Here is a 57671-nt window from a genome sequence, read left to right as displayed (position 1 = left end):
ATTCTATTATACAAACCCACCCCTTTCAATCACTCTTCATGTTTTACTTTCTGCCACCCCTCCAAGGAGGGGATGAACACTCTTGCTCACTCATCATTCATCTCTCTAAATCTTTCTTCCGTCATTTCAAATTTGATCTCTCCTTTTCCATGCAAACCCGTTTCAATCCATCCCTGCTTGCGATAAAATGTTTCTGCTCTTGTTCCCGGACTTGTACTCAACCAAACCGCTTCATTTGTCTGTTCAAAGTACCAGTTCATCATCAGGTCGTGTAATTGTTTACCGATGCCTCTTGCCTCCACATCAGGATTCACAAACAAAGCCCAGATATTGTGATCCACTAAATCAGCAATCGCAAATCCAACAACTGCATCACCGATGGTGCACACCCATCCTTTTCCACGTTTCGTAATATATGCTTCCACATCAGAATCGCTTACCAATGCAGGATCACTCAATGTGTTTTCCTTTACAGCATTGCGTACAATCTGCATTTGATGAATATCCTGTATGGTCGCTTCACGAAAGATCATTTAATAATGCGTTTGATATTGTTTGCATGTTCAATCAACCCTCTCAACTCCTGTTCGTTACTCTCTTCAATTTTATCTCTGAATTTTTTCAGCTGTTCAATGTGCTCGTTCAATACATCCAGCACATTTTCTTTGTTCTGGATAAAGATGGGCACCCACATAGCAGGATTACTCTTTGCCAAACGCACCGTGCTTTCAAAACCTGCACTCGCCATTTCAAAAATGGCATTGTCTTCTTTCTCTTTTTGCAATACCGTATTTGCTAATGCAAAGGAAGTGATGTGTGAAATATGACTCACATACGCCGCATGCAGATCATGTGCTTTCGCTTCCATGTTCAACAGGTGCATGCCAATTTTCTTATACATCGCTTTGGTCCATTCCAACGCATCCAGGTCGCTGTCACCTTCATCACAAATGATTACTGCTTTATTTTCATAAGCGTTCCGTACTGCTGCAGCCGGACCGCTATATTCCGTACCCCACATCGGGTGCGTTGCAACATATCGTCCACGTTTTGGATGATTGCCAACTGCTTCTGTCAATTGCGATTTGGTTGAACCAAGATCAATTACAATTTGATTTTCAATTTTATCAAGGATCGATGGCAACAGGCTCACCATTTTATCAACCGGGAAAGCCAACACAATTACATCGCTTTGTGCAATCGCTTCATCCAATGGCAAAATTTCATCTACCAGTTCCAGCTCCAGTGCCTTTGCTTCGTTTTCTTTGCTGGCATCCACACCAATCAATCGTGATGAGATTTTTTTCTCATGCAGACGAATGGCGAGTGAACCACCAATTAAACCCACTCCAATGATTGCAATACGTTTACGTTCCATGATCAATTATTCAATTATCATTTTTTAATTCTGCTGATTGCTTCTTCAAACCGTTCAACCGGTGCACACAAGCTGATGCGGATATATCCATCACCCGCATTACCAAAAATACCGCCCGGTGTAATAAATACATTACTACCGTACAACACTTCATCACTCACTTCGTAACCTGTTTTATAGTTCGCAGGAATCTTTGCCCACACAAACATGCCCACTTGTTCCTTTGAATAGTTACAGTTCAACAGATCGAGTAATTCAAATACTTTCTCTCTGCGTTCACGGTAAATTGCATTGACGCTATCGTACCAATCTTTACCCAAATTCAATGCTTTTGCTGCAGCTAATTGTAAAGGCAAAAACATACCACTGTCCATATTGCTTTTAAAACGCAGCACTTCATCAATACGTTCTTTTGCACCGCTTAACATGCCCACTCTCCAGCCGGCCATATTGCTCGATTTGCTCAGTGAGTTTAATTCCAGTACACAATCTTTGGCACCATCAACGCTCAACAAACTCATCGGATTGTCATTCAAAATAAAACTATACGGATTATCATGAATGATGAGGATACCTGTTTTCTTTCCAAATGCAACGAGTTGTTCAAACAGTTTTTTATCAGCTGCCTGTCCTGTTGGCATTTGCGGATAGTTCACAAATAGCAACTTCACTTTTGAAAGATCGCTTGCTTCCAATGCTGCAAAATCAGGAGCGTAATTATTTGCCTCGGTTAGATCATAATCCACGCAAATGCCACCTGCCAATTTCACAGCGCTTCTGTATGTTGGGTAACCGGGGTTGGGCACCAGTACTTCATCGCCTTCGTTCAAATACGTCATACAGATATGCATGATACCTTCCTTACTTCCAATCAACGGAAGAATTTCGGTATCGGCATTCAGCTCCACGTTGTACCAGCGTTTGTACCAATCACTCATGGCCTTGCGCAACACAATCGATCCTTTGTACGATTGGTAACCATGTACATTTGGCTTTACACTTTCTTCCTGCAATACTTTAATTACATCAGGATGCGGGGGTAAATCAGGACTTCCAATACCAAGATTAATGATCTGCTTGCCTTGCTTATTCAACTCCTCTATCTCTCTCAGCTTTTGAGAGAAATAATATTCACCAATGCTCTCCAATCGTTTTGCTGTCTGTATCATATTAAACTGTCTTTCCGTTTTTGTAAACACCATAGATCTTCAACTCAACAGTTGAAGGTTTAATTGCTTCGATCACTTTATGAAACTGCTCAATGGTTTCAAATTCCATATCGGCATGGAAGCTGTATTTAAAATCGCTACCGGGAATAGGAAAGCTTTGCAGCTTACTTAAATTAATGCCACCATCAGCAATTTGTCCAAGCACTCTTGCCAGGCTTCCTTTCGAATGATCGGTTACAAAATTCACCGATGCTTTATTGGCTTGTTCAATCGAACCGTTTTGCTCACGTTGTAAAATCAAGAAACGTGTGTAATTGTTTTTCATGGTTTGAATACCGGGGGCAATCACGTTCAGTCCATATAATTCGGCAGCAAGTTTGCTGGCAATGGCAGCAACATGCTTGCTCTTATGCTGGTAAATATGTTTTGCGCTCAACGCCGTATCTTCTGTTTCAACCAACTTCCATTTGTATTTATCTAAATAGTCGTAGCACTGCTGCAGAGCCATTGTGTGGGAGTGCACTTCTTTAATGTCTTCGAGTTTCACCCCCTGGTTGACGATGAGGTTTTGTTTGATGTGCAGGTACACTTCACCAACAATGGTGAGGTTACTTTTTTGCAATAAATTATAATTGGGCAAAATGCTGCCGGCAATGGAATTCTCAATGGCCATTACGGCTCCATCGCTTTCTTTTTTGTTGGCACCGATCTTCACCACTTCCCTGAATGTGGCACAGGGAATCACTTCCACATCCTTTCCAAAGAATTGTCTTGCCGCTTCCTGGTGAAAACTGCCTTCGTAACCTTGAATTGTAACTTTTGGCCCCCTCCGCCCCCTCAAGGGGGAACTTGCATCCGCACTTACCTCGCTTGTTACACTCTCTGTTTTTTTGCTTGTCATCTCTAAACTCATTTTAGTTTTTTGTTTTACTCCCCTTCAGGGGATGGGGGTAAAATGAAGAATCCCGACCTTTTGGCCGGGATTCTTTATGTTGATTTCGTTTGTTCGTTTAGTTCGCTTTCAACAAAAGGAGTCCCGGCCTCGTTCTAAAGTAGAAGAAGCTAAAATAAAAGAAACGGTATCCTTTGTTTGTTGTCATCGAGTTCAAATGTAGACAGGCTTTTCAATAAAACAAGCGTTAGCCGAAGAAAAAATCTGTGCAAACGTTATTCATTGTATAGCTAACAAACGCTGTTTCAGGGGAAATCATTCCCTGAAACGAAAAAAGCCATTCCAGGAATGGAACGGCCGTTAACGATTGCTTGCCATATGAAAATTTTTATTTCGGTCTCATCACTCCCCGGCAAGCTGGGACTGTTCACTCTTCACGGTGAGCCGAACGCTGAAATTACTTCTTAGTTGTGTCAGCTTTAGTTGTATCTGCAGCAGGAGCAGCTGTAGTATCAGCAGCAGGAGCAGCAGTAGTGTCAGCAGCAGGAGCTACAGCAGTAGTGTCTGTAGTAGCAGCTTTTTCACCTTCATTGTTACAAGCTACAAAACCGAGGATAGCGAACGCTAATAAAACCTTTTTCATTCTTTTTGATTTTTTAAAAGTTTAAGATAATTATCGAGGATTAATACCGGCACCGAAAAAAGGTAACCCGACTTTTTTAAATTTTTTTTTTAGCCGTTCTTTGGGTTACAATTTGCCCTTTTGGGTATTAAAACTGAGATATAGTGAAACCTGACATCAACGAATCGGAATTACTGGAAGGCTTAGCCCGTAACGACAGGAAGGCGGTGGAAACCCTTTACAAGCTGAATTACAGCATGGTACAGGCGTTTATAGTGAACAATAATGGCTCTACCGACGATGCAAGAGATGTTTTTCAGGAAGCGATGATTGTTCTTTACGAGAAGGCAAGAGATGGATCACTTGAGCTGAACTGTCAGATTAAAACCTATGTTTATTCGGTTTGCCGGCGACTTTGGCTGAAGCGGTTGCAACAGCTCCAACGATTTGGAACCCCAGTAGAAAGCATGGAAGAGGTGGTACCGGTGGAAGAGGAACTGGAAGAGCATGAACGCAAGAATGAGGCTTTCGGGGTAATGGAAAAGGCACTCTCCCATTTGGGCGAGCCCTGCAAAAGCCTGCTGGAATCTTACTATATCCAGAAAAAGCAAATGCTGGATATTGCTGCCGAGTTTGGTTATACCAATGCCGACAATGCAAAGAACCAGAAGTATAAATGCCTGATGCGGTTAAAGAAATTATTCTTTGCACAATACAAAAAAGTGGATTGAGATGGATGAGATTTTACTCTTAGATGCAACAGAACGTTACCTCAACGGCGAAATTAACGCCGAAGAGAAAGCGATGTTCGAGCAACTCCGCCAGACCAACCAGGAGGTTGATCAACTGGTGGTGGAGCATACGTTCTTTTTGCAGCAGTTTGAGCGCTATGGTGGGTTACGTGAAATGAAGCATACGCTGCACGATGTACACAACCAGCTGATGCAGGATGGTGAAATAAAAGAAGAAGTATTATCTGGCAGTGCCAAAGTGGTCAACTTATGGAAGCGTTACAAACGCACCATTACCATTGCAGCGTCTATTGCCGGTGTTACAGCTCTTTCTATCAGCAGCATGACACTCTTAGTTGCCCCCAAAGGCAACGATAAAGCGCTTACCGAGCTGGGTAAAAAAGTAAACCAGTTTGAAAGCCGCCTGAAAGCAACCGATAGTAAACTGAATACGGTTATCAGCAAAATAAATCCCGACATTGTTATTACCGGTATTGGTTCTGCCTTTTTGGTTGATGGCAAAGGTTACCTGGTAACCAATGCACATGTGGTTAAAAATGCCAAAGGAGCTTTTGTATCGAACAACAAAGGAGCAGAATTTAAAGCGCAGATTGTAAAGGTTGATGAAGAACGGGATATTGCAATTTTAAAAATAGAAGACAAAGATTATAAAGCAACAGCAACATTGCCGTACAGCATCCGCAAATCTTCTACAGCAATAGCAGAACCTATTTTTACGCTGGGTTACCCACGTAACGAAATTGTTTATGGCGAAGGTTATCTCAGTGCAAAAACCGGTTTCAACGGCGATACGCTCAGCTGCCAGATTGCAGTTGCAGCAAACCCCGGAAACAGCGGTGGTCCTGTATTTAACCGCTTTGGCGAAGTGATCGGTATCCTCAGCACCAAAGAAACAAAAGCTGATGGTGTTGTTTTTGCCATCCAGTCGAAATACATCATTGATGCAGTGAACGAATTGAAGAAATCTGATTCGTCTGTTGATTTGAAGCTTACTTCTAAGTCATCTTTAAAAGGAATGGATCGTACACAGCAAGCGAATAAAGTGCTGGAGTATGTGTACATGGTAAAAGTGTACTAATCGTTTTTCCCTTTGATGCTAAAAAATAAAGAAGCCCCGCAAATGCGGGGCTTACTTTTTATCAGTTGGTTTTGATTTGGCTTACCATTTATCAACTTCTTCGTTGGCAAGGTTGTCGCCGCTTGCCGCAGGTACTTCTTCTTCTACTGCTGCAGAAGGAGCTGGAGCCGGAGCTGCTGCAACCACAGGTGCTGCTACTACCACCGTTTCCTGTACATCGTTATAATCACCATCACCACTTGACGGGGCATCTTCGTGGTTGAATGCGTCGAAATCGAAATCAGGCATTAACTCAGTTTTTACATAATCAACCGCCTCATTCAATCCTTTAATAAACTTGTTGAAATCTTCTTTGTACAGAAAAATTTTGTGACGGTCGTAACCTTCACCGGTAAAGCGCTTACGGCTCTCCGTAATTGTGAGGTAATAATCATTGCCACGTGTTGATCTTACGTCAAAGAAATACGTTCTTCTCTTTCCGGCACGGATACGTTTGCTGTAAATACTCTCCATGCGTTTGTCATTGTTTTCGTACGCCACAGTTTTTAGGTTTTAGTTGTCAATGCTTATTTTCAAACAGCGACAAAGATATATTTCTTTTCGATTTGGCAAAATTTTCCAAAAAGCCCTGAAACTGTTGATTTTCACTGCTAAGAAACGGTTTCTTCGAGTTGCTGGCGGCTGTATAAATCGGCATACAAGCCCTGTTTTTGCAACAGTTCTTCGTGGGTTCCCTGCTCGGCAATGACACCATCGTCCATCACCAATATTCTGTCGAATTGCAGGAGTGAGAAAATGCGGTGTGTAATTACAATGGCCGTTTTATCTTCCAGGTATGTAGACAAGTGTGTGAGAATTTCTTTTTCGGTGCGGGCATCAACCGCATTCAAACAATCATCGAGAATAATTAAACCGGGATTTTTAATTAACGCACGGGCAATGGAGATGCGTTGCTTTTGTCCGCCGCTTAATGTTACTCCACGTTCGCCAACTATTGTTTGGTATTGCTCGGGAAAAGTTTGAATATCCCGATGTACCGATGCAGATGTTGCTGCAGTTTTTATTGCCTCTTCGTTTTCATTGCCACCACCAAAAGCAATATTGTTAGCAATAGAATCGCTAAACAGAAATACTTCCTGGGGCACATAACTCACCTGCCGGCGATACGCTTGTAAAGCTAGGTCTTTGATGTCTGTACCATCAATGCGAACAACGCCGGTCGATGGGTCATAAAAGCGCAACAGTAATTGTGCAATGGTAGATTTACCTGAACCGGTACGGCCAATCAAAGCAATTTTCTCTCCTTTCTTAATCGTTAAGTTGAAGTTATTTAAAGCCCTGATACCGGTGTGCGGATAGGTAAAGCTTACATTTTCAAATTCAATATTTCCCTGCAACTTTATTTCCACGCCTGCTTCGGTAACAGGTATGGTAGAGGTGGTTAATAAAAATTCGTTTAACCGGCGCTGTGAGGCTGCTGCACGCTGGATGGTGCTTGCTACCCAACCAATGGCGCTTACCGGAAACGCCAGCATGGTAAGGTACATGATGAAGGCCGCCATATCGCCAAAGTTGATCTGGCCATTCATATATTTTAAGCCACCAATCAATACCACCAGGATCGTACTGATGCTGATGATTAAACCCATGATGGGGAAATAGATTGCTTCCACCTTGTACAAAGCGGTGGCACTCGTACGGTAATCTTCGCTGTTTTTTTCGAAGAAGCGAAGCATGGCTTTTTCCTGCACAAACGATTTAATTACACGTATGCCGGAATACGATTGCTGGGCATTGGTAGTAAGGTCGGAAAGTTTGGCCTGTACCTCTTCGCTTTTTTTGTTGATGATGTTGTTTACATAATAAATAGCAATAGCAAGTATGGGCAGTGGTGCCAATACATACAACGAGAGCTCAGGATTCTTCTTTACCATGTAGTACACACTCAGCCAAATCAATGCGATGAGGTTGATGAGATACATGATCGCCGGACCGGTATACATCCGCACACGGCTTACATCTTCGGCCATCCGGCTCATCAGATCGCCGGTTTCGTGTGTTTTGTAAAAATTGGTATCGAGCTGCAGGTAATGTTGAAATACTTCACTCTTCTGATCGTACTCAATATGGCGGCTCATTACAATAATCGTCTGCCGCATCAAAAACATAAAGAAGCCACGGAGAATGGCAAACAGCAACAATACCAAACCAAATAAGGCTACAATACCGGTAAACGAAAATTTTAACTGCTCAATCCAGCCAATGGTAATTGTAACAAGCCAGTCGTTTTGTTGTACAATTTTTTCTTTTGCAGCGCCTGTTAAATAGGCCTGTACCTTATCAATGATATAGCCGGTAACCTGCGGTGCAAGCACAGCAAAGTAGTTGGATATGAAAATGAAAACTATGCCCAGTATTAACCGCCACCTGTATTTCCAGAAGTATTTGTTGAGATGCGAGAGTTGCTTCATGCGTTTGCAAAGGTACAAAGGGAACAGGTACTGCATAGCCGTTCATCAAATGAAAGACGAGATTAACAACCTGCAACCTAAGTAGTAGTTTGCCCCCTAAAAGTTACTAAAGTTACGACTGGATATAATTCTGCAACTGCTCAATCGTTTCCTTTTGCGACAGAATCGTTTCTGTTACCACATCGGTAATAGAAATAATGCCGCAAACATGATCGTTATCGAACACAGGCAAATAACGGATATTGCTTTCGCTCATAATGTGCATGCAGGTTTCAATGGAGTTATCGGGAGTAATGCGTGGCAATCCTGTACTCATAATATCCTTCACCAGTGTTTCTGCCGAAGCTTTTCCTTTAAGAATTACTTTGCGGGCATAATCACGTTCCGTCATTACACCTAAGTATTCGCCGTTTTCCATTACCATTACCGAACCAATATTTTTATCGGCCATTAATTGCAATGCCTGTAATACCGGTAAGCCGGGTTCAACAGAAATAATGTTTGCGCCTTTGCGTTGAAGTAAGTGTGCTACTTTTCTCATAGTCCCGGTTTTTTTGTTGCCTTAAGTTAATGAAATAAAAAAGATGTGCGTTATTGTCGCACATCTTTTTTATGATAAGAGCTGAAAAAATAATTAACGGCCGAAATCATCCTGCAGACGAACAATATCCTCTTCGTCTGATGGGTTGGATGGATCGGTATGTTGCCATATTTCGGCAATAATGCCCCAGCCATTCAAACCAACCAAACGATGACGTTGGCCTTTGCTTAAAACAATAATATCGCCCGGTTCAAAATGACTTACTTCTGTTTGCTCATCGGTATCGCTCATCACCACGCCTACTTCGCCTTCTACCACTCGCCAGATTTCTGCACGACGGTGATGATATTGCCACGAAAGACGTTGCCCCGGTGCAACACATAAAATTTTCGGACTTAATTTATTTCCCAACATCAACTCTTCTTTCTTGTATGTAGGAAAATATTCTTCAATGAATTTATCGGCCTGGCTTTCGTCCAGTACAAAAAAACCACCCCAGGGTCGTGTAAAGTCGAATGTATTAATACGAAAACCGTTGGCTTCGATCAATTGTTTCTGTTGTTCTAAAATCGATAGTTTGTCGCTCATTGTTTTAAAATTGATGATAAAAGTATAACAGGACACGCTGCTAACAAAAAAAGGCTCTCAAATTGAGAGCCTTTTTTTGTTCAGATTATTCTTTTATTAATAATAATTCTTCATTACTACCAATGCATGAATAAAACCAGGTAACCAGAAGAGGAAAGTAAGAACCAGGTTAATGATCCATGTACTGCCGCTCCAGTTATCCATAACGCCCATTGCGATCCATGCTAAACCGAAAATAGCCAAAACAATGTACAAGCCTTTTGGAATTTCTCCGCCGGCACGCTTTGCTTTCTTTTGTGCCATTTTCAGGGCCATTTTTTGTGCAAAGTTCATCTTCTTACCTGTCATTGCTTTTACTTTTTCAGGAGTAAGCGACAGGAATGCTTCCATATTAGAAGCTTTTACGTTTGCAATTGTTGCTTCAACACCTGCTTTCGCATTGTCGGTGGCATCAACAGGTACAGTAATAATTCCTGCTGCATTAGAAGAGATGCTGTACACAACAGCCAAGAGAACGATGATTAACTTTCTCATAGTGAGCTTAATTTTTGGTTAATAGATGTTATAAAAATAGGTAATTAGTCGGTATAAGAACCATCTACCGGTTGATAACTTCCTGTAAGGATGCGGATGAAATCAACAAACGCCCAGATGCTTACACCTAAAATAATGATGTAGCCAATGATAGCCAGTACAGGCAATGCGGCCAAACCTGTAGCTGTAGTAGTAGTTGCCGCAGCTGCAATACCTGCAACCATTAAAACAATACCCAGTATTGTTCCTAACAATTTAATAATACCATTGCGTTTGTTGCCAAGATAAAAATCGTGTACACCAAAACCTCCAAGGAAGAAGGCGAGCAATGCGGCTACGATTTTGCTTTTATCGCCGGCACGTTTTGCTTTTTGAGCAACTTTTTCAAATTTGTTCTTCAGAATTTTCATGAAGAGCTTGCCTTTTGAAGCTTTCTTGGTTACAACAACATTTGTTGCTGCAGCAGCTTCGGGGGCAGTGAGTGTTTCCGGAACAGAAACAAATGCAGAATTGGTAATGAGGGTAACAAACATTACCAGGAAGAGAAGGGTAAATTTGCGCATAGAAAAGGTTTAATGTTACTAATGGGCGGCAAAATAGGGAAAAGATTGAAATAAAAACAACCACATAAATATGTTGTGTAAAAAGATGGATCAACCGCTGATTTTACTGTATACATTTGGCTCAAGCTTGTACTTTTCTATTTAGCTTGCTTCCCTTATCTTCGCAAAAATTTCAACGAAATGGAAAAGAAATCATCTGCATTAAACTGGATCCTGTTTTTTGTTTCTGTAGTTGTATGTGTGGCTATGTACCTGTCGCCCATGTTTGCCAACTATATTACCGCTACTTTTCCGTTTATCTGTTACTACTTTGTAAAGGCGCTGGATTTAATTTAAGCTGAAGCTTACATTTTATATAGATAGCCCGTTGCGGAACTGCGACGGGCTTTTTTGTATACCTATCTTACTATGTACTATAAAAAAGCCCCAACTTTTGCTGGGGCTTTAAAATTATAATTCACTATTCACAACACACCTGTCACTACTTCACTTCTTCAAACTGTGCATCTTCCACATTATCACCTGCTGCACCGGCACTTGCTCCAGCGCCCGCATCAGCTCCTGGTTGTGCAGCTTGTGCATCCTGCGTTGCTTTGTACATTTCTTCGCTGGCTGCTGTCCATGCTGTGTTCATTTCAGTCATAGCTGCATCAATAGCTGCGAGGTCCTGTGCTTTGTGTGCATCCTTCAGTTTGGTAAGAGCAGCTTCAATCGGCGCTTTTTTGTCGGCACCAATTTTATCACCATATTCTTTCAGTTGCTTTTCTGTTTGGAAAATCAAGCTGTCGGCCTGATTAATTTTCTCCACCTTTTCTTTTTCTGCTTTATCGGCTGCTTCGTTGGCTTTCGCTTCGTTCTTCATCTTTTCAATTTCTTCCTTGCTTAAACCACTACCTGCTTCAATGCGGATCTTTTGTTCCTTACCGGTGCCTTTGTCTTTTGCACTAACATGCAACAAACCGTTGGCATCAATATCGAAGGTTACTTCAATTTGCGGAACACCACGTGGAGCCGGCGGAATACCATCGAGGTTAAACATACCCAGGCTCTTATTGTCCTTTGCCATTGGGCGCTCACCTTGCAGTACATGAATCTGTACACCCGGCTGATTGTCGGATGCTGTAGAGAACACTTCACTCTTCTTAGAAGGAATGGTTGTGTTGCTGGCAATGAGCGTTGTCATTACACCACCCATTGTTTCAATACCGAGGCTCAAAGGTGTAACGTCGAGCAACAGTACATCTTTCACTTCACCTGTTAATACCGCACCCTGGATGGCTGCACCTACTGCAACTACCTCATCGGGGTTTACACCACGGTTGGGCTTTTTACCAAAGAACTTCTCTACAATTTCCTGCACTTTAGGGATACGTGTACTACCACCCACCAGAATCACTTCATCAATATCGCCGATACCTAAGCCTGCATCTTTCAAAGCAGCTTCGCAAGGCACTAAGCAACGGGTAAATAAATTATCGGCCAGTTGCTCAAATTTGGCACGGCTCAATTTCAGTACAAGGTGTTTAGGTACACCATCCACTGCTGTAATGTATGGGAGATTGATCTCTGTTTCGCTGGAAGAAGAAAGCTCCACTTTTGCTTTTTCAGCTGCTTCTTTCAAACGTTGTAAAGCCATCGGGTCTTTACGGAGATCGATATTTTCCTGTGATTTGAACTCATCGGCTAACCAGTCGATGATTACTTTATCAAAGTCATCACCACCAAGGTGTGTATCACCGTTCGTAGATTTTACTTCAAATACACCATCGCCCAATTCGAGGATTGAAATATCGAATGTACCACCACCAAGGTCGAACACAGCGATCTTCTGATCTTTATGTTTTTTATCCAAACCATAAGCTAACGCAGCAGCCGTTGGTTCGTTTACAATACGGCGAACATTTAAACCGGCAATTTCTCCGGCCTCTTTTGTAGCCTGACGCTGTGCATCGTTAAAGTAAGCAGGTACGGTAATCACCGCTTCTGTTACTTCCTGGCCCAGGTAATCTTCAGCAGTTTTCTTCATTTTCTGAAGCACCATTGCCGAAATTTCCTGTGGTGTATAAAGTCTGCCATCTATGTCAATACGAACGGTATTATTGTCACCTTGTGATACTTTGTAGCTCCAGTGTTTAATTTCTTCGCCCACTTCGTCGAACCGACGACCCATGAAACGCTTCACAGAGTTGATGGTATTGATAGGGTTAGTGATCGCCTGACGTTTTGCAGGATCGCCCACTTTACGCTCGCCGTTTTTCAAAAAAGCCACTACCGACGGGGTTGTACGGCGTCCCTCGTCGTTTGCAATTACAACAGGCTCGTTTCCTTCCATTACCGAAACGCAGCTGTTTGTAGTTCCTAAGTCGATTCCTATAATCTTGCCCATGATATGGATTGTTTTTAAGTTCAATTACAGTACTCAATGATGATGCCATGCGGTAGAAAAGTGAAAAAATGGCAGAAGGACAGAAAGCAGCTTGCAATTCTTGTCTTTTTCACCCTGTGCCGGCTTTTTTTAAAAAAAGAACTCGGTTTTTTTATGGGTCTAAAGCTTACTTGTTTACCCCTAATGCCGCCACATTTTACTTATCGCATGGTTTAATTATTTTATCTTGCAAGCACTGCATAACAGTAGCCAAAACCGACTAAACAACATTGTACCGCTTTTTTCTCTCATTATTAATTGCCCTTTGCCCTTTTTGTAAAGGAAAAAGTCAACAGATCGATTCGTTATTGCAGCTGCTCAATAATCCGGATCTGCCCGATACTGTTCGCATCAATACGAACAACTCCATTAGCCGGCAACTCTCATTTATAAAGCCAATTGAAGCGCTCAATTATACACAGAAGGCCATGGAGCTTTCGCAAAAAATCAATTACAAAAGAGGCACTGCCGAATCGTACCGGAACCTCGGCAGCATTTATGCCTATTATGGCAGTTATTACTTAACGGTATTTAACCTGCAAAAAGCCATCGATGGCTACAAGGAACTGAACGACTCGATTGGACTGGCAAACTGTTATATTTCCATGGGGCATATGTACCGTTACCTGCATAATATTCCGCAGGAAATAACCTATCATAAACTTTCGTACGATATGCATTCCCGGCTGGGCAATGCAGAGCGCATCGGGGTTACTTCGCATAACTTAGGCGAAAGTTATTATAACAATAAAGAACTGGATAAAGCTAAGGAGCTTACGGTAAAGGCAATTGGCATTAACAGCTCTATCGGCAATGTACAAGTGCTGTCGTCCTGCTATAAAGTAATGGGTAAAATACTGATGGCAGAAAAGAATGATACAGAAGCCGAAGTTTACTTTAAGAAAATCCTGCATATCCACGACTCGCTGAAAGACAATTCGCAAAAAATTGCAACGATCGAAGCGTACATTCAACTTGCGAATATTTATAAGCAACGTAACAATATAGCTGAAGAAGAACGGTATTTACACGACGCAGCAGAATTTGTGGCTAAATACAAGCTTACCAATTATACCCGGCAGATTTATCTGGACCTTATTGAATTGTATACACAAACCAACAGGAAAAATAAAGCGCTTGCGTATACCACTAAATACCGACAGGTTTCGGATAGCCTTGCTAAAATTGAATCGCAGGATAAAAACCAGCTGGTGGCGTCTTTTACAAAACTCTACCAGGTTGAAAAAGAAAACAGCATACTCGAAATAGAAAACAAACTCAAAGACGAACGTGCAAAACGTAAAAATGTAATCATCTATTTTATCGGAAGCTTTTCAATCGTCACCATTATCCTGTTGGTGTTGCTTGTGCGGAACATCAACAAAATTCGCAGCACCAACGAACAGCTGGAGCAAAAGAACATGATTATTGAAAGCCAGAATGAAAAACTGGAAGAGTTAAACGAAACAAAAGATAAGTTCTTTGGCATTGTATCGCATGATCTGCGGGCACCATTGAGTGCAGTTTCGTCGTTTACAGATTTGTTACTTGGCGGGCAATTGAAAAATTTACCCGAAGACCAAATGAATGAACTGGTAACCGAATCGAAAAGCCTTATTGACAACGCACGCAAATTAACCGACGACCTGATAACATGGGCTCAGCTGCAGATGAAGAAAGAAGAGGCACACCCTTCGTTATTTACCGCAGCAGAAGTGGTAAATGATGTAATTGCTTTATTTAAAGAACCTGCTGCGCAAAAGCAAATAACCATCGGCCATACAATTGATCACAAACTGCAATTGTATGCCGATAAAAATCAATACACATTCATTATCCGCAACCTCATCAACAACGCTATAAAATTTACGCCGGCAGGTGGCTCGGTAACTATTTCAGGCACATCGAACAACAACAGCACAACCGTATTGGTTACCGATACAGGTATTGGCATGAGTAAAGATGTAAGCGATTCTATTTTCCGTGTTGGAAAACTGAAAAGTAAAAACGGCACTGCAGGCGAAAAAGGTACCGGCCTCGGTTTAATACTTATGCAGGAGTTTGTACAACTTAATAAAGGCAAAATCAATATTAACAGCGAACAGGGCAAGGGCAGTACAATTGCAGTTACAGTTCCTGCAACAGCAGAATAAATAGCTGCTTATCTTTAAGAAATTTGTTTTGTATGCCCTCTACACTCGCTCAAAAACTACGCATCAAAGAAGGTTCTGTTTTGCTTACATTGAATGCGCCCAAAAACTTCGAAAAGAGTTTAGGTAACCTTCCTGCCGATGTGGAGATAACCACTACAGGCAAGCAATTTAACCAGGTACATTGGTTTGTATTGAACCGGGCACAAATGGAAAAACAAATCAATAAGGTGCTGAAGCTGTTGAAACCGGAAGTGACGGTGTGGATGTATTATCCTAAAGGCACATCGGGTATACAAACCGATCTTACACGTGATAAGGGTTGGGATTGTTTATTGGCTGAAGGTGACAAGCTCACGTGGATCAGTTTGATCTCATTTGATGCTATGTGGAGTGTATTTGGTTTCCGGCCAAAAACAGCAGCCGATAAAAAGAAAGAAGCTACGCCCAAAGTAAGAGAGATTTTTAACTGGGTAAACCCAACTACCAAAGAAGTAAAACTGCCCGATGATCTTGCAGGGGCTTTGAAGAAAAATAAAAAGGCCAACGAATTCTTTCAAGCACTTTCATTTACCAACAAGAAAGAATACATTGAATGGATTGTTACAGCCAAACAGGAAAAAACAAGAACCGAACGTGTAGAAGGTACCATTGAACGTTTGGGCAAGCAGTGGAAAAATCCGAGAAATCTTTGATGATGACTAACCCAACGGGTGACTGTTTTTCTTACACGATCATCTTTTTTTCTCTGTGGTGAAAAAGCAACGTCCTTTTTAGATCAGTTTTTTGATGAACCGCCGTCAGGATAACAACTGCTGATGGGGTTGAGCTACACCTTATCTTTGCAACACTTTAGTAACGGGTTTAACAAATCCGAAATCAGACATCTTAAATCATACATCTTCCATGCGTGTTTTCAAATTCGGCGGAGCAAGCGTAAGCAACTATGAAAAAGTGCAGAACCTCGGTAACATCGTCAAACAGTTTCCCGATGAACAATTGATGATCGTTATTTCGGCTATGGGTAAAACCACCAACGCATTGGAAAAAGTAGCTGAAGCATTCTTTGCCGGAAAAAAAGACGAAGCATTGCACTTGTTCCGTGCGGTAAAACTGCAGCACCTCGATGAAGCAAAGTATTTGCTGGTAACACATTTCAATCCGTTGATGGAACAACTGAACGATTTCTTTACCGAAGTGGAGTGGTTGCTGCACGACAAACCTGTACGTGAATACGATTACTATTACGATCAGATCGTTTGCGTGGGAGAGCTGTTGAGCACAGCCATTGTAAGTGCATACCTGAACGAAATCGGCATCAGCAACCAATGGATCGATGTGCGGGATATTTTCCGCACCGATGATAACTTCCGTGATGCAGCCATTGATTTTGCATTTACGCAACAACAAGTGGATTCGCAGATCAAACCTTTATTCAATAAAAACCGCATCGTTATAACACAAGGCTTTATTGGTTGTACTGATGAAAACGAAAGCACCACGCTTGGCCGTGAAGGCAGTGATTATACAGCGGCTGTATTTGCTTACATGCTTGATGCAGAAAATGTAGCCATCTGGAAAGATGTAAAAGGTGTAATGAATGCCGACCCGAAATTATTTGCTGACGCACAATACATCAGCGAACTGAATTACGATGAAGTGATTGAAATGGCGTTTTATGGCGCACAGGTCATTCATCCAAAAACCATCAAGCCACTGCAGAATAAAAACATACCGCTGCATGTAAAATGCTTTGCCGATGCAAGTTTACCAGGCACGGTTATTCATAACAATCCGGTAAAGAATCTGCCGCCGATTATTGTTATAAAACATAACCAGGTGCTACTGGAACTGCACACAAGAGATTTTTCGTTTGTGGGCGAACAACCGATGAGTGATTTATATGAGATGATGGCGAAGCTGCACATTAAGCCCAACCTTATTCAAACACATGCAGTAAACCTTCAGTTGTGTATCGATGATCGTCCGGACAAAGTGGAGAAGCTTGCGCTGGCTGCATCTGCTGAGTTTGATGTACAGGTGGAGAAAGGTTTAACGCTGCTAAGCATACGCCACTATAATACAGAGATCGTTGAAAAATTAACTGCAGGAAAATCGATTGAATTAAAGCAGCAAAGCTTAGATACAATACAGATGCTGTTAGAGTAAAATTATTGTTTTAATAGTTTGGTCGTAAACTGCACTGCATTGTTTACCAAACGCACCTGATAAATGCCAATTGGCAAATGTTTCACCGAAAGTTCAAAAGTTGTTTGTGCAGGTTGAATTAGTAATTCTTTTTGCAGTAATAGCTTTCCGTTTACATCTGTAATTGCAACAAATGTTTTCCCTTTCGTATTTACCGGTAACTGAACTGTTACTTTATCTTGAGCAGGATTTGGATAAAGATTGAAAGATGTTTGCTTATCCGCATTAAAAAATAAATGTTTAGAATGCTGAACAGTACCATCCAATGCAAAAAGTAATAATCGGTACGTAACCGGCGTCGTATTTCTTTCATCATCATAAAAACCATTTAATGCCGGTTGAAGCTTTTCTGTAACTGGAACAAATGCCGTACTTCCGGTTTTCTTTTCCAGCACAACTTTTTTTACCTGATCGGCATTTATTAACGACCAGTTCAATTGAATATGTTGACTGTTTCTTTTGCCAGTAAATTGTTTCAACAAATCAAGCGGAAGAATGGCACAGCTGATTGTGTTTGTTCCTTGCGGTGCAACAAAGCCTGTTTGAACAACACCATTAGCACCAGCTGTAGCTCCATTTGACGAACCCTCGCAAGGCGGGTCGTATGATGTTGATTTAATAATTCCGGCGGCACCTCCAGCTACTGAAGTTGTAACGTTTGCAGGCAGAGTTGAAGTCGTCCAAATAACTCCGCCACCTCCTCCGCCACCAGGTCCCGGACATTGTGTTTGAAATCCTGCATTGGAGCCATTTGCTCCTCTGGCTTCTAAGATCAAATTACCGGTATAAGTAGTAATTTCAAGCATCACTGCCCCAGCGCCACCGCCACCGCCGCCACCGTCGCCTGCTGCTTCGGTAGCAACAGGCAGTCCGGGGTTTACTCCCTGCATTCCATTTGCTGAAACAGTAAATCCATTACCAATTATTTCATTTGCTTTAATAAAAATCAACCCGCCGCCATCGCCACCAGGTGTACCTTCAGAAACAGAAGCACCACCGTAATCGTTATTGCTTTCTCCGTTACCGCCAGCCCCACCTAAAAAAACACGATTGTTTAAATTTGAATACCCATAACCGTTTAATGCCAGTCCAGCTTCGCCATGAACTGTAGCACTACAAGTGCCTATTTTATTTCCCCCATTACCACCTGTTGCATAATTTGCGCCACCGCCACCACCCGTATTATCTTCATTACCGCCGCCTCCGCCATTTGACTGTCTCCCCCTCCCGTATTCCTTATTCGCAATAAATGTTGCTATGCCCTCGCCTTTCGGAGCCCCCTGGTTTCCTGATAATCCATAATACCAGGAAGATTGAGGACCGCAATGAAATGACGTATTTCGAAACAATGGTCCTCCTTTAAAACCGGCACTATCGGCCCTGATATTAGCATTCATGGTAACCGTTCCCGACGCTTCGAAGGCAATAACCCCTCCGGTTTCAGTTACCGGATCCCATTCTTGTGCCAATAACGTTCCAGATATTGTAACGTCCGTATACACTGGAACCCGAATCACCTGCACATTCGCTACGTCATAAGTATTTAACAGATGATTGCTCAATACAATCGTATTGTTTAAAAATCCACAGATGGATGAAAATTCATAATTACCTGCATTTCCAATAGCGGAAATATTTCCAAAAGAAGAGTTGTCTGTTGATGAAATAGTTGCCCCTTTCATTTGAATAATGAGCACCCTGTCGCCGGTAGATAGTCCGGCAATACTTTGCAAAGTAATACCGTCGTAGCTGGCACTGTTAAAGGTTCCATTATCAATAATAGCAGTTGCTTTGTAATAGCTGTTGATTATTCCGGATATAGTTTGCCCCCTGCTTTTAAATGGATGAAAAAAAGCAGTTAGAGATAAGCAAAATGATATAAGCCAAAATGGTTTCAAGTGGTTTCTGTTATCCACAGGGTACCGAGGCTTTACAATAATTGGAGGTAATGGATACGTAAGATATTATAAATCTTCCGGAGCTACAATATTCAGGTTCTGAATTAGTTTGGTATTAACCGGTTGATCGCCTTTTAACGCCGGTTGCCATTTGAGTTCCTTTTCAAACTTTTGTTTGATCACCTTGTTCAATTCGGCATAGCCACCACGAACAACTGTTGCCAGTGCAGTGTTACCGTTTTTGTCAACAATAAATTCTACCTGCAGCGACATGGATGCATTACCATTCAGCATAGGTACAAGCGATTGACTGAGATTAAACAACCAGCGTTGCAGAGCAGCATTGCCCTCTTTATAAAACGGAACACGGTCTACTTTTTCTTCCAATGCCCACGCAGCATAAGGATCAACAGGATTATTGGTCTCAATTACTTTTATCCGTTTTACTTTCGGTGTTTCGGGATTCGTAGCTACCACATAGCTGCCATTTTTTGCAATCATTACTGCAGGCAACTGATGTGTATCTTCAAAATACTCGTATGCATCCTGTATTTGTGTGGCGAATTTTTGCACTTCGGGTTTGTTCTTTGCTTTCAACATTACCTGCTCCATCGACTTTTTGCTGTCGTAACGTGCAGGATAAATATGCACAGGAATAAAATCCTGGCCCTGGTCTTTTACCACCGATGCCATGTAATACACCTGCTCAATCAACGAATCTGTCAATGGTAAACAGCCAATGGTTACACAGTTGCCGTGAATATAAATATCGCCACCGGGTTTATTCTGATCGCTGAGGATTGCATCGGATGCATTGGGATAATTTAAACCCAAAGCGAGGTGATAATTACTGTTCGGCTTAAACTCATTGATGTAATAAAAACCTTCGGGTATTTGTTTATCGCCTTCTTTCCGCTTTGGACCGTAGGTGCCGGAAGTTGCGCAAACCTTGTACACTTTAAACAGCTCAAAGGTTTCACTCCAGTCATTCTTCAGCCAAACCTCCAGTTGCTTTTCGTGCTTAAATGTGCGGATGTACATGTACTTGGCAGGCCATTGAAACCCTTTTTCTCTCAACTCTTTGCGTAAAGAATCTTCCACACGGGAGAAGACACCGGCTTCCTTAAAGTTGCGGGCTGCTGAAAAAGTAGCGTTGCTACCCTCGTACGGAGACTGAGCAAAAGTGGTTGCTATTACCGCCGATAAACTTACAATTAAAAAAAGGCCTTTGTTGAGCATACTGGATTTTTATTGAACGTCCGTAGCACAAAAATATTTGAAAATGTGCATAAATTGAAACGAAATCACTTGTTAAAAACTGTGCGTAGAAAACAAATAGCTGTTCGTGAAATCAACGAGCAGGCAACGGTATTTCAGCGCATCAGCAAAAAAGAAAGGAGCAGTAGAACTGCTCCTTTCTTTTTTAGAGGTTTCCTCTTGCTTCCTGTTCCCGCTCAATTGCTTCGAACAGCGCTTTAAAGTTACCCTTACCAAAGCTTTGCGCTCCTTTTCGCTGAATGATTTCGAAGAACAAGGTTGGACGGTCTTCTACCGGCTTGGTAAATATCTGCAGTAAGTATCCTTCATCGTCCCTGTCTACCAATATGCCCAGTTCTTTCAATGGCTCCAGGTCTTCATCAATATGCCCAACACGATCGAGCAAATCGTCGTAATACGTTGTTGGCACTTTTAAAAACTCCACACCTCTGCTGCGTAAAGCTGTAACGGTTTCAACAATGTTATTGGTTGCGAGTGCCACATGCTGCACACCTTCGCCTGCATAATAATCGAGGTATTCTTCTACCTGCGATTTTTTCTTTCCTTCGGCAGGTTCATTGATGGGGAACTTAACATACCCGTTGCCATTACTCATTACCTTACTCATGAGGGCTGAGTATTCGGTAGAAATATCATTGTCATCGAAGCTAAGGATATTGCGGAAGCCCATTACATTTTCGTAAAAGCCCACCCAAGGATTCATCTGGTTCCAGCCAACATTTCCCACACAATGGTCCACATACTGCAACCCGGTTTGTTCTGTTTTGAAATAAGGATTGCTCCATGCACGATAGCCCGGCATAAACACACCATTGTAGTTATTACGTTCGATAAATAAATGTACAGTATCGCCGTAGGTATGGATACCGCTGACAACTACTTCGCCTTCTGCATCGGTCAATTTCGTTACAGCTTTGTACTGTCTGGCACCACGTACAGTTGTTTCATGCAGAGTAGAGGTTGCATCATCTACCTTCAGCGCCAATACTTTTACACCATCGCCGTGTTTGTAAATATGATCGGCTATTTCGTTACCCGAACGAAGCGGTGTGGTTAATACAAAAGTGAGTTTGTTCTGACGCACAACATAACTCGCAATATCTTTCATACCGGTTTCAGGACCAGCATAAGCCAGCGGTTGAAAACCAAATGCGGTGATATAAAAATGAGCTGCCTGCTTGGCATTGCCCACATAAAATTCTACGTAATCGGTACCATGCAGCGGAAGAAAATCCTGTTGCACAGCTTGTTTTTTGTTAACAGCAATAGTTGACATGATTGTTGATTTTTTCTGTGAAGAAGTACGATAAACCATCGGTTCAGGAGAAGAACCTTACTCAAACAATCAGTTAGAATCAGTCGCCAATACTTCCATCAGCAAACAATAGTTGCTGCGTTTATCGTGGAAGCGTTTATTGGCATAATCGGGGTGCATGGGGCAAAAGTAAAAAAAACTTTCGGAAAGGAGTCCTGAGCGTAGTCGAAGGACGGTGGAGGGAATCGAGCGCAGTCGAGATTACCGGTAAATTTTATTATTTTACTTATATGATCTACAAAGACACCTCCCAAGAACTTTACTATGTGTACATCATTGAGTGCAACGACGGCTCTTTTTACACCGGCTTAACCTATGATTTATTGAAACGATTTTCAGAACACTGTGAAGGAGTTTATCCTGCTTGTTACACTTTTAAGCGAAGACCGTTGATTTTACGTTATTATGAAACAATCCCTTTTTCACTTGAAGCTGCACAAAGAGAAAAACAATTAAAAGGCTGGTCAAGAAGTAAAAAACTAGCATTGATGAATGGCAATCTGCACAAGCTTTCATTGCTTTCTGAGTGTCAGAATCTTTCGCATTCGAAGTTCAGAAGCCATCACTAAAGTTCTCGACTACGCTCGAACTTTTACACCGCCCTTCGACTACGCTCAGGGCATCCTCCCTCTCCGCATCAACTCCCTCCCTTATCTTTGCCGCCATGAACTCTTCGACTACGCTCAGAATTGGTATCCTTGGTGGCGGCCAGCTTGGCCGTATGTTATTACAGGCAGCAGCAAACTATCCTGTTGAAACATATATTCTCGAAAACGATGAGCATTGCCCTTCGGCTCATCTCTGTCATCATTTTACCAAAGGCGATATCAAAGATTTTGAAACTGTTTACAATTTCGGCAAAGGCCTCGATGCCATAACAATAGAAATTGAAGCGGTGAACGTGGAAGCGTTGGAAAAACTAGAAGCAGAAGGTGTAAAGGTTTTTCCCAAACCGGCAGCCCTGCGCATCATTAAAAACAAAATCGATCAAAAGAAATTCTATCAGCAACACCAGATACCTACATCCGAATTTGTAATTACCGAAAACAAAGAAGAGCTGAAAGCACAGGCTTCGTTTCTTCCTGCGGCACATAAAATAGGCATGGGTGGTTACGATGGTAAGGGTGTTGAACTGTTGAAAACCGAAGCCGATCTTGAACGTGGTTTCGATGCACCATCGGTACTGGAAAAACTGGTACAGGTAGATAAAGAAATTGCCATGATTGTAGCTGTTGGACAAGATGGTGATACCACCATGTACCCGCCTGCAGAAATGGTGTTTGATCCGCTGCTCAACCTGCTCGACTACCAGATATCGCCATCAGAACTTCCCGAAAAAATATTGTGGAAAGTAGAAGCTATTGCTATGGCCGTAGTCCGTAACCTCCAATCGCCGGGTTTGTTTGCAGTAGAATTATTTGTAGATAAAAACGGTGAAGTGCTGGTAAACGAAACTGCACCCCGTGTGCACAACAGTGGACATCACAGTATCGAAGGAAATTTCTCTTCGCAGTTCGATATGCTGTGGCGTATTATGTTGGGTTACCCCTTAGGTTGCACCGACCCGATTATGCCGTCGGTTATTTTAAATGTTTTGGGCGAAGATGGTTTTAGTGGCCCCGTACACTACGAAGGTCTTGAAGATGTACTGAAAATGGAGAATGCGTTTGTGCACCTGTACGGTAAAGCACAAACAAAACCTGGCCGAAAAATGGGACACGTAACCGTTATCGGTAAAGACCGGACCGAACTTACGTACAAGGCCAACCGCATTAAACATCTACTCAAGGTAAAATCGAAGTAAGCAGTTTACCGCCCCCGCAAACATCCACCTATTGTAACAGTTATAGAATTACGTTTACCACTCATCCAATGAGGGGGTGGAAACGAGGTTCTCTGCTTACCTTTAGCCAATTGATATTCACATGAGAAGAACAATTATTATGGCAACTGCAGCCGCACTTTTGGCTGTTAGTTGCAAAGACGAAAAGAAACAGGCAGCACCACCGGCCGGCCGGCAGCAAGGCCCCATGACAGTGGTTGGTTATATTGTAAAAACCGGTGCTGTAAGCGAGCCCTTACAATTGCCGGGTACTTTATTACCTATGGAAGAAACAGAAATACATACCGAAGTAAACGGTCGTGTAGTTTCACATGCCATCAACGAAGGAGCCTATGTAACACAAGGTGCCTTACTGGTAAAATTATTTGACGGCGATTTACAGGCGCAACTGAAAAAGTTACAGGTGCAATTACAGATTGCCGAAAAAACAGAAGAGCGTAACAAAGAGTTACTCAAGATCAGCGGTATCAGTCAGCAGGATTACGACCTCAGCTTTTTGCAGGTGAGTAATATTAAAGCCGATATTGATTTGCTGAAAACAAACATCGCAAAAACAGAAATCCGTGCACCGTTCAGCGGACGTATTGGTTTCCGCAATATTTCAACAGGCGCATACGTAACACCGGCCACTGTCATCACCAACATCCGCCAGCTGAACCAAATGAAGTTGCAGTTCAGTGTGCCTGAAAAGTACACTTCAAAAATCAGCAACGGACAAACCATCAGCTTTTCAGTTGAAGGCAACAGTAAAAAATATCTTGCTAAAGTATATGCTAATGAAGCAACTGTAAGTGCAACATCACGTGGTATGAATGTTCGTTGCATTGTACAACAAAGTGATGCATCACTGGTATCGGGTGCTTTTGCTAAAGTAGATATGGACTTTGCTAAAAACAGTAATGCCATCCTTGTTCCTTCGCAGGCTATTCTGCCACAGGCAAGAGGTAAAAAATTAATTCTGTACAGAGATGGTATTGCAAAGTTTGTAGATGTACAAACCGGTATCCGTGATTCTGCCAACATTGAAATTACAAGCGGCGTTGTACCCGGCGATACCATTATTACAACCGGCTTACTCGGCTTAAAACCCGATGCAAAAGTTAAACTCTCTAAAGTTCAATAAACATGACGATTTCAGAACTGAGTTTGAAACGACCCGTGCTGGCCATCGTGATGAACATCATGATTGTGTTGTTTGGTGTAATCGGGTTTCGTTTCTTAGGTATCCGGGATTATCCGGCTATCGATCCTCCCAATATCAGCGTACGTACTTCATACCCCGGTGCCAATGCCGATGTAATTGAATCGCAGATTACCGAGCCACTGGAAAAATCAATCAACGGTATTGCAGGTGTAAAAAATATTACCAGCAGCAGCAGCCAGGGTAACAGCAACATCAATGTAGAATTTGAGCTGGGCTTTAACCTGGAAGAAGCAGCAAATGATGTACGTGATAAAGTATCGCAAACGGTTCGTTCGCTTCCCTCCGATTTAGATGCACCACCTGTTGTTACAAAAGCCGACGCCAGCAGCGATCCGATTCTTTCCATGACGATCCAGAGCGAAAGCAGAAATCCGTTACAGGTTACCGAATATGCCACCAACAATTTGCTGGAGCGTATACAAACCATTCCCGGTGTTAGTACTGTTAATATCTGGGGAGAGAAACGTTATGCCATGCGTGTGTGGTTTGAACCGGAAAAATTATTGGCCTATAATTTAACGGCTAAAGATGTGCAGGCAGCATTGCAACGTGAAAACCTCGAGTTGCCCTCCGGTAAAATTTCAGGCAATACCATGGAGTTAACGGTGCGTACATTCGGCCGTTTAAATACAGAAGAAGATTTTAATAACCTCATTATAAAAAACGTTGATGGCCGTGATATTAAATTAAAAGATGTTGGGCAAGCTATCCTTGGACCGGAGAACGAAGAAAGTGTATTGAAGGAAAGTGGTATACCCATGATTGCGCTGGCTATTGTACCGCAACCGGGAAGTAACTATGTAGCCATTGCCGACGAATTTTACAAGCGTTACGAACAGATTAAAAAAGAAGTTCCATCCGACATCAAACTGGATGTTGGTTTGGACCAGACAAAATTTGTTCGTAAGTCCATTGCCGAAGTAGAAGAAACGTTGGTGCTTTCGTTTGCATTGGTGGTACTCATCATCTTCCTCTTCTTCCGTGATTGGATTGTAGCTATCCGTCCGTTGATTGATATTCCCGTTTCATTGATTGGTGCATTCTTCATCATGTACCTCAGTGGTTTTACCATTAACGTATTAACGCTGTTGGCTATCGTACTGGCAACAGGGCTTGTGGTGGATGATGGTATTGTGGTAACAGAAAACATCTTTAAAAAGATGGAACAGGGCATGGATAAATACCGTGCTGCACGTGAAGGTTCGAATGAGATTTATTTCGCTGTTATTGCTACGTCTATTACACTGGCCGTAGTATTTCTTCCCATCATCTTCTTACAGGGTTTCGTTGGTCGTTTGTTCCGTGAATTTGGTATTGTGGTAGCCGGTGCGGTATTGATCTCCGCTTTCGTATCACTTACACTTACACCTGTACTCAACGTATACCTAACACGAAAGGGCGGCTTAAAACATGGCTGGTTCTACCGTGTAACCGAACCATTTTTTCGTTCAATGGAAAATGGCTACCACAAAGCGCTGGTTGCGTTTATGCGTGTACGTTGGATTGCATGGGTATTGATTGTAGCATGCGGTGTAATGATTTATTTTATTGGCGGTAAGTTGCAAAGCGAACTGGCTCCGTTGGAAGACCGCAGTCAATTCCGTTTACAGGTAACTGCGCCGGAAGGTACCAGCTTCGATGCAATGGATGCCTACATCGATAAACTGAACCAGTTGATCATGGATAGTGTACCTGAAAACAAAGTACTCATTTCCGTTACTGCACCGGGGTTTACAGGAGCAGGTTCTGTTAACAGTGGTTTTGTGCGTTCGCTCTTGGTTGATCCCGATCAGCGTCAACGTTCGCAACAACAGATTGTGGATGTGATTAACCGTAATCTTCCAAAATATAACGAAGGCCGTGCCTTTGCCATCCAGGAACAAACCATATCGGTCAACCGTCGTGGTGGTTTGCCGGTTGCCTTTGTTATTCAGAATAACAACTTCGATAAACTGAAAGCTATACTGCCGAAGTTTCTGGAAGAAGCACAAAAAAATCCAACCTTCAACAGTGTGGATGTTGATCTGAAATTCAATAAGCCGGAATTACGTTTAAATATCGATCGTTTGCGAGCAAGTGAACTGGGAGTAAGCGTTACAGACATATCTGAGTTAATGCAGTTATCGCTCAGTAACCGTCGTCTCGGCTATTTTATTAAAGAAGGTAAACAATACCAGGTAATCGGCCAGGTTTTGCGTGATGATCGTGACGACCCAACAGATCTGAAGAATTTGTTTGTGCGTAACGCTGCAGGACAAATGATTTCGGTTGATCAGTTCGTTTCTTTTGAAGAAGAAACAACGCCACCAACACTGTATCACTTCAACCGTTACAAATCGGCAACCATCAGTGCGGGTCTTGCTCCCGGAAAAACAATTGGCGATGGCATTAAAGAAATGCAGGCCATTGCAGATAAGTTGTTAGACGAATCGTTTAACACGGCCCTCTCCGGCAACTCACGTGACTTTGCAGAAAGTAGTGGCAATACCTTCTTCGCATTTGGATTGGCACTAATTCTCATCTTCCTTGTATTGGCTGCACAGTTCGAAAGTTTTATCGATCCCATCGTTATCATGGTAACCGTACCATTAGCGATAGCAGGTGCCTTGTTCTCCTTGTGGCTATTCGATCAAACCATTAATATCTTTTCGCAGATTGGTATGATTATGCTGATTGGTCTTGTAACTAAGAACGGTATCCTTATTGTGGAATTTGCCAACCAAAAGAAACATGCAGGTATGTTGAAGAAGCCTGCAGTAATTGAAGCAGCTACCATGCGTTTGCGACCCATCTTAATGACGAGTCTGGCCATGGCATTGGGCGCATTACCGCTGGCCTTATCATTGGGTGCAGCTTCCACCAGCCGTATTCCCTTAGGTATTGTAATTGTGGGAGGTATCATGTTCTCGTTGATCCTTACATTGTTTGTGATCCCGGCCATGTATTCGTACCTCTCATCCAAAAAAATTAAAGTGCATGAAGAAGAAACTGAAACTGTTATTAGCAAGCTGGCTGATTAGCAGCATTGCGCTGGCACAGGACGCATCGAAACTTACTATAGATGAAGCCATCCGCATTGCTGTTGAAAAAAACTTTGATGTGGAAATCGAACGTAATGCACAACAGATCGGCGCTATCAATAACAACTGGGGCACTGCAGGTTTATTGCCAACCATCAGTGCAACATCAACGGTTGGTATTGCATCGAATAATCTTGAGCAACGTTTAACCAATGGGACTACCATTAAACGGAACGGTGCTATTTTGCGCAATCAAAATGCAGGTTTAGCCGTTAGCTGGCGTGTTTTTGATGGTATGCGGATGTTTGCCACCAAACGTCGTTTGGAAGAACTGGAGAAAATTGGAGAACTCAGTTTCCGCAGTCAGGTAAATACAACGGTGTTTAATGTAATTGCTGCTTATTATCAGATTGTACAACTCAATCAACAAAAGAAAGCATTACAGGCAACCATTAAGTTTTTTGAAGAACGGAAACAAATTGCTGAAAGTCGTTTTACAATCGGTACTGCACCGAAAACCGATTTTCTGCAAGCTGAAGTAGATCTGAATCAACAAAAAGGAAATCTGTTAACAGTTGAAAACAGCATCCGCATTGCCAAAGCCGATTTTAATAATCTGCTTGCACGCAAACCCGAAACTGTTTTCGAAGTGCTGGATGTAATTGAACCGGATGCTGCATTAACCTTTGCTGCATTGGTTACCAAATCGCAAAGCGACAACTATGATCTGTTGCTTGCACAAAGCAATCTTTCGGTGCTTGTTCAGCAAAAGCGGGAGATCATATCACAACGTCTGCCATCTGTTACATTAAACGGCAACTTCAATTTAGCACAAAGCCGCAACGATGCAGGTTTTACGTTGTTTAACCGTAACCTTGGTCCCAGCGGTAATATTGGCATTGCTATTCCCATTTTTCAGGGCGGTAATATCAAACGTCAGGAACAGGTAGCAGATATCAATATCAAAAATCAACAAGTGATTATTGACCGTTTGAAAAATCAGGTATACACCAATCTGCTGAATGCGTATTCTAATTTTCAGAATGCACTCAACTTAGTGAAACTGGAGAAAAATACATTGGCATTGATTGAAGAAAACAATCTGATCTCCACTGAACGTTTCCGCAAACTGGCAATCACTTCCCTGGAATTACGACAGGTACAAATTGATTACATCAACGGACAAACCCGTTACATCAATTCGCTCTACATGGCGAAGCTTGCCGAAGCGGAGATGAAGTTACTGGCCGGTGATTTGAGTAAGTTGTAACCCATCTTCGTCAGACGCCCTCGTCGGACGAGTTAAAAAAATTTATTGTCCGACGAGGACGTCTGACAATAAGCCGCTGATGATAACATCAGCAGCTTTCTTTTTTTACTGCCCGTTGTTTTGTTTCTTTGCAGCAAATCTTTTTATGGCTACTCCAATCATTGGTATTATCATGGGCAGCGACAGCGACTTACCAGTTATGCAACCCGCTGCAGATATCCTCAAAGAATTTGGTATCGATTACGAGTTAACGGTTGTATCTGCACACCGCACACCCTTACGTATGGTGGAGTATGCACAAAAAGCAAAAGAGAGAGGATTGAAAGTGATTATTGCCGGTGCAGGTGGCGCTGCTCATTTGCCGGGCATGGTAGCCAGTGTTACAACATTACCTGTTATTGGCGTACCTGTTAAATCGTCTAACTCTATTGATGGCTGGGATTCTGTTTTATCGATTCTGCAAATGCCCAACGGCGTACCTGTGGCAACAGTGGCATTGAATGCAGCAAAAAACGCAGGTATTCTGGCCGCACAGATCATTGGTACTGCCGATGAAGCAGTAGCTGCAAAAATTGCTGCTTACAAAACCAACCTCAACGATGAAGTATTGACCAAAGTTGACAAACTGAAACAACAGGGTTGGGATAATAAATTTGATTAACCTGTAACTGCTAAAACCAAACTTATGAGCACATACCTGAAACTAACAGCAACCGTATTTCTAGTGAGCTGCCTGCTAAGCTCCTGTACACTACTGCGTTTTGCCTATGCACCTTCGATACAACAAGTACCTGCATTCAAAGAAAAAAATGAATCGAGAGTTACTGCTGTGGCAGCCAGTACATTGGTTGGTACAGAAAACAGTTACAGTTTGCAGGGGGCGTATGCAATAACCAATCACTTTGCAGTAACTGCAGCATGGTATGGTTCTTTACGCAGCCAGGATGAACTCACCTACTCCGATGGCAGTGGCAATACCGGAACAGACATTGTAAAATACAAACGCAGCGCAGCCGAATTTGGCGCAGGCGTTTTTTATCCCATATCAAGAGATAAGAAAGTGTTTTTTGAACTGTATGGTGGCTACGGTTTCGGTAAAAACAATATCTCCGATAACAGCACAACCAATAGTGGAGCATTGGGTTTTCACAACAGCAAAACCAACCGTTATTATATTCAACCATCCTTCAGTTTTCATACCGGTGAAAATTTTACATTGAGCACTGTGCTGCGGTTTACATCAATCGGCTATAGCAACATCAGCACAAGCTATGATAATAATGAACTGGAATCGTACCAACTGCTGCAGCTAACACGCAACAGGTTGTTGTTTGTTGAGCCTGCCTTGGTCACCAGTTTTGGATTTGCTAGTGCACCCTGGTTTCGTGTCCAGGCACAAATGAATGCGTCTTTACTTACAGGAAACAGCAATACCAATTACCGCAGTAATTATTTCAGCCTCGGCTTTCAGTTCGATCCGGTAAAAGCATTGAAGACGAAATAGTTTAGAAAGATAAAACTACAAACTCCTGTTCGAGAGAAAGAGAATGTTGATACAATGCATCAATGAGATTGTTTCCTTTTTTTGCATAAAAGCTCAAGAAACTTTCTTTACGTTCCTGCAAGCCGTTGCCGGGAAATAGTTGTGCTTTGATGGTTTGAATCTGCCGTTGCTCATCGGCATACTTTCTTTTTTCTGCACGGATGATTTTTTTCTCCAGCTCCTGTAAACGATGAATGGCTTTTGCTTTCAACGAATCTACATGTTGCTGTAAAGTGGGGTCAACCGTTGCCGCCTGTTGTTTCAATGCAGCATAAAATGCTTCTGCCTGTTCTAAACTTCCGTTGAGTTGAATTTTATTAACAGTGGTGCGGTGTACATATTCGTTCAGCAATGTTTCACTGCTTTGGAAGAATGCTTCAAGTGTAAAATCAAGCTTTGTGATGCGCTCTATCCATTGCTTTTCGGTTATAAGAAATGAATTCCGCAATACCAATACCGGATAAGGTACGTGGTGATGTGCAAACACATTTTTCAGCTCCAGCCAATACGCCAGTTCTCCGCCGCCGCCAATAAAAGCAATGTTGGGCAAAATCGTATCCTGGTATAAACCACGCAGAATTACATTCGGACTGAAACGTTCCGGATGCTCTTTGAGTTCTTTCAGCATCTCCTCTTTTGTAAACTTAATCGTTGTGTTTGCAACAGTAAAACCATCGCCATCTGCTTCGATACGCTCACGCAGGTCTTCATCAAAATAAAACAGATTGATCTCTCTGCCACCTGCCTGTACTTTGTAGTGTTGCTGATCGAGTGCTGCAATGGTTTGTGTTACCAGTTTGGCCGATGAACGGTTGAGCAATTCATCTTCAAACACCGGAATCATCTGTTGCTTCAGTGCCTTCGCATCAGCATTGATCACAATCAAACCAAAACGTTCGAACAGGAAATGCACAAAGGCAAATGTTGCATCCTGTATAGTTGTTTTCTCTTTGTATGAAGCAAGTAATGCATCCACTATTTCTTTACCATGCGGCTCCACCAGTAACTGTCCACTGATGGCATGAATCAATTGTGTGATGTTTTTATCAATGACCATTCTGCCAAACGCACCGTTCTGCTGTGTGGCCCATTGGTATTTTACGCCGTTTACTATTGCATAACTCAACTCTTCAAAATCGGCATCCTCGCTACCCATGTAATAAACAGGCACAAAATTGTATTGTGTTAATTCCTGCTTTAAGGTATCGGCCAGTTTAATGGCATGCAGAATTTTGTAAATGAAGTATAACGGGCCTGTAAATAAGTTGGGCTGATGTGCTGTGGTAATGGTGAATGTATTTTCCTGCAGCAGCAGATCGATATTACGGTTAACTGCAGCCGATTCGCTTACTGCACTGTATTGTTGTTTGAGATGATTAACCAAGACTGTACGGTTGGTTGCAAATGCAGAACGCTCTGCAATTGCATGCTTAATACCCTCCAGGTTTGGACGATGTTTATAAAACGGTCTTAATGCCGCAGCATCATCCAGGTAATCCAAAACAATACTTGAAAAAGCAGCCGTGTTACGGTAAGTGATCCGTTGCGATGTACAGTCCATACGTTTTGTAAAATTAGGAACATCCCGACGGTTACAATCAACCGTCCGACAAGTTTTCACATTCCTTTATTGAAGCTCGTAGGCTGCCACCGTATTTCGCCAGAAAGTAGGAATGTATACGATGCGTTTCACAGCATCAAAGCCAATGTCGGCCGAGTTAATTTTTTGCTCCCTGCCATCGAGTAACACCTGCTTGCTGCCATCAGCATTTACATAATAAACCACACCAATCCAGGTTGAAACAATATAATCGCCACCGCTGATATTTTCAATACCATCTGTACTGGCTTCCATGCCTTCGGCCAACTTGGTTAGAGATCCGTTTTTTTCCATGCGGTACATACTGCCTGCATCCAGCACGTACAAACTTCCTTTATGCTTTAGTACCCCATTCGGTCCTTTCAGTTGCATTGTATCGAGCAGTACGGTTGCTTTTTTATTTTCGATGCTGTACACTTTTCTTCCCCGTGAATCGGACACATACACTGTTCCGTTTTTTTCTACGCTGATATCGTTTAACGTAATAGCTCCATCAACAACAATGCGATCAACAATGGCTCCTTTTGTAATGTCGATCACGACTACTTCATTCAGATCGGCTACGTACAAATTATTTTTGTGCAGACCCATGCCTTTGGGTGCCTGCAAACCGGTTACCCATTCAGCCGCAATAACTTTTCCGTCCATACCCACTTTACCAATTGAACCTTTGCCATCTTTTGCCCAAGGCTGCCCATCGATATTGGAAACATACAGCACATTGTTTTTATGATCGATAAAAACCGATTCAGGAACTTTTAACGTGGTATCTGTTTCCCACAACTTCACGAGTTTATGTTGTGCAGTTGCAGTAAAAAGAATGGAAGTGAACAGAAGAATGAATGCAAGCTGTTTCATATTGCGTTGTGCAGATTGTTGTGCAAAATGCACAGCAAATTAGGAAAACCTTTTTGGATTATAAGGATTGATATCCACGCTGGGTGTTTCGCCATTCGCAATCTCCGCAACAAGTTTGCCTGTGCCTGCGCCAACGCTTAACCCGATCATGGCATGACCGGTAGCAATAATGGCATTCGATTTTATTTTACCGATGTAAGGCAAGCCATCAGCCGAACAGGGCCGATAACCATACCAGATGTTTTCAGGTGATGGCATGCGAATTTTAAACTGGGGCACAAAACGCTCAACAGCATTCAATATACCTTCTACTCGTTTGTAGCGTGGTGCTGTTTTCGTTGATGTGATTTCCATGGTACCGCCAAAACGAATCTTGTTTCCATCCATGGGTGTGATGGCTACACGACCTTCCTGCAACACAGCCGGATGATTGAATGTAAACGGCGAATCTTCCAATGTAACAGAATAGCCTCTGCCGGGCATGAGTGGCAAATTAAGTTCGAGCTTCTGTGCCATTTCTCTCGACCAGGAACCTGTTGCAATCACTACCACATCTGCATCGTATCGTTGATTGTTGCAAATAACTGATTTGATCTGGTCGTTCTTCATTTCAAAACCGGTTACTTCCTGTTTTGAAATTAACTGCACGCCTTTTTGCTTGAGTATATTAATCAAGCCTTTCATTAATTTTTGCGGATACAAATGTGCGTCGCATTTAAAATACAAAGCACCACGTATGTTCAGTTCTGTCTGTGGCTCCATGGCCTGTACTTCGTCTTTTGATAGCATCACTGCTTCTAAACCCAACTTTGCTGCTTCATGCGCTGTGTGATGTGCATGTTCTTCGTTTGCTTCTGTTTGAAACATTTCCAGTAAGCCTTTCTTTTCATACGCAAAATCAAAGTCAGGAAGCTTTGCCCACTCTTCGTACAACTGCTGACTGAACAAGGCAATATCACGGAGAGGAATAGCCGATTCTGCCACATGTTTGGCTGTGGCACTTTTCATAAACTTCAATCCCCATGAAATCAACGCAGCATTTAAACGAGGCTCCACGTAAAACGGACTTCTTGAATTCCACATCCATTTCAAACCCTGCGTTACAATACCGGGTGTTGCCAATGGCACAAAATGGCTCGGACAAACATAACCGGCGTTGCCATACGAACAGTTACTGGAGAAATCATCTTTATCCAACACTGTTACATCCCATCCGCTTTGCTGCAGATAGTAAGCCGAACTTAAACCGATAATGCCGCCACCAATTACAATTGCTTTGCCCATTGCTGTTATTGCTCTTTTATTGTTCGTACACCAAATACACGTCCTGCTGTTTTGCCATGATTGGCATCGATCTTTACAGTGATCTTTGTTTTACCGCTGAGCATACTTACAGGCAGTTTGTATTCCACATCATAAAACTTACCCGTCTTACCACCTTTCCATTCAACCGTCACAAGCTTTACGCCATCCACTAAAATATCAAATACTCTGTCTTTATCATCACCAATGTAAGTAAACAACAAGGCGTTGTTCACTGCAGGATCAACTTTCATTTCAAACTCAAAGTTATGATTGCTTCTTGCTTCACGTCCCATTCTGTCCATTGCATCGCTTACGTAAGAACGTTCTGTTGCCTTGAGGTTATGATCACGTTCGGGTTGCATTTCACCCACACGAAAGAGATCAATGGTTCTGTTTTCAATTTCCTGCACACGTTTTTTCTCTGCTTCATAATCGGCCTGCAGTCTGGCAAATTCATCCGGTGTAAAATAATCCCAGTACACACTGTAATACTGATCGTAGGTTTGATAGAAAGGAATCAATTGCACATCAAACGGCATACCCACTCCTTTCATTTCAAACTGCAACGAAGAAGTTGATTGCATCCAATCGTTGACATTACGATTTGATGTTAACAACACCGGCACTCCAATAACCGGATCGGGTTTTTCTTTACCCAGCAATCCGGCCAATACTAACGGACCGTATTTGAATGCAATTCGATTGGGATTATCGGGCATTGCTTCGGTATAAAGATTCATATCGAGATCAACAGTAATCACATCACCGTTTTTCCAGACACGAGTAGTAGTTAAATAACCGGCCGCATCAGTTTCCGCTTTTACCACAACATTATTAACCCTTATTACCGGAGCTGAGTTACTCCACGATGGCTTACGGATCTTAACTGTGAATGCAGTTGGTTTTGCAGCAGCAACAATCAACTTCACCTGTTTGCTTGCAGGAATATAATTGGTCTGTGTAATGCGGATGTTTTTTTCCTTCCAGTTCAATACAGAAGGAATGAACAGATTAACAAACAAATTATTCTTCCCATCGTAACTATAGATCTGCTCTGCGTACTTCGCATGATTCTCGATACCGCTGCCCACACAACAGGTGAACGTATTGAATTGATCGCTGAACTGTTTCTTTGTTCCCATCCGCAACGGAACAAAATAAGTCATCATGCCGTTCTCCGGATTCTGCGAAGCAAGAATATGATTGTACAAAGCACGTTCATAATAATCCATCAGCTGTGCAGAAGGTTGCCAGGCAAATAAATGCCTTGTCAGCTTCAGCATATTGTAGGTGTTACATGTTTCGCATGTGTTATCACTCAAACGGTCGTTGAGTTTACCTGCTTCACCGCAATACTCGTAGTTGCTGTTACCGCCAATCACATAGCTGTGATTGTGCACCATGGTTTCCCAAAAAAAAGAAGCTATGGTTTGATCATTTTTATTGCCTGTCAATTCATATTGCCGTGCACTGCCAATTGCTTTCGGCACGTTGGTGTTACTATGTTTGCCGGGCAAAGGATCGATACGTTGCGCCAGTTTACCCATGACAAACTCATCGTAAAATCTATACGAGAGATCAAGATATTTTCTGTTGCCGGTGAAAGAATAAATATTCGCAAGCACATCATTCATGCCGCCGTATTCACAGTTCAACATTTTTAAACGTGTTGAATCGGGCAAATGATTCACGGTGTTGTACGTCCAGTCGGCCATACCTGTCACCATCTTCAATGCTTTGTTGCTGTTGCAATACAAATACGCATCGCACAAACCGGCCATTACTTTGTGCACGGTGTACCAGGGACTCCATCCACCATTCAAATCAAAACCGGATGATTTGATTTCTCCCTTTGCTACTTTACCAAAAATGGAATCTTCTTTTGGAATGGCGCCGATATAGCCGGTCTTGCGTGCAAGCTGACAACGCTCCAGTTCAGCAACGATGTAATCAATACGTTTCTTAAACTCCACATTTCCTGTTGACACATACATCATTGATGCAGCCGACAAATAATGGCCCAATGTATGTCCCGATAAGCCATCGCTCTCCCATCCGCCATAGATCGAATCCTTCACCGGTAGTCCTGCATTTTTATAAAAACGATACAGCAACCGATCGGCACTTAACGATAACAGGTAAGCGCTATCCAACTGCATGGCTTTTGTAAACGGACTTGCCAAAAGCTTTACATCACTCAATGGAAATGCAAATGCATTTACTTGTACAACGGGCTGCACTTTTACTTTTGTATTCTTTTTCTCAGGAACATACGATTGTGCAACACTCACCAGGAATGAAGACAAAACTAAAAGCGTGCAAAGGATTCTTTTCATTTGTTGCGTGTGATCAGTAATTAATTTTCACATCCTTAATTGTTGTAGGCAACCACACCTGCATTTCATTTTTACCACGGTTGGCCCATGTGTAGTACGGGATGGCAATAATCTTTCGTTTTTCAGTACGGATTGACAGACCATCTTCTGCAACAATCACAACCGGCACTTCTGCTGTTAATGCCTTCACCTGCTCATCCATTATTTTGTAATCAATCGTTTCAAACTTTGTATCGGCAGGCAGTACAATATTCCATGCTTTGTTATTGTTATCCGTACCTTCTACACAATAAACAACCGGTCCTCGCTGAATGGCGATGCGGTTGTTGTTTTGCTTCAACTCTGCTTTTGCTTCAATTAACTTTACATCCATTGGCAATTCCAGTTCAACAACATCACCTTTCTTCCATTCCTGGTTAATAACAAGGTATCCGTTTTCATAAGTGCCGCTCAATAATTTTCCGTTGATTTTATAACTGATCTGAAGAGGTTTACTACCTGTGTTTGTAATACGATACAGTCCATCGGTGTTCAGCTGGTTATACATCCAGTCAGGAATACGTACATACAATTTAAACTTCTGCTTTTTTATTTGCGGATCAACTGCAATCTTCACCTGCCCGTCCCACGGATAATTCGTTTCCATCTTTACATCCACTTTTGTTTTCGGCAACTGGATACTTGTATTACTGCCAACAAACAGATTCACATAAATTCCTTCATCACTTTTTGCATAAATATAATCGCCGAGCGATGCAACCATACGAGCAATATTTGCCGGGCAACATGCAGTACCAAACCATTCCCTGCGTTGATGCTGTCCACGTGATGCCAGCGGATTACCATAAAAGAAACGATCACCTGTTAAACTCAAACCATCCAATGCACCATTGTACAAACTGCGTTCCAGCACATCCATATACATGGCATCACCTGTTAATGCATTCATCCGTTGGTTCCAGAACACCATGCCCACACTTGCACAGGTTTCGCAATACGCCTGTTCATTCGGCAAATCATAATCCTGGCTGAAACCTTCGTTGCTTCCTGCAGAACCAATACCACCGGTGATGTACATGTTACGAAACACCACATCCTGCCAAACTGTTTTCATTGCACGGATATAATCTACATCGCCTGTTTGTGCAGCCACATCAGCTGCACCCGTGTACATGTACATGGCACGCACTGCATGACCGGTAATTTGCGTTTGTTCTTTCACTGGCAACACATCCTGCGCATAAGCCGTGTCTTTCCAATCGGTCCAGGTATAACCTTTTGCCAAACGTTTACCACGTTCGCTCAATAACCAATCGGCCAGCTTTAAATATCTTTCGTTCTTGGTTGTCTTGTACAATTTCACCAACGCTAACTCTAATTCCTGGTGACCGGTTACCCAATGACGTTTACCGGGGCCAAACAATGCATCAAAATGATCGGCCCACTTAATGCACACATCTAAAAATTTACGCTTGCCGGTGGCGTTGTAATATGCAACCGCCGCTTCGATCATATGACCTGCATTGTAATCTTCATGCATGCTCATATCGGTATAGCGATCCTGTAAACCTTTTAATGTATACCAGGTGTTGAGATAACCATCGGGTTGCTGAGCAGCAGCAATCTTATCAATCCATTCATCGCATTTCTTTTCCATCTCTGCATTCGGATGCGTCTTTAACGAATACGCCATCGCTTCCAATGCTTTGAACACATCACTGTCATCATAAAAAATACCCTCATGCTGTTCGCCCTTGTTTCTTGCAACACGTTCAAAATTGCGGATGCGTGGCGTAGCTACTTCTGTTTGATAGATACAGGCAGCCAATGTTTTGGTAGCAACCTTATCAATCTTCGGTTTCCAGAATGCATCCGTCACATTCACCTGTGAAAAATTGATGAACTCAATTTTCTGCAACTTGGTTTGTGCAAACAGGTTTAATTGAAAGATGTAGACAAGCAAAAAGAGAAATACTTTTTTCATGTAACCAGCTATTGAAAACTTGTAAATAAATTATTGTTAAACGAAAACGCTGTCTTCTTGATTCTATCAAACTCATCCCACTAATCCTATAAATCATGGTTCAGATAACCTGGAACCCATACGCATACGGGTCATCTTCCTTATCAATGCTGATAGTGTTATATCCATAGATCTTTGCCCAACCTTCAATACCCGGACGAATTGCTTTGACACCATTCACTTCCAACTCTTCTTCAATGGTGCCAACGAACTTACTGCCGATAATGCTTTCATGAATAAACTGATCGCCTTTCTGCAGCATACCTTTTGCATACCATTGCGCCATGCGTGCAGAAGTGCCGGTACCACAAGGACTGCGGTCAATTGCTTTGTCGCCATAGAACACCGCATTGCGTGCAGTGGATGTTGGATCGATCACTGCACCTGTCCATAAAATATGACTGCAGCCATTGATCGTTGCATCCTGCGGATGAACGAACTCATACTTTGCATTGATATTCTTCCGCAACGCTCTTGCCCATGCAATGAGTTTATCAGCTGCATAATGTTCCAGCCCTTTAAAATTTTTCTGCACATCAACAATTGCATAAAAATTTCCACCATACGAAACATCTACCACCAATTCACCCAACTCCGGACAATCAACGGTTAATTCTGTTGAGTGCAAGTATGCAGGAACATTCGTCAACTTCACACTTTCAACCTTGGCCTGAAGGCCAAGGCCAGTCATGTTGTACTCGATCATTACTAAACCCGCCGGCGCTTCCATCCGAATAATGCCTGGTGTTTTCGGAGTAATCAATCCTTCTTCTACAGCAATGGTAATTGTACCAATCGTACCATGACCGCACATGGGCAAGCAGCCACTCGTTTCAATAAACAACACCGCTACATCGTTCTGCGGATCATGCGGCGGATACAAAATACTTCCGCTCATCATGTCATGTCCTCTTGGCTCAAACATTAATCCTTTGCGTATCCAGTCATACTCTTTTAAAAAGTGTTGGCGTTTTTCGCTCATGTTGTTGCCTTCCAATGCAGGACCACCTTCTGCAACCAAACGAACAGGGTTGCCACAAGTATGTGCATCCACACAATGAAACACCCACCCACCAAAACGATTGAGCGAACTGTTGGGATATTTTTTTACGATCGGGCTTGTTGCCATTATTGTAAACTGTTTAAATCGTCGAGCACATACACGCCTCGGCCGTATGTACCGATCACTAATTTTTTATCTCTCGGATGAATGAATAAATCATTCACAGAAACAGATGCAGGAATAGTTCCGTTGATCACTATCCACTTCTTGCCTCCATCTTTACTCATGTATACACCAAAGTCTGTTCCGCAGAACAAAGTGTTTGCATTGTCGGGATGTTCTGCAATCACATTCACTGGTGATGCAGGTAAGTTTGAAGCAATCGGCTTCCAGCTTGTACCATAATCATCACTTACATATAAATAAGGCGTGTTATTATCTGCACGACGATCATTCAACACAAGATATACCCGTGATGATTTGAATTTCGACGCAGCAATTTTTGCAACGTGCTTATTGTATGGAAGTCCTTTGGTAATTTCTTTCCAGTTGCCGCCGTCGTTTGCTGTAAACCAAACACGACCATCATCAGTTCCTGCATACAGCACCCCAGCTTTATCAGCTTCTGCAACAGCGGTGATGGCCTGGTGATAAATTAAGTAAGGATAATTTCCGTTGCGTTCTTTCGTGTTATACGAAAGATCACCGCTGATCATCTTCCATGTTTCGCCGCCATCTTCAGTTTTATACAAATGCTGCAAACCATGATACAACACTTTGTTGTTAAACTTGCTCATGATGGTTGCAGCCAGCCATTCGCCACGCAACGAATCGATACGGCCTACATCAAATTGTTTGAACTGTTTTGTGCCTTCTCTTCTTCCTTTGCTCATATCGGTGCGCATCAAACGTCCGTAGTAGGATGAAGCATAAACAATGTTTGCGTTCTCCGGATCAACAGCAATCTGTGTTCCTTCACCTCCCGGCGCCATACGCCACGGACGAAGTGTTGTATCAGCAGCTTTTCCAAATGTATTGCTCACATTACCACTCATGGTGCCTTCATCCTGCACTGCACCAAAAATGTTGAAGGGTGTTTGCATATCGTATGCAACCGTATAAAATTGTGTTGTAGGAATTTCATCGAAGAAGTTTTTCCATTTTGCTCCACCATTATACGTAATGGAAACACCACCATCATCACCCATGATCATACGATCCGGATTTTCTTCATCGATCCACAATGCATGATGATCGCCATGCGTCCATTCGCTTTCTTTATCTGTTGCCTCCCAAACCTTCCATGTTTTACCACCGTCTTCACTGATGGCTTTCTCCACCCCAAAAGCATAAACTCTGTTTTCATTTTTCGGATGTACTCTTATCTGGCTAAACACCCAGCCATAAGTACCGGAGAATGGTTTTAGGAAATCATGCACTTCACCCATCTTCTCCCAGCTCTCACCTTTGTTAGTGCTGCGGTAGATCGCTGCACCAATTACCACCTTCTGTACTTTCCGTTCATAACTATCTGTTTCGCCAGGATTGGGATCACGCTTTTTGTTATGATCATCCACAAATGCATACAATACATTCGGGTTATAATGACTAACGGCAAGGCCTATCCTGCCGGTGAGTTTTGTATCGGGTAACCCTTTCGTAATCTTTTTCCATGTTTTGCCGCCATCGGTTGTTTTATACAAATGATCACCATCTTCCGGTACAGGATCGCTCCAGCGTTTGCGGATACGATTCCACATACTTGCATACAAAGTATTCGGATCAGATGGATCCATCACCAAATCAATACAACCGCTTTGCTCACTCTCGAACAACACGTTCTTCCATGTTTTGCCGCCATCTGTGCTGAGATAAACGCCACGGTCTTTGTTATACGTCCATTCGTTACCACTTGCAGCTACATAAACAATGTTTGCATTTTTTGGATGAACGATGACACGGGCAATCGTTCCTGTATTTTCCAAACCAATATGCTGAAATGTTTTACCTGCATCGGTTGATTTATACATGCCTATGCCCGGCAGTGATGCACGGAAAATATTTGCTTCGCCTGTGCCAACGTATAAAATATTCGGATCCGATGGAGCCAATGCAATATCGCCGATCGATTGCGTTGCTTCTTGATCAAAGATGGGTTTCCAGGTTGCGCCTGCATCTTCTGTTTTCCATAAACCTCCTGTTGCGAAAGCTGCATAAAACACATTCGGGTTTCCGGTAATACCCACCACGTCGGTACTGCGACCGCTTCGGTTATCGGGGCCCGTTAAGCGCCATTGCAGATTTTTATACGGCGATTGTTGCAACAACATTTGCTGCTGTTGAAAAGCCGCCATCTTTTGTGCACCGGTTGTGCTTTTGTTTTGCTGAGCTGCCACAGCAAATGGCAGCATCAGCAATAAACAGATTTTTCGCATGTTGGTTTTGCTTTTTACGATTGCTTTATAGTACAGAAGCAGTTGGGATATTATTCACTGCACGAATAATTCCCAACGGGTTTTCATTCTTTAATTCATCAGGTAACAAGCTGTTGCTCCAGTTTTGAAAAGCGATGGGCCTTGCAAAACGTTTAATGCCATCGGCACCAACACTTGTAAAACGACTGTCGGTTGTTGCAGGAAAAGGTCCACCGTGCTGCATACTCAAACAAACTTCCACACCGGTTGGTACACTGTTGAGAATAAAACGACCGCAGATATTTTTTACTGCTTCTACCAGTTCATCGTTTTGCAACATGTCATTTTCTGTTGCCATGAGTGTTGCTGTAAGCTGTCCTTCGAGATGTTGTGCCACTGCCAGCATTTCTTCTTTGCTGGCGCAACGGATAATAAGTGAATACGGACCAAACACTTCCTGGTGCAACACGGGATTGTTTAAAAACGCCTGTGCACTTGCAGTAGCCACAGTAGGTAATGCTTCGTTTTCTTTTACAGCAGTTTCACTTTCTGCAACCAAATGCACATCGTCCTGCAGCAACGCATTTCCTTTTTTCTCTTTGTACGCACTCACAATACCTGCATGCAACATAGGTGCAGGTTGTATTTTTTGTATCGCCTTACCCAGATCATGCGTGAAAGTTGTCAAGGCCTCACTTTCAATACCAATGATGAGACCGGGATTGGTGCAGAACTGTCCCACACCTAATGTAATAGAGCCTGCATACATATTTGCAATGTCTGTTGCAGAGGCAGCTAATTTTTCCGGCAACAGAAACACCGGATTCACACTGCCCATTTCTGCAAACACAGGAATCGGTTCTTTACGTTCATTGGCCCACTTGAACAATTGCATACCTGCTCCGTACGAACCGGTAAAACCAACTGCTTTTGTATGGGGATGCTGGATCAACGTTTTTCCAACCTCAATACTTTTTCCATACACATGTTGAAACACACCCTTCGGTAAATTGAGATAAGCCACTGCTTTGTGAATAGCATCTGCAACAATCTCCGATGTATGTTCATGCGCAGGATGTGCTTTAACAATTACCGGGCAACCTGCTGCTAATGCACAAGCCGTATCGCCACCGGCCGTTGAATAAGCAAAGGGAAAATTACTTGCACCATACACCACCACCGGACCAAGAGGTACGAGCATTTTTCGAATGTCTGGTTTCGGTGGAACTTTATCAGGCACCGCTGTATCAATTCTTGCTTCCAACCAATCACCCCGTTCGCATGCATCAGCATAACTGTTCAATTGAAAAATCGTACGGCCACGTTCGCCACGCAATCTTGCTTCGGGTAAATTGGTTTCACGCATGGCGACTGCAATTAAATGATCGCCGCAACTTTCCAATTCCTTTGCAATAGCACGCATCAATGCGGCTCTTTCCTTTAAACTTTTTTTGCGGTACACATGAAACGCATTCCATGCTTCCTGCATACATGCATTAATTTCCTGTACTGAAGTATCAGAATAACTCATTGTTCGTTTTTAGTTGTTTACAAAACAGGTCGTGCAGCGATACCGTCATTAATGATCTTCAAAATACGATCCCGCTCACTGCCCTGTAAAGTTAAACGAGGTCCACGAACATATTCACTTCCGATGCCTGTTTGTGTAGCCACCAGTTTAATATACTGCACCAGCTTCGGATGAATATCGAGTTCGAGCAAAGGCATGAACCAGCGATAGATTTTTGCAGCTTCTGCAATTTTGCCTTCTTTCACCAGGTTGTAAATCGTTACTGTTTCTTTCGGGAACGCACAAACCAATCCTGCTACCCAACCATCGGCACCTAAACACAATTCCTCCATTGCCAGCGTATCTACACCGCAAAGAATTTTTAAACGTCCGCCAAAACGATTGATCAATCGTGTTACATTCGTTACATCCCTGGTACTTTCTTTTACAGCAGTGATATTGCTGCACTCGATCAGCTCTTCAAACATATCGAGCGTAACATCAATTTTATAATCAACCGGGTTGTTGTAAATCATGATCGGCAAGTCGGTTGACTTCGCAATTGTTTTAAAATATTCCACTGTTTCCCTGTCATCACTTTTATAACGCATCGGCGGTAACAACATCAGTCCTGCTGCACCCCATGCTTTTGCATTGGCTGCCTGTTGCACTGCATCTTTGGTGGTACTCTCCGCAATATTCATGATCACCGGAATTTTTCCGTTGAGATAGTTGATTGCATGTTTGATGAGTTGTTCTTTTTCTGCAGCAGTGATGGTACTGGCTTCACCCAAGGAACCACCAATGATCACGCCATGCACACCGGCATCCAGTTGCGCCTGTAAGTTTTTTTCAAACATCGGCAGATCGATTTCCTCGTTCGCTGTAAACGGTGTAAGCAAAGCGGGGAACACCCCTTTCCATTCAAATGACATAGTAAATTATTTTTAACGAAAGTAACCGATACGATAAACAATCAAAAAGCCGTTCTTAGCGGATGCTTAACCGATTTTAACCTGAAATACGTTTACTTTTACAAAAAAGGTTCATATTGGCTAAAATATGAAGGTTGTACAGTTTACGATACCGGTTGCAGGCGACAGTTCCATTGTGGTGCAGGAAGATGTACTGCCGCATTTTTATGTGCATCTGCACAGGCATCAGGAAATCCAGATCACCTGGATCAAAGAAGGAACAGGTACACTGATCGCCGGGAATTATATGCAGCCGTTTCGTCCGGGAGATATTTATGTATTGGGAGCTAATCAGCCACACTTGTTCAAAAGCGATCCTGTTTACTTTGATAAGCGCAAGAAGAAAACGGTAGAAGCACTTTCGCTTTTTTTCAATCCAGCACAGTTTTATGAAACGGTGTTGGCCTTACCCGAAACAAAACCGATCCGTCGTTTTATTGAACAGACAACAACCGGCCTGAAAATTTCTGCAACAGCAAGTAAAAAAATTTTGACTGAGATGCAATTTGTACAACAGGCTAAACAAGGTTACCGGCTTTCAGCCTTTCTTCAATTGTTGCAAACACTCAGCAACAGCAAAGGCAACCGTGTGCTTTCATCTGCATCCAATGTGTACAGTATTTCCGATACAGAAGGTTTACGGATGAATGATGTGTACCGTTACACCATGGAGCATTATACCGAACACATTAGTCTGGAACAAATTGCTTCCGTTGCGCATCTAACCGTACAGGCTTTTTGCCGTTACTTTAAAAAGCATACCCGTAAAACCTATATCCGCTTTCTCAATGAAATACGCATCAACGAAGCTTGCAAAAAAATGACGGGCAATTCAGTCGTTGCCATTTCATCCGTTGCATACGAATGCGGCTTTAGCAGTGCGGTGAGTTTTAACCGGGTATTTAAACAGGTAACCGGTGTTTCGCCTTCCCGTTACATGGCCGATTACCGGCAGCAGGTAAACTGATGTACAGGCCGTCACTGCGAGGAACGAAGCAGTCTCCTTATAAGATTGCTTCGCAGGCTCGCAATGACGATCATTTTGAGAAATTGATTTCTGATGAATACCTATCTTTATCAAAGATTGTTTGCACATGGAAACTTACGGTAAGATTTTACTCATTGCCATGCCGGCTTTTTTATTGCTGGTACTTGGCGAAACATTGTATGGAGCGTGGAAGGGAAAACAAACCGTCCGCAACCTGGATATGATCTCAAGCCTCAGCAGCGGTATTACCAATGTTACGAAAGATGTATTGGGTTTAAGCATTGCCATCATCAGCTATGGATGGTTAGTTGATAAACTGGCGCTGGTACATGTGCAAAACAGCATCCTTACTTATATCATTGCATTTATTGCTTTGGACTTTGCCGGATATTGGGTGCATCGTTTGGATCATGAGTATAATTTTTTCTGGAACGCACACATCATCCATCACAGCAGTGAAGATTTTAATTTAGCCTGCGCCTTGCGGCAAAGTATTTCGGTTGTGTTCCGCATCTTTACCATCTTTTTATTGCCTGCTGCTTTATTGGGTGTACCGCCCATGGTGATTGCTGTTGTAGCACCCCTGCATTTGTTTGCACAGTTCTGGTACCATACACAACACATCAACCGAATGGGTTTCCTGGAAAAGATCATTGTTACGCCTTCGCATCATCGTGTGCATCATGCGATTAATCCCGAATATTTGGATAAGAACTACGGACAGATTTTTATTTTCTGGGATAAATGGTTTGGTACTTACCAGGAAGAGTTAGCCGATAAACCACCGGTGTATGGTATTACACGCCCGGTGCAAACATGGAACCCCATCAAAATAAATTTCATGCATTTGTGGCTGATGATAAAAGATGCCTGGCATACCAAAAACTGGAACGATAAATTCCGCATCTGGATAATGCCCACCGGCTGGCGCCCTGCAGATGTTGCCGAAAAATTTCCTGTGCACAAGATCAATGATGTGTACCACATGCAGAAGTACGATACCAAAGCCTCTCCTTCCCTGCATGTATGGAGTTGGGTGCAGATAACGATGGCCTTATTATTCATCAGTTATCTTTTTGGCAATATTGCGCCCATCAACACACTCAATGCCTCATATATTTATGTCTATGGTTTGTTTGTGTTCCTGAGTGTGTACGCTTACACCGAACTGATGGACCGGAATAAATATGCCATCGTTTGGGAAATCATTAAAAACAGTTTGGGCATTGCTATCATTCTGCAAACCGGCGATTGGTTTGGCGCAACAGCACTAAGTCCGTTCATTAAATATGGCGTTGGTGCTTACTTTCTACTCTCTACAATTGTTACGCTCTGGTTTGTGATGAAGCATGCGAAGGAAGATGAAAGGGTGATGGCGGTGGCGTGATGAAGCAAGAATGCCTCCACTCATCCGCTTTTCCATCCATTCATCTTTCAGGCAAAAAAAACTTACGAAGGTCATGCAACAAAATGCATGACCTTCATACTTTATAGTATAAAACCATTGAACCTGTCAACAATCATCACATCTGCAGAAGAATTAGTGCAGCAATGCCTCAGCGGCGATGCAACGGCGTATAGGGCCCTGTACGAACGTTATGCAAAGGCTATGTATAATACAGTTTTGCGTATCGTAAACCGTACCGATGATGCAGAAGATATTTTACAGGAAGCATTTACCGATGCGTTTCAGCAACTCGGTTCGTTTGAAGGACGATCAACCTTTGGTGCATGGCTGCGGCAGATTGTGGTGTACAAAAGCATTGCACACCTGAAAAAACAAAAGCTACACTTGAACGGACTGGAAACGGATGCTGAAAATATTGCCGATGAAGCTCCAATAGACGAAGATGAAATCTGGTATAGTGTAGAGAGTATTAAACAGGCCATGCAAAAGTTGCCCGATGGCTATCGAACTGTATTGAGTCTGCATTTAATTGAAGGATACGAACAGGAAGAAGTTGCAAGTATAATGCAACTCGCCCATTCAACTGTACGCACACAATACATGCGTGCCAAACAAAAATTAGTACAACTGTTAAAACAGGAAGTATATGAGCAGTAACCTGGAAAAATTTGTGAACCGGAACCGTAGCGAGTTTGATACCGAGCATCCAAGCAATGATGTGTGGAAAAAAATTGAGCAAACCATTCCGTTAAAAAAGAAAGAAGCAAAAGTTTTTTCGCTGAGAGACATATATAAATTCTCGGCAGCAGCAGCGGTATTGTGCATCGTATTAACATCGGTGTATTTTATTTATATCCGCAGCCAGAGGAATGACAATGCCACTGTTGCAGAAGCCGGCAAGAATGTTTCGCCGCTAAAAGGAATTACACCCGAATATGCTGCAGAAGCAAAGCAGGTATTCAATGCCATTGAAACACGACAGGAAGAATTAAAAGAAGCAACAGCTGATAACCCCGAACTATACAAACAGTTTTTAAGCGATCTGCAACTGCTCGACAGTACTTACAATATGCTGCAACGGCAGGCTGCACAAACAGCTAATAAAGATGTGATCATGAAAGCGATGCTGCAAAATCTGCAACTGCAGGCAGAGTTGTTGTACCGCCAGCTGATGATCACCAACGACATCAAAAAACAAACAAAACAAAACAACGAATTACCCAACGGATAACTGTTGGTGCATTCACCTTACATCACTCAAAAAAATTAAGCATGAACTTATCATTGAAATCCTTCACCGGAATAGTATTGCTGTTCCTTACACTGCAGGCAACTGCACAACAAAACGAACAGAAACCTGAGCGTAAGCGTTACGAACATGTAAAAGAACGTACGGTTTCTAAAACCTATTCAGCTTCCGGCGCTTCGCTGAATATTGAAAACAGCTTCGGTGATGTTACGGTTACTACCTGGAATAAAAACGAAATCAAAGTAGACATCCACATCGAAGCAAGTTCCAGCGATAAAGAGATGGCGGAGAAAATGTTCGAAAACCTCGATGTAACCGAAAGCAAGGATGGTAATGAAATAAAATTCAAAACCACTACCAGCAAAAACAAAAACGGCAACATCAACTGCAAAAACTGTAAAGTAAGCATGAACATTACGTACACTGTTCAGCTGCCTGCATCTGTTCCGTTAAAGATTGAAAACTCATTTGGGGCAATCACTATTCCCGATTACAATGGTGCGGTGTCATTGGTTAGTAAGTTTGGTTCGTTAACAGCAGGCAACCTTGCATCCATTCAAAAACTGGAAGTAGAGTTTGGCAAAGCCAATCTGAAGAACATCAACAATGCCAATACATCGTTTAAGTTTTCAACTGTATCCATCGAAAATATGAAGGGGGACAATAAAATAAACCTTTCGTTCTGCAGCAGCAGCCGGATTGCAATTGACAACGATGTTACTTCTTTACAGCTGAACGAATCGTACAGCACAGTTAACCTCAAGCCTTCCTCTGATTTTTCGGGTACCTACAATATCAGAACAAGCTTTGGTTCTGTAACCGACCGCAGCAATGCCAATATTAAACGTACGGACACACCTGATAAATATGGTCCTGACTCCAACCGCAGTTACGAAGGCCGTTCGGGTTCTGGCTCTTCAAAAGTTGAAGTAAAATCGAGCTTTGGCAAAATCATCATTGGCCAGGCAACTGAACAGGATCTGAAAGAAAAAAAGAAAGAAAAGAAAAAAGAAGTGATCTGATAAAGCCTTTTTCTCATGTTGATTGATTCAAGCCCTCCTGATTCTTCGGGAGGACATACACCGGTTTCTTAATTCCGTTTAAGATAACAGCTAACCTTATCATCGTTCCCCTTCTGCTTTGCCGAAGGGGATTTTTTTCAATCCATTATTCCTTCTTATCTTTTCCGGCACTTTCTACATTCTACCTGCATGCTTAATTTTCGTGACAATGAACAGGCTTTCCGGGATTTCATCACACAGCACCAGCCAAGGGTGTACAACACGGCGTTGAACCTGTTGCAGAATGCAGAAGATGCAGAAGAAATTACTCAGGATGTGTTTATTGAGGCCTGGAACAAAGCCCATACATTTAAAGGTGAAGCACAGGTAAGCACCTGGCTCTACCGCATCGCCATTAACAAAAGCATCGATCATTTGCGGAGCAAGAAGCGGAAAAAACGGTTTGCGTTTTTAACCAGTCTTTTCCACGATAGTGGCGAACCCATCAGCGATGCAGGCGATTTTGTGCACCCCGGCGTGGTAACCGAAAACCGGGAAAAGGCCGCTATCCTGTACAAAGCCATTGATAAACTACCCGAAACACAGAAAATTGCCTTTTTATTGAGCGAAACAGCCGGCCTCAGTTATGCAGAAATTAGCGAAATTACAGGTAGTTCGGTCTCATCAATCGAGTCGATGCTGTTCCGGGCACGCAAAAACCTGCGGGGCATGTTGGCCGATTTTTATAAAAAAGAAGGATAATCGCAAGTTTTTTACATACAGAACGTCAAAATAACGAGACATGAAGAAAAATCAGGAACAATGGGTTGATGACATACTGGGCAGTTTGCAGGGAATGCAAGCGGCAGAGGGCAATCCACACCTGCATACCCGTGTAATGGCCCGTTTACAACAGCAGCTGCCCGACAGGCAACCTGTGCAGTTAAAATGGGTGTATGCCATGGCCGGCATCTTTACCATCATGCTTTTACTGAATGTACTGGGCTGGAGCAACAACTCATCCAAAAGTACCACCGGTGTTGACATTGAAACGGTACTTAACGAATACAATACTGATAATTCTTACACGTCTTTACCCTGACAGCTTAGATTATGAACAAAACAAAATTCCTCACCGTACTTGTAGTATTACTACTGGCCCTGAACGCCGTGACGTTGTATTTTGTTTGGGGTAAACGTTCCGATGATAAACATCGTGGCGGTGGCCGTCCGTATTCTGAATACATCAGTAAAAAGCTCAACTTCGATGCACAGCAAACCGAAGAGCTGAAGAAACTGAGAGATGCACACAAAGCCGAACTGGAAGCCTTACGCAACGAAGACAAACAAATACAGGATGCAAAGTTTAAGCTGTTGAAAGACGGAAGCAGCGACAGCCTCTTGCTCGACTCGCTCACCAACTTATCTGCTGCCAACAAAAAGAAATTTGAACTGGCCTTTCATAAACACTTTATGCAGATACGTGCCTTGTGCAAACCCGAACAGGTAGAATTATTTAAGAAAACGATTGAAGAAATGCAGAAGAGAAGAATGCCGCCGCAAGGTGGAAGAGAACGTAGACCCTAAGTCCTTTGCAACAGACGATCGATACCATTAACCAGCCATATGCCCCAATCCACAACCCGCATCACTTTTGCTGCCGTTACATTTTGTATGTTGCTTGTATTTGCAGAAGCATGCAAAAAAAAGAACGAGCCCGCTGCCGACAGCAATGCCTTAGCAGCATTAAATCTCCCGGCAGAACCTTTCAACTACAGCAACCAACCCTTACCGGCGTATTTAAATAACCCCGTTATTACCGGGCAAAACAATACCGATGCAACGAACCCTGTAACCAATTGGGGCGCCACACTTGGCCGTGTTTTGTTTTACGATAAAGTTTTATCGATCAATAACAGTGTAGCCTGTGCAAGTTGTCATAAACGTGAAAACAGTTTCAGCGATGCCAGCGTATTAAGCAAGGGTTTTAATAACGGACTCACCGGCCGACATTCCATGTCGCTCATTAATGCGGTGTATTATCCCAACCGCCGTTTTTTTTGGGATGAACGTGCAGCCACATTGGAGCAGCAGGTACTGATACCCGTACAGGATGTTGTTGAAATGGGCATGCGTTTAGATACCCTGATCAACCGGCTCAACAAGACAACGCATTACCCGTATTTATTTGAAAAAGCATTTGGCGACCGAAGCATCACTTCCGATCGTATTTCAAAATCGTTGGCTCAGTTTATACGCTCCATCATTTCGTACCGCACAAAGTTCGATACAGGAAGAGCAACCATTAACCCGCCGGCCAATCCTGTAGCAACTAACTATCCCAATTTTACTGCAGCAGAAAACAGAGGTAAGGCTTTGTTCTTTAGTGCGCAAACGGCTTGTGCAACCTGCCATGGTACCGAAACATTTACGGCGCCACGTGCAGAAAACAATGGACTTGAATCACCTATTGTTGATAGAGGTGTGGGCGGCATCAGCAACAATGCTGCCGATGCAGGTAAGTTTAAAGTGCCTTCATTAAAAGGCATTGAACTGACTGCTCCGTACATGCACGACGGACGCTTTACCACACTGCAACAAGTAATTGAACATTATAACAGTGGTATAAAGTTGAACCCCAACCTGCCGCCTCAATTACGCACAGCAGACGGTACAGGACCACGACGCTTAAACCTTACACAACAGGAAAAAGATGATCTGCTGGCTTTCTTAAAAACACTGACCGATCATGCCATTTTAAAAGACGATAAATTTTCGAACCCATTCAAATAAATAAAAAAGCCCCGTTTTACAACGGGGCTTTTTTTATGTAAGAATTTTAAGCAACAACTTCGCCTTCCAGATCGTAGTCAAATGCTTTGGTAATTTTTACGTTTACAAATTCACCAATCTTCAACCGCTTATCGGTTTGGATGATCACTTCGTTATCTACTTCCACCGAATCAAATTCGGTACGACCTAAATAACGACCTGCTTCTTTTTTATCAACGATTGTTTTAAATGTTTGTCCCACTTTTTCCTGGTTCAACTCAAAAGAAATTTCCTGCTGTACACCCATAATTTCCTGTGCACGGCGTTCTTTTTCTTCAGCAGGTACATCATCCACCAAATCAAAACCACTGGTGCCTTCTTCATGACTGTACGTAAAAATGCCCACACGGTCGAAACGTTGTTTCTGTAAAAAGAGTTTTGTTTCTTCAATATCATCGAGCGTTTCACCGGGGAAGCCTGCAATTAAAGTTGTACGCAAACAAAGACCGGGAACTTTTTCACGCACTGCAGCAATTAACTCTTCTGTTTCTGTACGAGTAATCTGACGGCGCATGGCTTTCAGCATATTATCGCTGGCATGCTGCAACGGCATATCGAGGTAGTTACAAATATTGGGGCGTTCACGCATGACATCCAATACATCTAACGGAAACTTGTGCGGATAAGCATAATGCAAACGGATCCATTCCAACCCTTTTACATCGGCTAAACGATTCATCAAATCGCCCAGCATCCGTTTCTTGTACAGATCCAAACCGTAGTATGTCAGTTCTTGTGCAATCAACATCACTTCTTTCACACCTTTCTTCACCAAACCTTCTGCTTCTTTCACCAGGTCGTCCATGCTTTTGCTTACATGCTGTCCACGCATGAGCGGAATAGCACAAAACGCACAGGTACGGTTACATCCTTCGCTGATTTTTAAATACGCATAATGCGAGGGTGTTGCCAGCAAACGTTCACCTACCAGTTCGGTTTTATAATCGGCCTCAAACTGTTTTAAGATCATGGGTAATTCCATGGTACCATAAAACGCATCCACCTCGGGTATTTCTGCTTCCAGGTTGTTTTTATAACGTTCGCTTAAACAACCGGTAACAATTACTTTATCCAGTTTACCTCTGCGCTTTAATTCTACCTGGTCGAGAATGGTATTGATGCTTTCTTCTTTTGCCTTGTCAATAAAGCCACAGGTATTTACAATTACAATGTTATGATCACGCTTGCTGCTTTCGTGCACCACATCAATTTCATTTGCCAGTAGCTGGCCACTCAGCACTTCACTATCCACCATATTCTTACTGCAACCGAGTGTAATGATGTTGACTTTATCCTTCTTTAAGGTCTTACTCTTCATTGTCGTATTTATTTTTTGGAAGGTAAAAGCTGTTGCTGTCTTGCATTGCATCAGCCAACCGAAGCCGCAAAGGTAACAGATTCAGGCAGAAAGGAAACATCAGAACAGGGTTTGTTAAAGTTTGGCATGGTTTTTACAAGCCATGGTTATTCTAAAACTCACATGTATGAAAAAACTTATCATGGCCTCTCTTATCCTTGCAGCCTGTACAACGTTTGCAAGCGCACAATCAAAAGGAAGCAGTTACAAAACAGCATTGGGTGTAAAATTTTATCCCGGTGCAGGTATTACGCTGAAGCATTTTGTTGATAAAAATGCATTGGAAGGTATTGCCTATTTCTGGAGAGATGGTGTTCGTATAACAGGCTTATACGAGTTTCATGGAAACATTAACGGAGCGCCCGGTTTAAAATGGTATGTTGGTCCCGGTGCACACGTTGGCTTCTGGAATAACCGTTATTGGGATCGTTACTACCCCGGTTACAGAGGTGGCGCATTAATTGGTATTGATGGTGTATTAGGTTTGGATTATAAATTCAACGGTGCGCCTATTAACATGTCCATCGACTGGCAACCATCGTTTGAATTTGGCGATTATGGTGGTTTTTCGGGCAACTGGGGCGGTATCGCTTTACGCTACACGTTCTAACCGAAAGTTATCTTATGGCGGTAGTAAAAGGATACACTTAAACAGCTGAATTAAGTTTGAGTGTATCCTTTTCAGTGTTTAGTTTTATAACAGCAATGAACGTATACCCTATAAGAGAACCATATAATTCACATCCTCTGAAAGACTAATGATCTCTAATCTTATGGAATATCGGCGATAATCCGCCTATCCCTTGAAAACTTCCCGAAACGGAAGTTTTTCTTTTTTATACCCCACCTCTTCTTCTTACACAAACTTTGGTTCTGTGAAATCTGTTTCTTTGTATAAAGAAATGCTTTTTCATGATCGATAATTACCAGATAGCCGACCGTTTTTCCTTGCTCAGCAAACTCATGGATATTCATGGCGAAGATGCGTTTAAAGCAAAAACATACGCCGCCGCTGCATTTAATATTGAAAAGCTTCCTGTGCAGTTGGCCGAAACAGAGCCTTCCAAAATTTCTACCTACAAAGGCATTGGTGCAAGCACCGCTAAAAAAGTTATAGAGATTTTACAGACTGGTGAATTACAGGCGCTGAACGATTTGATTGCACGCACACCAGCCGGTGTTATTGAAATGCTGCAGATAAAAGGGATTGGTCCGAAAAAAATATCCACTATCTGGAAAGAAATGGAAATTGAAAGCATTGGTGAATTACTGTATGCCTGCAACGAAAACCGTTTGCTGCTGTTTAAAGGCTTTGGCGAAAAAACACAGCAGAATGTCAAAGAATCGATTGAATTTTTTCTGCAGCACAAGGATATTCATTTGTATGCCGATGTGGAAGCGTATGCACTGGCAGTTGACAACAACCTGCGTACGCATTTTACCGATTACCGTTTTGAACTAACGGGTGAGTTCAGACGACAGCTGGAAATCATACATCAGCTGGAATGGGTAACCACGGCACCTGTTACTGCATTACTGCCTGTATTCAGCAATCATAATTTTGAAATAAAAGAACAGAGCGATGTTTTTCTTTCGGTGAAAGGACCGGAGAATATTACACTGCAGTTTCATATAACAACAGCCGATGCATTTGGCAGTACCTTGTTTCAAACATCGGCAGCTGAAGCATTTTTAAACGCCTGGGGCCAAGTACAACCTGCAGCTGAAGAACAAGTGTTGTTTGAAGAAAAAGGCATTGCTTACATCCCCTCCTGTTTGCGTGAAGAATACAATGCAGAACCGGTAAATGATCTCATTGATGTGAAATCGATCAAAGGCATTATCCACAGCCACAGTAACTGGAGCGATGGTGGAGAAACCATTGAAACCATGGCCCGCCATGCGCAGGAACAAGGTTTTGAATATTTGGTGATCAGCGACCACAGCAAGAGCGCCGGCTATGCCAATGGTTTAAGTGTAGAGCGAATCGAAGCACAGCACCAGTACATTGATGAGCTGAACAGCAAGCTCAACGGCTTCCGCATTTTTAAAAGTATTGAAGCCGATATTTTAGGTGATGGTTCGCTGGATTATGATGATGATACATTGGCAAGTTTTGATTTAGTAATTGCATCGGTACACAGCAATTTAAAAATGAACGAAGATAAGGCAATGATGCGTGTATTGAATGCGATTGAAAATCCCTACACCACCATCCTCGGTCACATGACGGGACGATTGTTATTAAGCCGTGCCGGCTATCCACTCGATCATAAAAAAATTATTGATGCCTGTGTGGCCAACAGTGTGGTGATAGAACTGAACGCTCACCCCCGTCGGTTAGATATTGACTGGCGCTGGATCCCTTATGCATTAGACAAAGGCGCTATCCTCTCCATTGACCCCGATGCACATGAGCTGAGTGGTTACAACGATATTAAGTACGGTGTACTGGCCGCACAGAAAGGCCGCTTAACCAACAGTCGTAACCTCAGCAGTTTTTCGTTACGTGAGTTTGAAGAATATATTATGGATGTACGGATGGAAAAAGGGATATGAGTTGAGGCAATTATGCAACCAACAATCTAAAAAGCGCATATAGCAACTGATGAAATTCAAAGAATTAGAAATTTCAAAATTTGCTCAGGGTTGAGTATATTAATGTGTTGGTGGTCATTCTAAAATGACGGTACTTCATTGAAAGAACTGCAAAAAGGACGACAATTTTAATTACATTCGAGAGATGAACTTAAAGGAAAAAAACAAGTATAAATCAGACTTCAAAAAGGAGCTTGATATGTTTGCGGACAAGCTCGAAAAATACGTTTCCACCGACAATGGCGACTGGACGGTAAAAGGCTTTATTGACGTTTACAAAAACATCTATACGATTTCTTCTGACACCAAAATCGTTTCAAAAATTCTTGAAATACACATCTTTCCGCAAATCTTGCAGTTTGCCGACAGCATCGGTTACAAAATCATTCTTGCCGAAAAACAAAATTGGTATCCTGACTTGACTTTCGTTAAAAAGGATAATGAAGAAGTAAAATTTGCACTTGATATAAAAACCACTTTCAGACGAAACGATAAAACTGCTGGTTTTACACTTGGCAGTCACGGTGGTTATTTCAAAGAGCGAGATAAGGACAAGAACATTCAGTTTCCCTACAATCAATATACAGGACATTATTGTTTAGGTGTTATTTACACTCGGACAGATGTTTCAGACGACCTTGCAGAAACAGAAATTTATCAAGTTCAGGAACTTCAAGAAGAATATGAAACTCCAAAGAAAAAAGTTGGCGAGCGTTCAGTTACGACAGTAAAGAACTTAAAATCCATTACTTCGGTAATTAAGGACTTTGACTTTTTTGCAGCAGAGAAATGGAAAATTGCAAGCGACAAACAAGGTTCGGGAAACACAGCAAACATTGGTTCTATTTTCGACATTGACGACCTGAAAAATGAAAATGGAATTTTCAGCAAGTTAGGTGAAGAATGGTTTGACGAATACTGGATAAATCACGGTTCGGCTATAATAGTAAAAGACGGAAAGCCGACTAAAATTACTACGCTTAAAGATTTCTTGGAGTTCAAGAACCGAAAAGAACTCCTATCTAAAATTGTTGCAAAAACTAAAGGGAATAAAACTCTTTCAAAGAAAGTTGCAGTTAAGAAATCAAGTAAAAAAACTGCCCTAAAGAAATTTCCAAAGAAAAAAGGAGGAAAGAAATGAGAGTAATCGTTCCGCCAATAAAAAGTCAGGGGATAAAAACCAAGTTAGTTCCTTGGATAATGGAACTTGCCCCAAAAGTTTCGGGCAAATGGATTGAGCCATTTCTTGGAACTGGTGTAGTTGCTTTTAATTCGGGTTACAAAAAAGCTATTCTCAACGACACTAATCCGCACATTATCAATTTTTACAAGAGTATTCAAGACAAGACAATAACTGCACCTTTAATGAAACAATATCTCGAAAGAGAAGGTGAGTTATTGAGCAAAGCCGAGAATAACGGCTACGAACATTACTTGAAAGTTCGGACACGTTTTAATAGCGGAGAGTTTTCA

The 57671-nt window shown here is 42.4% G+C and carries 51 protein-coding genes (1 of these 51 cut by a window edge); 26 read left to right on the top strand and 25 right to left on the bottom strand.

What is annotated here, in order from left to right:
- Window positions 1-86: 86 nt before the first annotated feature.
- The 5 genes from IQ13_RS09750 to IQ13_RS09730 all read right to left on the bottom strand — a co-directional run bounded on the left by IQ13_RS09750 (window position 87) and on the right by IQ13_RS09730 (window position 4082).
- Window positions 87-533, bottom strand: coding sequence for a GNAT family N-acetyltransferase (locus IQ13_RS09750; protein WP_144886150.1), 447 nt, complete (start codon window positions 531-533; stop codon window positions 87-89).
- Window positions 530-1378 (bottom strand): prephenate dehydrogenase, encoded by an 849-nt coding sequence (locus tag IQ13_RS09745; protein ID WP_144886149.1) that lies wholly within the window; start codon window positions 1376-1378, stop codon window positions 530-532. The genes IQ13_RS09750 and IQ13_RS09745 overlap by 4 nt, the downstream gene beginning before the upstream one ends.
- A gap of 17 nt (window positions 1379-1395) precedes the next feature.
- Window positions 1396-2547, bottom strand: a complete 1152-nt coding sequence (locus tag IQ13_RS09740; RefSeq protein WP_242009520.1) for a pyridoxal phosphate-dependent aminotransferase — start codon at window positions 2545-2547, stop codon at window positions 1396-1398.
- Window position 2548: 1 nt separating this feature from the next.
- Entirely contained in the window at window positions 2549-3448 is a 900-nt protein-coding gene (locus IQ13_RS09735) for a prephenate dehydratase (RefSeq protein ID WP_144886148.1), read from the bottom strand.
- A gap of 448 nt (window positions 3449-3896) precedes the next feature.
- Window positions 3897-4082, bottom strand: a complete 186-nt coding sequence (locus tag IQ13_RS09730; RefSeq protein WP_144886147.1) for an entericidin — start codon at window positions 4080-4082, stop codon at window positions 3897-3899.
- Window positions 4083-4225: 143 nt separating this feature from the next.
- Between IQ13_RS09730 and IQ13_RS09725 the strand changes: the two genes are divergently transcribed.
- Together IQ13_RS09725 and IQ13_RS09720 are read left to right on the top strand one after the other, a co-directional pair.
- The gene (locus IQ13_RS09725) at window positions 4226-4792 is read left to right on the top strand and encodes an RNA polymerase sigma factor (RefSeq protein ID WP_144886146.1); all 567 of its coding nucleotides are present in this window, start codon (window positions 4226-4228) and stop codon (window positions 4790-4792) included.
- A gap of 1 nt (window position 4793) precedes the next feature.
- Window positions 4794-5891, top strand: a complete 1098-nt coding sequence (locus IQ13_RS09720) for a S1C family serine protease (protein ID WP_144886145.1) — start codon at window positions 4794-4796, stop codon at window positions 5889-5891.
- Window positions 5892-5972: 81 nt separating this feature from the next.
- On the opposite strand, the gene IQ13_RS09715 is transcribed toward IQ13_RS09720, so the two are convergent.
- The 6 genes from IQ13_RS09715 to IQ13_RS09690 form a co-directional block, all read right to left on the bottom strand.
- Window positions 5973-6431, bottom strand: coding sequence for a DUF3276 family protein (locus tag IQ13_RS09715; protein ID WP_144886144.1), 459 nt, complete (start codon window positions 6429-6431; stop codon window positions 5973-5975).
- Window positions 6432-6541: 110 nt separating this feature from the next.
- Window positions 6542-8362 (bottom strand): ABC transporter ATP-binding protein, encoded by a 1821-nt coding sequence (locus IQ13_RS09710; RefSeq protein WP_144886143.1) that lies wholly within the window; start codon window positions 8360-8362, stop codon window positions 6542-6544.
- Window positions 8363-8474: 112 nt separating this feature from the next.
- Complete coding sequence (locus tag IQ13_RS09705; protein ID WP_144886142.1) at window positions 8475-8903, bottom strand: CBS domain-containing protein; 429 nt, start codon at window positions 8901-8903, stop codon at window positions 8475-8477.
- 93 nt (window positions 8904-8996) lie between these two features.
- Window positions 8997-9491: a cupin domain-containing protein gene (locus IQ13_RS09700; protein ID WP_144886141.1), complete on the bottom strand. Its 495-nt coding sequence runs from the start codon at window positions 9489-9491 to the stop codon at window positions 8997-8999.
- A 96-nt stretch (window positions 9492-9587) separates the two neighbouring features.
- On the bottom strand, window positions 9588-10025 hold the full coding sequence (locus IQ13_RS21485) for a YqaE/Pmp3 family membrane protein (protein WP_199758220.1): 438 nt from the start codon (window positions 10023-10025) through the stop codon (window positions 9588-9590).
- A gap of 44 nt (window positions 10026-10069) precedes the next feature.
- The gene (locus tag IQ13_RS09690) at window positions 10070-10588 is read right to left on the bottom strand and encodes a TM2 domain-containing protein (RefSeq protein ID WP_199758219.1); all 519 of its coding nucleotides are present in this window, start codon (window positions 10586-10588) and stop codon (window positions 10070-10072) included.
- 180 nt (window positions 10589-10768) lie between these two features.
- Between IQ13_RS09690 and IQ13_RS21370 the strand changes: the two genes are divergently transcribed.
- Window positions 10769-10924: a C-type lectin-like domain-containing protein gene (locus IQ13_RS21370; RefSeq protein WP_158637362.1), complete on the top strand. Its 156-nt coding sequence runs from the start codon at window positions 10769-10771 to the stop codon at window positions 10922-10924.
- A gap of 145 nt (window positions 10925-11069) precedes the next feature.
- Here the strand turns inward: IQ13_RS21370 and dnaK are convergent, their stop codons facing one another.
- Complete coding sequence (dnaK, locus tag IQ13_RS09685) at window positions 11070-12974, bottom strand: molecular chaperone DnaK (RefSeq protein WP_144886140.1); 1905 nt, start codon at window positions 12972-12974, stop codon at window positions 11070-11072.
- Between the two features lie 269 nt (window positions 12975-13243).
- On the opposite strand from dnaK, the gene IQ13_RS09680 reads away from it, so the two are divergent.
- The 3 genes from IQ13_RS09680 (at window position 13244) to IQ13_RS09670 (ending at window position 17332) form a co-directional block, all read left to right on the top strand.
- On the top strand, window positions 13244-15166 hold the full coding sequence (locus IQ13_RS09680) for a tetratricopeptide repeat-containing sensor histidine kinase (RefSeq protein ID WP_144886139.1): 1923 nt from the start codon (window positions 13244-13246) through the stop codon (window positions 15164-15166).
- A gap of 32 nt (window positions 15167-15198) precedes the next feature.
- Window positions 15199-15858, top strand: coding sequence for a YdeI/OmpD-associated family protein (locus IQ13_RS09675; RefSeq protein ID WP_144886138.1), 660 nt, complete (start codon window positions 15199-15201; stop codon window positions 15856-15858).
- A gap of 211 nt (window positions 15859-16069) precedes the next feature.
- On the top strand, window positions 16070-17332 hold the full coding sequence (locus tag IQ13_RS09670) for an aspartate kinase (RefSeq protein WP_144886137.1): 1263 nt from the start codon (window positions 16070-16072) through the stop codon (window positions 17330-17332).
- Between the two features lie 2 nt (window positions 17333-17334).
- Here the strand turns inward: IQ13_RS09670 and IQ13_RS09665 are convergent, their stop codons facing one another.
- The 3 genes from IQ13_RS09665 to hppD all read right to left on the bottom strand — a co-directional run bounded on the left by IQ13_RS09665 (window position 17335) and on the right by hppD (window position 21823).
- A complete protein-coding gene (locus IQ13_RS09665) occupies window positions 17335-19269 on the bottom strand; it encodes a T9SS type A sorting domain-containing protein (RefSeq protein WP_144886136.1) in 1935 nt (644 codons plus the stop codon).
- Between the two features lie 66 nt (window positions 19270-19335).
- A complete protein-coding gene (locus tag IQ13_RS09660; RefSeq protein WP_144886135.1) occupies window positions 19336-20508 on the bottom strand; it encodes a L,D-transpeptidase family protein in 1173 nt (390 codons plus the stop codon).
- Window positions 20509-20692: 184 nt separating this feature from the next.
- A complete protein-coding gene (gene hppD / locus IQ13_RS09655) occupies window positions 20693-21823 on the bottom strand; it encodes a 4-hydroxyphenylpyruvate dioxygenase (RefSeq protein WP_199758218.1) in 1131 nt (376 codons plus the stop codon).
- Between the two features lie 269 nt (window positions 21824-22092).
- Between hppD and IQ13_RS21695 the strand changes: the two genes are divergently transcribed.
- From IQ13_RS21695 to IQ13_RS09620, 7 genes are all read left to right on the top strand, one after another.
- The gene (locus tag IQ13_RS21695; RefSeq protein WP_144886133.1) at window positions 22093-22431 is read left to right on the top strand and encodes a GIY-YIG nuclease family protein; all 339 of its coding nucleotides are present in this window, start codon (window positions 22093-22095) and stop codon (window positions 22429-22431) included.
- A 95-nt stretch (window positions 22432-22526) separates the two neighbouring features.
- Window positions 22527-23666, top strand: coding sequence for a 5-(carboxyamino)imidazole ribonucleotide synthase (locus tag IQ13_RS09645; protein WP_144886132.1), 1140 nt, complete (start codon window positions 22527-22529; stop codon window positions 23664-23666).
- Window positions 23667-23787: 121 nt separating this feature from the next.
- Window positions 23788-24828, top strand: a complete 1041-nt coding sequence (locus tag IQ13_RS09640; RefSeq protein WP_144886131.1) for an efflux RND transporter periplasmic adaptor subunit — start codon at window positions 23788-23790, stop codon at window positions 24826-24828.
- A gap of 2 nt (window positions 24829-24830) precedes the next feature.
- A complete protein-coding gene (locus IQ13_RS09635) occupies window positions 24831-27929 on the top strand; it encodes an efflux RND transporter permease subunit (protein ID WP_144886130.1) in 3099 nt (1032 codons plus the stop codon).
- Window positions 27886-29199: a TolC family protein gene (locus tag IQ13_RS09630; protein ID WP_144886129.1), complete on the top strand. Its 1314-nt coding sequence runs from the start codon at window positions 27886-27888 to the stop codon at window positions 29197-29199. The genes IQ13_RS09635 and IQ13_RS09630 overlap by 44 nt, the downstream gene beginning before the upstream one ends.
- Window positions 29200-29344: 145 nt before the next feature.
- Window positions 29345-29860, top strand: a complete 516-nt coding sequence (gene purE / locus IQ13_RS09625) for a 5-(carboxyamino)imidazole ribonucleotide mutase (RefSeq protein WP_199758217.1) — start codon at window positions 29345-29347, stop codon at window positions 29858-29860.
- A gap of 24 nt (window positions 29861-29884) precedes the next feature.
- On the top strand, window positions 29885-30703 hold the full coding sequence (locus tag IQ13_RS09620; RefSeq protein ID WP_144886128.1) for a hypothetical protein: 819 nt from the start codon (window positions 29885-29887) through the stop codon (window positions 30701-30703).
- A 1-nt stretch (window position 30704) separates the two neighbouring features.
- Here the strand turns inward: IQ13_RS09620 and bshC are convergent, their stop codons facing one another.
- The 9 genes from bshC to IQ13_RS09575 form a co-directional block, all read right to left on the bottom strand.
- Window positions 30705-32303 (bottom strand): bacillithiol biosynthesis cysteine-adding enzyme BshC, encoded by a 1599-nt coding sequence (gene bshC, locus IQ13_RS09615; protein WP_144886127.1) that lies wholly within the window; start codon window positions 32301-32303, stop codon window positions 30705-30707.
- 66 nt (window positions 32304-32369) lie between these two features.
- On the bottom strand, window positions 32370-33200 hold the full coding sequence (locus tag IQ13_RS09610; RefSeq protein WP_144886126.1) for an NHL repeat-containing protein: 831 nt from the start codon (window positions 33198-33200) through the stop codon (window positions 32370-32372).
- A gap of 39 nt (window positions 33201-33239) precedes the next feature.
- Window positions 33240-34484 (bottom strand): NAD(P)/FAD-dependent oxidoreductase, encoded by a 1245-nt coding sequence (locus IQ13_RS09605; protein WP_144886125.1) that lies wholly within the window; start codon window positions 34482-34484, stop codon window positions 33240-33242.
- A 5-nt stretch (window positions 34485-34489) separates the two neighbouring features.
- Complete coding sequence (locus IQ13_RS09600) at window positions 34490-36841, bottom strand: glycoside hydrolase family 127 protein (protein WP_144886124.1); 2352 nt, start codon at window positions 36839-36841, stop codon at window positions 34490-34492.
- A 13-nt stretch (window positions 36842-36854) separates the two neighbouring features.
- Window positions 36855-38825, bottom strand: a complete 1971-nt coding sequence (locus IQ13_RS09595; protein ID WP_144886123.1) for a glycoside hydrolase family 127 protein — start codon at window positions 38823-38825, stop codon at window positions 36855-36857.
- A 100-nt stretch (window positions 38826-38925) separates the two neighbouring features.
- Window positions 38926-39993, bottom strand: a complete 1068-nt coding sequence (locus IQ13_RS09590; protein ID WP_144886122.1) for a 4-hydroxyproline epimerase — start codon at window positions 39991-39993, stop codon at window positions 38926-38928.
- On the bottom strand, window positions 39993-42302 hold the full coding sequence (locus IQ13_RS09585) for a WD40/YVTN/BNR-like repeat-containing protein (RefSeq protein WP_144886121.1): 2310 nt from the start codon (window positions 42300-42302) through the stop codon (window positions 39993-39995). The genes IQ13_RS09590 and IQ13_RS09585 overlap by 1 nt, the downstream gene beginning before the upstream one ends.
- 25 nt (window positions 42303-42327) lie before the next feature.
- Entirely contained in the window at window positions 42328-43812 is a 1485-nt protein-coding gene (locus tag IQ13_RS09580; protein WP_144886120.1) for an aldehyde dehydrogenase (NADP(+)), read from the bottom strand.
- A 17-nt stretch (window positions 43813-43829) separates the two neighbouring features.
- The gene (locus IQ13_RS09575) at window positions 43830-44726 is read right to left on the bottom strand and encodes a dihydrodipicolinate synthase family protein (protein ID WP_144886119.1); all 897 of its coding nucleotides are present in this window, start codon (window positions 44724-44726) and stop codon (window positions 43830-43832) included.
- Between the two features lie 127 nt (window positions 44727-44853).
- Between IQ13_RS09575 and IQ13_RS09570 the strand changes: the two genes are divergently transcribed.
- The 9 genes from IQ13_RS09570 (at window position 44854) to IQ13_RS09530 (ending at window position 52204) form a co-directional block, all read left to right on the top strand.
- Window positions 44854-45732 (top strand): AraC family transcriptional regulator, encoded by an 879-nt coding sequence (locus IQ13_RS09570; RefSeq protein WP_144886118.1) that lies wholly within the window; start codon window positions 44854-44856, stop codon window positions 45730-45732.
- A gap of 127 nt (window positions 45733-45859) precedes the next feature.
- Window positions 45860-47140 (top strand): sterol desaturase family protein, encoded by a 1281-nt coding sequence (locus IQ13_RS09565; RefSeq protein ID WP_144886117.1) that lies wholly within the window; start codon window positions 45860-45862, stop codon window positions 47138-47140.
- Window positions 47141-47227: 87 nt separating this feature from the next.
- Window positions 47228-47818 carry an RNA polymerase sigma factor gene (locus IQ13_RS09560; protein ID WP_144886116.1) on the top strand — a complete coding sequence of 197 codons (591 nt, stop codon included), beginning with the start codon at window positions 47228-47230 and terminating at the stop codon, window positions 47816-47818.
- A complete protein-coding gene (locus tag IQ13_RS09555) occupies window positions 47808-48392 on the top strand; it encodes a hypothetical protein (protein WP_144886115.1) in 585 nt (194 codons plus the stop codon). The genes IQ13_RS09560 and IQ13_RS09555 overlap by 11 nt, the downstream gene beginning before the upstream one ends.
- A gap of 41 nt (window positions 48393-48433) precedes the next feature.
- A complete protein-coding gene (locus IQ13_RS09550; RefSeq protein ID WP_144886114.1) occupies window positions 48434-49432 on the top strand; it encodes a hypothetical protein in 999 nt (332 codons plus the stop codon).
- Window positions 49433-49621: 189 nt separating this feature from the next.
- A complete protein-coding gene (locus IQ13_RS09545) occupies window positions 49622-50173 on the top strand; it encodes an RNA polymerase sigma factor (protein ID WP_144886113.1) in 552 nt (183 codons plus the stop codon).
- Between the two features lie 40 nt (window positions 50174-50213).
- A complete protein-coding gene (locus IQ13_RS09540) occupies window positions 50214-50513 on the top strand; it encodes a hypothetical protein (protein WP_144886112.1) in 300 nt (99 codons plus the stop codon).
- Between the two features lie 11 nt (window positions 50514-50524).
- On the top strand, window positions 50525-50998 hold the full coding sequence (locus IQ13_RS09535; RefSeq protein ID WP_144886111.1) for a periplasmic heavy metal sensor: 474 nt from the start codon (window positions 50525-50527) through the stop codon (window positions 50996-50998).
- 39 nt (window positions 50999-51037) lie between these two features.
- Entirely contained in the window at window positions 51038-52204 is a 1167-nt protein-coding gene (locus IQ13_RS09530) for a cytochrome-c peroxidase (protein WP_199758216.1), read from the top strand.
- A 46-nt stretch (window positions 52205-52250) separates the two neighbouring features.
- On the opposite strand, the gene rimO is transcribed toward IQ13_RS09530, so the two are convergent.
- Entirely contained in the window at window positions 52251-53561 is a 1311-nt protein-coding gene (rimO, locus tag IQ13_RS09525; protein ID WP_144886110.1) for a 30S ribosomal protein S12 methylthiotransferase RimO, read from the bottom strand.
- A 166-nt stretch (window positions 53562-53727) separates the two neighbouring features.
- On the opposite strand from rimO, the gene IQ13_RS09520 reads away from it, so the two are divergent.
- The 4 genes from IQ13_RS09520 to IQ13_RS09505 all read left to right on the top strand — a co-directional run.
- Entirely contained in the window at window positions 53728-54210 is a 483-nt protein-coding gene (locus IQ13_RS09520; RefSeq protein WP_144886109.1) for a hypothetical protein, read from the top strand.
- Between the two features lie 302 nt (window positions 54211-54512).
- The gene (locus IQ13_RS09515; protein WP_144886108.1) at window positions 54513-56159 is read left to right on the top strand and encodes a DNA polymerase/3'-5' exonuclease PolX; all 1647 of its coding nucleotides are present in this window, start codon (window positions 54513-54515) and stop codon (window positions 56157-56159) included.
- Window positions 56160-56343: 184 nt separating this feature from the next.
- Window positions 56344-57339 (top strand): type II restriction endonuclease, encoded by a 996-nt coding sequence (locus IQ13_RS09510; protein ID WP_144886107.1) that lies wholly within the window; start codon window positions 56344-56346, stop codon window positions 57337-57339.
- Window positions 57336-57671, top strand: the beginning of a protein-coding gene (locus IQ13_RS09505) for a DNA adenine methylase (RefSeq protein WP_144886106.1). The gene runs 588 nt beyond the window's last position; the window shows 336 of its 924 coding nt (coding positions 1-336); it begins with the start codon at window positions 57336-57338; its stop codon lies off the right edge, out of view. The genes IQ13_RS09510 and IQ13_RS09505 overlap by 4 nt, the downstream gene beginning before the upstream one ends.

It is taken from the genome of Lacibacter cauensis (assembly GCF_007830055.1).
In the GTDB taxonomy this organism is placed as follows: domain Bacteria; phylum Bacteroidota; class Bacteroidia; order Chitinophagales; family Chitinophagaceae; genus Lacibacter; species Lacibacter cauensis.
This window is presented reverse-complemented; position numbering and strand designations above follow the sequence as displayed.

What these genes read in the sequence shown, in the direction of transcription:
- IQ13_RS09595 (WP_144886123.1), bottom strand. Translation starts at nt 38,825, where the DNA reads ATGAAAAAAGTATTTCTCTTTTTGCTTGTCTACATCTTTCAATTAAAC.
- IQ13_RS21370 (WP_158637362.1), top strand. Translation starts at nt 10,769, where the DNA reads ATGGAAAAGAAATCATCTGCATTAAACTGGATCCTGTTTTTTGTTTCT.
- IQ13_RS09705 (WP_144886142.1), bottom strand. Translation starts at nt 8,903, where the DNA reads ATGAGAAAAGTAGCACACTTACTTCAACGCAAAGGCGCAAACATTATT.
- IQ13_RS09735 (WP_144886148.1), bottom strand. Translation starts at nt 3,448, where the DNA reads ATGACAAGCAAAAAAACAGAGAGTGTAACAAGCGAGGTAAGTGCGGAT.
- IQ13_RS09600 (WP_144886124.1), bottom strand. Translation starts at nt 36,841, where the DNA reads ATGAAAAGAATCCTTTGCACGCTTTTAGTTTTGTCTTCATTCCTGGTG.
- IQ13_RS09660 (WP_144886135.1), bottom strand. Translation starts at nt 20,508, where the DNA reads ATGCTCAACAAAGGCCTTTTTTTAATTGTAAGTTTATCGGCGGTAATA.
- IQ13_RS09745 (WP_144886149.1), bottom strand. Translation starts at nt 1,378, where the DNA reads ATGGAACGTAAACGTATTGCAATCATTGGAGTGGGTTTAATTGGTGGT.
- IQ13_RS09585 (WP_144886121.1), bottom strand. Translation starts at nt 42,302, where the DNA reads ATGCGAAAAATCTGTTTATTGCTGATGCTGCCATTTGCTGTGGCAGCT.
- dnaK (WP_144886140.1), bottom strand. Translation starts at nt 12,974, where the DNA reads ATGGGCAAGATTATAGGAATCGACTTAGGAACTACAAACAGCTGCGTT.
- IQ13_RS09605 (WP_144886125.1), bottom strand. Translation starts at nt 34,484, where the DNA reads ATGGGCAAAGCAATTGTAATTGGTGGCGGCATTATCGGTTTAAGTTCG.
- IQ13_RS09630 (WP_144886129.1), top strand. Translation starts at nt 27,886, where the DNA reads ATGAAGAAGAAACTGAAACTGTTATTAGCAAGCTGGCTGATTAGCAGC.
- IQ13_RS21695 (WP_144886133.1), top strand. Translation starts at nt 22,093, where the DNA reads ATGATCTACAAAGACACCTCCCAAGAACTTTACTATGTGTACATCATT.
- IQ13_RS09580 (WP_144886120.1), bottom strand. Translation starts at nt 43,812, where the DNA reads ATGAGTTATTCTGATACTTCAGTACAGGAAATTAATGCATGTATGCAG.
- IQ13_RS09590 (WP_144886122.1), bottom strand. Translation starts at nt 39,993, where the DNA reads ATGGCAACAAGCCCGATCGTAAAAAAATATCCCAACAGTTCGCTCAAT.
- purE (WP_199758217.1), top strand. Translation starts at nt 29,345, where the DNA reads ATGGCTACTCCAATCATTGGTATTATCATGGGCAGCGACAGCGACTTA.
- bshC (WP_144886127.1), bottom strand. Translation starts at nt 32,303, where the DNA reads ATGGACTGTACATCGCAACGGATCACTTACCGTAACACGGCTGCTTTT.
- IQ13_RS09640 (WP_144886131.1), top strand. Translation starts at nt 23,788, where the DNA reads ATGAGAAGAACAATTATTATGGCAACTGCAGCCGCACTTTTGGCTGTT.
- hppD (WP_199758218.1), bottom strand. Translation starts at nt 21,823, where the DNA reads ATGTCAACTATTGCTGTTAACAAAAAACAAGCTGTGCAACAGGATTTT.
- IQ13_RS09730 (WP_144886147.1), bottom strand. Translation starts at nt 4,082, where the DNA reads ATGAAAAAGGTTTTATTAGCGTTCGCTATCCTCGGTTTTGTAGCTTGT.
- IQ13_RS09670 (WP_144886137.1), top strand. Translation starts at nt 16,070, where the DNA reads ATGCGTGTTTTCAAATTCGGCGGAGCAAGCGTAAGCAACTATGAAAAA.
- IQ13_RS09545 (WP_144886113.1), top strand. Translation starts at nt 49,622, where the DNA reads ATGCTTAATTTTCGTGACAATGAACAGGCTTTCCGGGATTTCATCACA.
- IQ13_RS09560 (WP_144886116.1), top strand. Translation starts at nt 47,228, where the DNA reads ATGACCTTCATACTTTATAGTATAAAACCATTGAACCTGTCAACAATC.
- IQ13_RS09710 (WP_144886143.1), bottom strand. Translation starts at nt 8,362, where the DNA reads ATGAAGCAACTCTCGCATCTCAACAAATACTTCTGGAAATACAGGTGG.
- IQ13_RS09750 (WP_144886150.1), bottom strand. Translation starts at nt 533, where the DNA reads ATGATCTTTCGTGAAGCGACCATACAGGATATTCATCAAATGCAGATT.
- IQ13_RS09690 (WP_199758219.1), bottom strand. Translation starts at nt 10,588, where the DNA reads ATGCGCAAATTTACCCTTCTCTTCCTGGTAATGTTTGTTACCCTCATT.
- IQ13_RS09740 (WP_242009520.1), bottom strand. Translation starts at nt 2,547, where the DNA reads ATGATACAGACAGCAAAACGATTGGAGAGCATTGGTGAATATTATTTC.
- IQ13_RS09720 (WP_144886145.1), top strand. Translation starts at nt 4,794, where the DNA reads ATGGATGAGATTTTACTCTTAGATGCAACAGAACGTTACCTCAACGGC.
- IQ13_RS09510 (WP_144886107.1), top strand. Translation starts at nt 56,344, where the DNA reads ATGAACTTAAAGGAAAAAAACAAGTATAAATCAGACTTCAAAAAGGAG.
- IQ13_RS09550 (WP_144886114.1), top strand. Translation starts at nt 48,434, where the DNA reads ATGAACTTATCATTGAAATCCTTCACCGGAATAGTATTGCTGTTCCTT.
- IQ13_RS09520 (WP_144886109.1), top strand. Translation starts at nt 53,728, where the DNA reads ATGAAAAAACTTATCATGGCCTCTCTTATCCTTGCAGCCTGTACAACG.
- IQ13_RS21485 (WP_199758220.1), bottom strand. Translation starts at nt 10,025, where the DNA reads ATGAGAAAGTTAATCATCGTTCTCTTGGCTGTTGTGTACAGCATCTCT.
- IQ13_RS09700 (WP_144886141.1), bottom strand. Translation starts at nt 9,491, where the DNA reads ATGAGCGACAAACTATCGATTTTAGAACAACAGAAACAATTGATCGAA.
- IQ13_RS09555 (WP_144886115.1), top strand. Translation starts at nt 47,808, where the DNA reads ATGAGCAGTAACCTGGAAAAATTTGTGAACCGGAACCGTAGCGAGTTT.
- IQ13_RS09610 (WP_144886126.1), bottom strand. Translation starts at nt 33,200, where the DNA reads ATGAAACAGCTTGCATTCATTCTTCTGTTCACTTCCATTCTTTTTACT.
- IQ13_RS09530 (WP_199758216.1), top strand. Translation starts at nt 51,038, where the DNA reads ATGCCCCAATCCACAACCCGCATCACTTTTGCTGCCGTTACATTTTGT.
- IQ13_RS09620 (WP_144886128.1), top strand. Translation starts at nt 29,885, where the DNA reads ATGAGCACATACCTGAAACTAACAGCAACCGTATTTCTAGTGAGCTGC.
- IQ13_RS09645 (WP_144886132.1), top strand. Translation starts at nt 22,527, where the DNA reads ATGAACTCTTCGACTACGCTCAGAATTGGTATCCTTGGTGGCGGCCAG.
- IQ13_RS09535 (WP_144886111.1), top strand. Translation starts at nt 50,525, where the DNA reads ATGAACAAAACAAAATTCCTCACCGTACTTGTAGTATTACTACTGGCC.
- IQ13_RS09540 (WP_144886112.1), top strand. Translation starts at nt 50,214, where the DNA reads ATGAAGAAAAATCAGGAACAATGGGTTGATGACATACTGGGCAGTTTG.
- IQ13_RS09515 (WP_144886108.1), top strand. Translation starts at nt 54,513, where the DNA reads ATGATCGATAATTACCAGATAGCCGACCGTTTTTCCTTGCTCAGCAAA.
- IQ13_RS09675 (WP_144886138.1), top strand. Translation starts at nt 15,199, where the DNA reads ATGCCCTCTACACTCGCTCAAAAACTACGCATCAAAGAAGGTTCTGTT.
- IQ13_RS09570 (WP_144886118.1), top strand. Translation starts at nt 44,854, where the DNA reads ATGAAGGTTGTACAGTTTACGATACCGGTTGCAGGCGACAGTTCCATT.
- IQ13_RS09575 (WP_144886119.1), bottom strand. Translation starts at nt 44,726, where the DNA reads ATGTCATTTGAATGGAAAGGGGTGTTCCCCGCTTTGCTTACACCGTTT.
- IQ13_RS09565 (WP_144886117.1), top strand. Translation starts at nt 45,860, where the DNA reads ATGGAAACTTACGGTAAGATTTTACTCATTGCCATGCCGGCTTTTTTA.
- IQ13_RS09635 (WP_144886130.1), top strand. Translation starts at nt 24,831, where the DNA reads ATGACGATTTCAGAACTGAGTTTGAAACGACCCGTGCTGGCCATCGTG.
- rimO (WP_144886110.1), bottom strand. Translation starts at nt 53,561, where the DNA reads ATGAAGAGTAAGACCTTAAAGAAGGATAAAGTCAACATCATTACACTC.